The following is a 55,969-nucleotide window of genomic DNA, read 5'->3' as shown; positions in this document are numbered from 1 at the left end:
GTGCGATCGTGTCCGCGATCCTGGCTCCGGCCGGGTGGGAGAGCACCACCTCATCAAGCTGTCCACCGGTGGACGGCCGATCCAGGACGAGGTGCAATCCCGCCTCACCCCGGCGCGCCACCACGAGCTGGCGGGGACCGCCGAAGATGCCCCAGACACCGATCTTGAGGAATCCGGACACCACGATCCCGCGCCGGGCGCCGTGCGCCAGACCCAGTGGTTCGGCCACGAATGCAGCGCGCCGCACGCCGGCGGCCGGGATCGTCAACCGCTCGCGCCCGATCCAGAGCCGCTCCCATCTGGTGAATCGGATGTCGATGAGGTCGCCGGTAACCGTGACTGTAGCCATCAGACACTCTCCTCCGTCGTGCCGGACCCCTCGTTGCGCTCCGGCGTCTGTGGTGTGGCCTCGGACGCCGCCGACTCCCCGGCCGGCAGCAGGATGGTGGCCAGCAGGCGAGGCACCCGGCCCTTGCCGGGCTCGTTGCCGAGCAGCGGCCCGATGATCTGGTTGAGGTCGGCGGCGAACGTTGCCAACTCAGCGTCGGTCAGGTGCAGTACGAGCTGCTGGTAACCCACCCCGTCGGCGATGAAGTCGATCCCTTCGCGGGCGAGGTAGCGGGAGAATTCGGACAGCAGGCTCGACACGAACGCGGTGAAGTACCGGGCGTGATCCTCAGGCGTCGCCGTGGCCAAGGCCGCGGGGTCCAGCGCCGCGCCGTGGGCGGGCAACGCGTAGACCCGCTCCACCGCACCGCGAATCTTGCGTTGGTCCACCACCTCGATCAGGCCCGCTTTGACCAGCGTGGCCAGGTGCCGGTAGAGCGTGGCGTGCGGGATGTCCGGCAGCCGCGCCGCGATGTCCTGCGTCGTCAGCCGGGCTCCGGCGACGGCCCTGAGTACGCGGATGCGCACAGGGTGCAGCGCCAACTCGGCCCAACCGTCTCCGGACATTCCCACGAGCGCAACGTTATCACTCTCGATAGTGATAACGGAAGCGAGTGAGCGATCCGCCGACGACCCTGTCGTGTCGGAATCGCTGTCACACCGGGTCCAGGCTGCGGAGATAGCCACGTACCGGATGGCGGAGCTGGTCGCCGGAGGACGGGCCTGTCTGCGATGCTCGTCGGATGGTCAGCTCGGTTGAGCGGCGCCGGGTCGTCCGGCGGGTGGCCGACCTGGTGCCCGTGCCGGAAGGTGGCGCCTGCGTCCGCGTCGGGATCGACGGGCCGGACGCGTCCGGCAAGACGACGTTCGCCGACGAGCTGGCCGCTGTGATCCGCGCGCTCGGTCGTCCGGTTGCCCGGGTCTCCCTCGACGACTTTCATCACCCGCGCGCTGTGCGGTACCAGCTGGGGCGCGACTCACCCGAAGGCTTCTGGCGGCACGCCTTCGACTACACGCGGTTCCGCAGCGAGGTGCTGGACCGGTTCGGTGCCGGCGGAGACCGCCGCTACCGGACGGCCGCGCATGACGTCGTCACCGACACCGAACACGTGACGCCGCTGCGGACCGCTGCCGTCGGCACCGTGCTCATCGTCGACGGGCTCTTCCTCCATCGGGAGGAACTCGTTGCGGCGTGGGAGATGTCGGTGTTCCTGGACGTGGATTTCGCAGTGACGGCGAAGCGCATGGCGCTCCGCGACGGTGCCGACCCCGACCCCGACCACCCAGGCAACCGCCGCTACTCGGACGCCCAGCGCATCTACTACGCCGCCTGCACTCCACATGAGCGTGCCGACATTCTCATCGACAACCAGGATCTGATCACGCCACGCATCGTCCGGGAAAGGCCGTGAGCGGCAGTCGACCGATGGGGTCCGGCGGCGGGTCCGGCGTCAGCGGAAGGCGGCGTGGCCGGTCACGGTTTGACCGATGATCAGCTGGTGGACCTCCGACGTGCCCTCGTAGGTCAGGACCGACTCCAGGTTCGACGCGTGGCGCAGCACCGGGTAGTCCAGGGTGATGCCCGCGGCGCCGAGGATGGTGCGGCACTCACGGGCGATGGCGATCGCCTCGCGAGTGCTGTTGAGCTTGCCCAGGCTGATCTGGCGGTGGTCCAGGGTGCCGGCGTCCTTCAGCGCCGCCAGCTGCAGCGCGAGCAGGAAGCCCTTGCCGAGTTCCAGGGTCATGTCGGCGAGCTTCAGCTGGGTCGCCTGGTAGGCCGCGAGGGGCCGGTCGAAGATCTCGCGGCTTCCGGCGTACGCGATGGTCGTCGACAGGCAGTCGTGCGCGGCGCCGAGGGCGCCGAAGACGATGCCGAAGCGGGCCTCGTTGAGGCAGGACAGCGGGGCCGACAGGCTGGTCGCGCCGGGCAGCATCGCGTCGGCGGGCAGCCGTACCCCGTCGAGGACCAGCTCGGCGGTGACGGACGCGCGCAGGGAGAGCTTGCGGGTGATCTCCGGGGCGGCGAAGCCGGGCGTGCCGGCGGGCACCAGGAAGCCGCGGATGCCTTCGTCGGTGCGGGCCCAGACGACGGCGACGTCGGCGACCGAGCCGTTGGTGATCCACATCTTGGTGCCGTCGAGGATCCAGTCCGAGCCGTCGCGGCGGGCGCGGGTGCGCATGCCCGACGGGTCGGAGCCGAAGTCCGGCTCGGTCAGCCCGAAACAGCCGATCGCCGTGCCGCTCGCCATGGCCGGCAGCCACTGCTCACGCTGGGCCTGCGAGCCGTAGCGGTGGATGGCGTACATCGCCAGCGAGCCCTGCACCGACACCAGCGAGCGCAGGCCCGAGTCGCCCGCCTCCAGCTCGAAGCAGGCCAGCCCGTACGCGAGGGCGGAGGTGCCCGCGCAGCCGTAGCCCTGCAGGTGCATGCCGAGCACGCCGAGCGAGCCGAGTTCCCGGGCGAGGTCGCGGACCGGCAGGCTGCCCTTCTCGTACCAGCCGGCGACGTGCGGCCGGACCCGCCGGTCGACGTAGGTGCGCACGGCCTCGCGCAGGGCGCGGCTCTCGTCGTCGATTCGGCCGTCGACGCCGAAGTAGTCCAGCACGGGCAGGGTCGCGGGCGGGGTCACAGCGATCATCCTTTCGCAAGTACATCGAGGACGCCCTGGGCGACGGCGACGGCCATCGCGTCGAGTGCGTCCGAGGTCATCGCCGCCATGTGCGGTGTCGCCAGGACCCGCGGGTGGTGCAGGAGCGGATCGTCGGGCGAGGGCGGCTCCGGGGCGAACACGTCGACGGCGTAGCCGCGCAGCCGCCCGCCGTCGAGCGCGGCGAGGACGGCGGCGTGGTCGACGACCCCGGCGCGGGCGGTGTTGACCAGCAGCGCGTCCGGCCGCATCGACGCCAGCGCGGCGGCGCCGATCAGCCCGGTGGTCTGCGGGGTCTGCGGGACGTGCAGGCTCACCACGTCGGCTGAGCGCAGCAGCTCGTCCAGCGGCACCAGGCGGACGCCTTGTGGCGGTACCACCGCCGCGACGTCGAACGCGATGACCGTCATCCCCAGGCCCAGCGCGCGGACGGCCACGCCGCGGCCGATCGCGCCCAGCCCGACCAGGCCCAGCGTCCGGCCGGCGAGCATGGTGCCGGTCAGGCCGGCGGCGACGACTGAGGAGGGCAGCGAACGGCCGGCCGGGAAGCCGCCGCTCGCGAGGGTCGCGACGGCCCCCGGCAGCTGCCGGGCGAGGGCCAGCGCGGCGAGGACGACGAACTCGGCGACCGACTCGGCGTTGGCGCCCGGCGTGCTGACGACCGGGATGCCCAGCCGCTGCGCCGCGGCGAGGTCGATGCCGTCGAGGCCGGCGCCGTGGCGGCCGACGACCCGCAGCCGCGGCGCGGCCTCGAGCATGGCGGCGGTGACGGGGGAGGAGCGCACGACGAGGGCGTCGGCGGTGGCGAGCGGGCCGGCGGCGAGGGCGGCCGGGTCGGTGACGCCGGCGACGCGCACCTCGGCGGCGGCCCGCAGCAGCTCCATCCCAGCGTCCGCGATCGGCTCGGTCAGCAGGATCTCAGGCATGCGGTCTCACCAGCCCGTGTAGCAGGTCACCGGCACCGAGTAGAAGTCGCGGGCGTAGCCGCCCTGCTCCCGCGGGCCGTGGTTGGAGTCTCCGGTGCCGCCGAACGGCAGGTGCAGCTCGGTGCCGGCGGTGGGTAGGTTGACCGTGACGATGCCGGCCCGCGCGTCGCGTTTGAAGCGCTCGGCGGCGGCGAGGGACGTGGTGACGATGCCGGCCGAGAGCCCGTAGCGGGTGTCGGCGGCGACCGCGATCGCCTCGTCGAGGTCGCCGACCCGGATGACGCAGGAGACCGGGCCGAAGATCTCCTCCTGGGCCACCCGCATGCCGTTGTGCGCGCCGGTGAGCAGCGTCGGGCGCATGAACTGCCCGTCGCTGGTGCCGCCGGCGGCCACGGTCGCGCCCTCGGCGGTGCCGGCCGCGACGTAGCCGAGGTTCTGGGCGAGCTGCTGCGGGCTGACCACCGGGCCGATCTGGCTGCGCGGGTCGAGCGGGTCGCCGACCGTCAGTGCCCGGGCGGCGTCGGCGAGCGCGGCCACGAACCGGTCGTGGATGCCGTCCTGCACGATGAGGCGGCTCGACGCGGTGCAGCGCTGGCCGGTACTGAAGAAGCTGCCGTCCAGGGCGCAGCGCACGGCCACCTCGAGGTCGGCGTCGTCGAGCACGACGAGCGGGTTCTTGCCGCCCATCTCCAGCTGGAAGCGCTTGTTGCCGTGGGCGAGGCACTGCCGTGCGACGTGGGCACCGGTGCCGGTGCCGCCGGTGAACGACACGCCGTCGACGCCGGGCGCGGTGAGCAGCGCCTCGCCGGCGGTCCGACCGGCCCCGAGGACCAGGTTGAACACGCCCGGCGGCAGGCCCGACCCGGCGATGATCCCGGCCAGCTCGCCGGCCGAGGCGGGCACCAGCTCGGCCGGCTTGAGCACGACCGCGTTGCCGTAGGCGAGTGCCGGCGCCACCTTCCACGCCGGGATCGCGATCGGGTAGTTCCACGGCGTGATGACCGCGACCACGCCCAGCGGCCGGCGGCGCACCTCGGCGTGGACGTTGTCCCTGGTGGACGCGTACACCTCGCCCTGCGGCTGCAGCAGCTGATGGGCGTAGTAGCGGAAGGTCTGCCCGGCCCGGACGACCTCGCCGCGCGCCTCGGCGAGCAGCTTGCCCTCCTCGCGGGCGAGCAGCACGGCGAGCTCCTCGGCGCGGCCGAGGATCGTGGTGCCGATCCTGTCGAGGACCGCCATTCGCTCGGCGACGGGCGTGCGGGCCCAGCGGGGCTGGGCGGCGCGGGCGGCCTCGGCGGCGGCGCGGGCGGTGTCCGGGCCGGCCTCGGCGTACTCGCTGACGACCTCGTCCGGCCGGGCCGGGTTCACGTTCGGGCGGCGGTCGCCGTCGACCCATTCGCCGCCGACGAGACTGCGGTGCAGCACGGTCACACCCCCGCGGCCGCGACGGTCGCGGGCTCGGGGAAATGGCAGGCGACCCGGTGCCCGTCCGCCGGGTCGGTCAGCACGGGCACGGTCGTCGCGCACACGTCCTGCGCCTTCCAGCACCGCGTGCGGAACCGGCAGCCGCTGGGCGGGTCGAGCGGGCTCGGCACGTCCCCGGTGAGCAGGACGCGCTGCCGCTTGGTCTCGACGAGGGGGTCCGGGATCGGCACCGCGGACAGCAGCGCCTTCGTGTAGGGGTGCCGCGGCGACTGGTACAGCTCCTCGCACCCGCCGACCTCGACGACGGTGCCGAGGTACATCACCGCGATCCGGTCGCACAGGTGCCGGACCACGGCGAGGTCGTGCGCGATGAACATCATCGTCAGGCCCAGCTCCTCCTGCAGCTGTTCGAGGAGGTTGACGATCTGCGCCTGGACGGACACGTCGAGGGCGGAGACCGGCTCGTCGGCGACGACGAAGTCGGGGCCGCTGACGAGGGCCCGCGCGATGCCGACCCGCTGGCGCTGGCCGCCGGAGAACTCGTGCGGGTAGCGGTCGTGCCAGCGGTCGCTGAGCCCGACCAGCCGCATGATCTCCTGCGCCTTCGCCCGCCGGCCGGCCGCGGACAGGTCGGAGTGCACGAGCAGCGGCTCCTCGATGAGCTCGCCGATGCTCATGCGTGGGTTCAGCGACGCGTACGGGTCCTGGAAGATCATCTGCATCCGGCGGCGCATCGCCCGCATCCGGCGGCCGGGCAGCGTGGTCAGCTCGGTGCCGTCGAACCTGACGCTGCCCCGGCTGGGCCGCAGCAGCTGCAGGATGGCCCGCCCGGTGGTGGACTTGCCGCAGCCGGACTCGCCGACCACGCCGAGGATCTCGCCGCGGCGGATGTCGAGGTCGACGCCGGCCACCGCGCGCAGCCGGGCCGGCAGCAGCGAGCCGCGGCGTGGCACCTTGAAGTCGACCGCCAGGTCCCGGACTTCCAAGAGGTTGGTCATCGCGCCTCCACGGACTGCTCGGCGAAGCGGTCCTCGTCCGACAGCCAGCCGCCCGCGTCCGCGGGGCGCATGCCCCAGCAGCGGTTGAGCTGGCCCCGGTCAGGGACCTGATGGGTGAGGACGAGGTCGGGCACGGCGTCGGCGCAGCTGTCCCGGGCGTGCGCGCAGCGGGGCGCGAACCGGCAGCCGGGCGGCATCGCGGTCAGCTCGGGCGGGCGGCCCGCGATCGGCCGCAGTCGCCCGCCGCGGACCAGGTCGAGGCGCGGGACCGAGCCGAGCAGGCCCCAGGTGTACGGCATCTGCGGGCGGTGGAACAGGTCGACGGTCTCGGCCCGCTCGACGATCTGCCCCGCGTACATGACGTTGACCCGCTCGGCCATGCCGGCCACGACGCCGAGGTCGTGGGTGATGAACAGGACGGCGGTGGCGGTCTCGCGGGCCAGGTCGCGCAGCAGGTCGAGGATCTGCGCCTGGATGGTGACGTCGAGCGCGGTGGTGATCTCGTCGGCGAGGATGAGCCGCGGGTTGCAGGACAGCGCCATCGCGATCATGACGCGCTGCCGCATGCCGCCGGAGAGCTGGTGCGGGTAGGCGCCGAGGCGGCTCTGCGCGGCCGGGATGCGCACCATCTCCAGCAGCTCGACGGCCCGGGTCCGGGCGGCCCGGCGGCTCAGCCCGAGGTGGGCCTGCAGGGTCTCGGTGATCTGCTTGCCGATGGTGAGCACCGGGTTCAGCGAGGTCATCGGATCCTGGAAGATCATCGCGATGCCCTTGCCGCGCACGGCCCGCAGCTCGCGGCGGCTCAGGGTGAGCAGGTCCCGGCCCTCGAAGAGCACCTGACCGCCGGTGACCTGCCCGGCCGGCGGCACGATCAGGCCCATGACGGACTGCGCGGTCGCCGACTTGCCGCAGCCGGACTCGCCCACGAGCGCGACCATCTCACCCGCGTCGACGGTGAACGAGACGCCGTCGACGGCGGTCACCGAGCCCCGCGCCGCGCGGAATTCCGTGCGCAGGTCGCGCACCTCCAACAAGGCCATCGAAACTCCCCAAAACTCGGTGCGCGAACGTCGCCATTCGTCACTCGGGAGTGTTGCACAGGCGATCTTCGTCGTCTAGGCTCCGGCGAGCGACGAATTACGTCGATTGAGAGTTGGAGCCGATGACATCCAAGAGCTCGATCGTGAAGGATCGCGCGATCATCCGGGAGCTCGTGCAGGACCCGAGACAGACCAACGTCGCACTGGCGGCCAAGGTCGGGCTCTCCGAGGGTTCGGTGCGGCGCCGGATCGACCGCCTGCTCGCCGAGGGCAAGCTGCAGTTCTCCGCGATCCCCAGCGCACCCTTCATGGGCCGCCCGGTGCACACGCTCTTCGAGATCCAGAGCGCCCCAGGCGCCACCGAGCAGCTCATCGACAAGCTCGCCGGCATGCCCGAGATGGCCTACGTCTACCACGTGACCGGCCAGTTCGACATCATCGCCGTCGGCTACTTCGCCTCCACCAACACCATGCGCCGGTTCTGGACCGAGCGCCTGGGCCACCTGGAGGGCGTCATGGAGAGCCGGTCGGTGATGGTGCTGCGGGTCGCCAAGCGGGCCCACGAATGGGCGCGTGACCTCGCCGGCGCCGACGACGAGCTGGAGCCCGGCTGGGACGAGGGCGCCGAACCCGGGTTATCCGGTTACGAGCACTGACCGGCAGGAGAGCACACCATGCTGCGCATCACGCTGATCCGCTCGCTGACGGTCATCCCCGTCCTGCTCGGGATCTCAGTCATCTCGTTCCTGGTCATCCGCATGATCCCGGGTGACGTGATCAGCTCCATCATGGGACAGGACTTCGGTGACCCCGAGGTCGAGGCGGAGATGCGCCGCTACTTCGGGCTCGACATGCCCGTGCACGAACAGTTCTTCACCTGGTTCGGCGACCTGCTGCGCGGTGACCTCGGCACCTCCATGCGCACCGGCCAGCCGGTGCTCGACGAGATCCTGCAGCGACTCCCGTCGACCCTGCTGCTGGCCGTCTCCGCGTTGCTCGTCGCCATCCTGCTGTCGATCCCGATGGGGATCCTCAGCGCCACCCGCCGCAACGGCCCGCTCGACGCCTTCGCCCGCGTGGCGTCGCTCATCGGCCTGTCGGTGCCCAACTTCTGGCTGGGCATCCTGCTCGTCTACGTCTTCTCCGTCTCCCTCGGCTGGCTGCCCTCACAGGGCGCCAGCGAGGGCGGCGGGCTGCTCGACAACCTGAAATACCTGGTGCTCCCCGCCGTCACCCTGGGCGCCAGCCTCGCCGCGATCAACATGCGGATGACCCGCTCCAGCATGCTGGAGGTGCTCAACCAGGACTACGTGCGCACCGCCCGCGCCAAGGGACTGGCCGAGCGCGTCATCCTGGTCCGCCACGCCCTGCGCAACTCGCTCATCCCGGTCGTGACCGTGCTCGGCATCGAGCTCGGCGCGCTGCTCGGCGGCACCGTCATCGTCGAGCAGGTCTTCGCCTGGCCCGGCCTGGGCACGATGGTCATCCGCGGGATCAGCCAGCGCGACTACCCGGTCGTCCAGGGCACCCTGCTCTTCCTCGCGTTCTTCTACGTCCTGGTCAACTACCTGGTCGACCTCGTCTACACCTACCTGGATCCGAGGCTGCGCAGTGGTCACTGAAGTCGACACCGTCACGGAGGTACAGGCGCGGCGGCTCGGCCGGCTGCGCACGGTCGGCGGGCGCGGCGGCGCGCTGCTGCGGCAGCTCACCCGCGACAAGATCGGCGCCGTGGGGCTCACCCTCGTCCTGCTCATGGCCGCGGCCGCGGCCCTCGCCCCGGTCATCGCGCCCTACGACCCGACCGCGATGTCCAACCAGCGGCTCGCCACGCCCGGCGGGACCTTCCTGCTCGGCGCCGACGAGGCCGGCCGCGACCTGCTCAGCCGGGCCCTCTACGGCGCGCGCACCTCGCTCGCCGTGGGCCTCGTGGTGGTCGGCTGCGCCGCCGTCATCGGCGTGCTGCTCGGCCTGCTCGCCGGCTTCTACCGGGGAATCCTCGACGCGATCATCACCCCGGTCACCGACATCATGTTCGCCTTCCCGACCCTGCTGCTCGCCCTCGCCGTCGTGGCCGCCCGCGGGCCCGGCACCGAGAACCTGATCCTCGCCCTGGTGCTGGTGTTCATCCCCAGCTTCGCCCGGATCGTGCGGGGCACGGCGATGTCGGTGCGGCGCGAGCCGTTCGTCGAGTCCGGGCAGGCCGCCGGGCTCAGCAACGCCCGCCTCATCTTCAAGTACGTGCTGCCCAACTCGATCGCGCCGATCGCCGTGCAGTTCACCACGAGCATCGCCTACGCCATCCTCATCGAGGCGTCGCTGGGCTATCTCGGCCTCGGCGTCCAGCCGCCGGCGCCGTCCTGGGGCTCGATGCTGGCCAACGGCAAGGCCTTCATGGAGCTGTCGATCTGGCCGTCGGTCGTGCCGGGCGTGTGCATCATGATCGCGGTGCTCGGGTTCAACCTGCTCGGCGACACCCTCCGCGACGTCCTCGACCCGCGGCTGCGCGGCCGCACCAACCGCTGAACTGGAGCCCTCCGTCGTGGAATCCATCGACGAGCACGTCGTCCGCCGGCTCACCGAATGGTCGTCCGGAGCGCCCACCGGCACTTTTGACGTCACCGAGGTCGACCGCTCGGTCCTGCTGGAGTACTGGGAGGCCCAGGTCCAGGCCCGTCACCTGGACCTCGCGCTGCGCTGGCTGCAGGCCCAGAAGGAAGGCTTCTACACGATCGGCTCCAGCGGCCACGAGAGCAACGCCGCCGTGGCCCTCGCCCTGCGCCCGAGCGACCCGGCGCTGCTGCACTACCGCTCCGGCGGGTTCTACGCGGCCCGCGCCGGCCAGGTGCCCGGCGCCACCCCGATCAGCGACGTGCTGCACTCGGCGGCGGCGTCCCGGCACGACCCGATCTCCGGCGGCCGGCACAAGGTGTTCGGCCACCGCGCGCTGAACATCATCCCGCAGACCTCGACGATCGCCTCGCACCTGCCGCGCGCGATGGGTCTTGCCTTCAACCTCGGCCGGGGTGCCGGCTCGGTGTACCCCGACGACGCCGTTGTCGTCTGCAGCTTCGGCGACGCATCGCTGAACCACTCCACCGCCGCCGGCGCGCTCAACGCCGCCGGCTACAGCGCCCACCAGGGCCTGCCGCTGCCGCTGCTGCTCGTCTGCGAGGACAACGGCATCGGCATCAGCACCCGATCGCCGCACGGCTGGGTCCGGCGCGCCCTGTCGTCGCTGCCCGGCATCGACTACGTCCACGCCGACGGCACCGACCCCGCCCACCTGCTGGCCGTCGCGGCCGACGCCGCGCGGCGGGTCCGCGCCGAGCGCCGGCCGGTGGTGTTGCACCTGGGCACCGTGCGGTTCATGGGCCACGCCGGCTCCGACGCCGAGCTGGCCTACCGCAGCCGGGCGGAGATCCTCGCCGACTACGCCCGCGACCCGATCCTCGCCACCGCCGCGACGCTGGCCCGCCGTGGCATCCTGAGCCCGGCCGAGAGCCTGGCCCGCTACGAGCACGCCCGCAAGCTCGTCATGGACGAGGCTCGGCATCTGGTCGGCGCGGTCGAGCGGCTCGCGTCGCCGGACGCCGTCACGGCGCCGCTGACCGCCCGCCGTCCCGCTGCCGTCACCGCGGCCGCCGCCCGCGCCGGCGCCGACCGTGCACCGGCCTTCGGCGGGAAGCTGCCGGAGGAGCGCGGTCCGCTCACCCTCGCCCAGTCGATCAACGCCGCCCTGCACGACGCCCTGCTGACCCACCCGGGCGCCCAGGTCTTCGGCGAGGACGTAGCCCGCAAGGGCGGCGTCTACGGCGCCACCCGCGGGCTGCGCAAGGCGTTCGGCGCCGGCCGAGTCTTCGACACCTTGCTGGACGAGCAGTCGATCCTCGGGCTGGCGCTCGGCGGCGCACTGGCCGGCGCCCTGCCCATCCCCGAGATCCAGTACCTCGCCTACCTGCACAACGCCGAGGACCAACTGCGGGGCGAGGCCGCGTCGCTACGGTTCTTCTCCGCCGGTCAGTACCAGAACGGCATGGTCGTGCGTATCGCCGGCCTGGCGTACCAGAAGGGCTTCGGCGGCCACTTCCACAACGACAACTCGGTCGCCGTGCTGCGCGACATCCCCGGCCTCGCGTTCGCCGTCGCGTCGCACCCCGCCACCGCACCCGCCCTGCTGCGCCAGTGCCTCGCCCTGGCCGAGGCGGAGGGACGGGTGTGCGTGCTGCTGGAGCCGATCGCCCTCTATCACACCCGCGACCTGCACACCGAGGGCGACGGCGGCTGGCTCGCCCCGTATGCGGCCCCGCAGGACTGGGCCGAGGCGCCGCTCGGCGCGGTCCGGACCGTCCGCGACGGCGGCGACCTGGCGGTGGTCACGTTCGGCAACGGCGTGCCGATGAGCCTGCGCGTGGCCGGCGTCCTGGCCGGCGAGGGCGTCGAGACGCGCGTGGTGGACCTGCAGTGGCTGGCGCCGCTGCCGGCTGCGGCCCTGTCCGCCGCGCTCGCCGGTGTGGACCGGGTCCTCGTCGTCGACGAGACCCGAGCGAGCGGCGGCGTCTCCGAGGCGGTCGTCGCGGCCCTGGTCGACGCCGGCTTCGCCGGCCGGATGGCCCGGGTCAACAGCGTCGACAGCTACGTCCCGCTGGGCCCGGCCGCCGACCAGGTCCTGCTCGGCGAGGCCGACATCCTGGCCGCCGCCCGTACCCTGCTCGCCTGACCCGCCGCCGCCCGCACGGGCGTCGGGGCGGCCGCGGGCGGCCTTCGTCGGTTGAGTTCGTTCCTCATTTGCTCCCACGGCCTCACACTCAGGCGGACGGCACCCGGTGAGCCTGCAAGTGGTCCGGCCGTCAGCGTGAACGAGGGCAGGGACGCGCACAGCTGCGTTGCTCGCCCGATCACCGCTTCCACCTCCGCGGGGCTGATCTCGTCCTCCCACGCCAGTTTCGGCATGGTCAGATGCAGCGCGTCGAGCGGAACGGGGTCGAGGTACGGCAGCTGCAGCTGACTCTGGCACTGCTCGGCCAGATTGCGAGGTTAGTGCTCGACGGTCAGCGGTGTTGTTCTGCGCGGAGCGTCTCGGACGCTTCGGTGAGTGCGGCGGTGCCGGACCAGCGCGATGCGGCTTCGAGGCACTCACGGCTGCGTTTGGGAAGCCCTCGAATCCGGCCCTGAACCTACGGAGTCGCGGCAGTGCGGTTCCGTGAAACCGGATTCGTTGCTACACAGGGGTTTCAGCGTTGGCTTGGTCCGGCTCGGTGGGTGCGTTGCTGTACCTTGCTGCTGTACTTCTCACCGACGACGGGGGTGACTGGTGGCTGAGGTGACGGGGACTCCGTTGGGGCGTCTGTGTGCTCATCGTGGAGTCGCGGCACCGCCGGAAGAGCAGATGCTCTCCTTGGCGCCGGTGCTGCAGATGCGCCCGGTCGATCTGCTGGCGATCGCCGGTGGAGCGGTACCGGCTGAGTTCGTTCCGGCCGATCCGGGTACAGCGGCGACGGTCGAGTCCCTGCTGTGGAACCGGCTGGACATCGCCACGGCAGAGGCCATGCGCGATCACGCCCGTTCGTTGCCCAGGTTGAGCGGGCCAACTGCCCCGGTCGAACTGCCAGCGTTGCCAGCACTGACGTTCGGGGCGGTCTTCACTCGGCTGATGGAACTGCGGAGCCTCACCCGCAAGTCGATGGCGTACGGGACGAGTTCGGCGCAGAGCACCATTGCCCGGGCGATGGGTGGCGGCGTGTTGGGCCAAAGGGCACTCGAACTCCTGTCCGCGCTGCTGTGCCTGCGCTCCGACGACGTCGAGGCGATGGCTGGCTGGACGGTGGAAGGCCCGCCTGCACACCCGTGGGTCCGGGACGAGGTCCCGATCCTCTGGGCCACCGGCGAACTGCTCCTCGCACTGGCGCCGCTGCAACGCGAACAGGTCAAGGCCGTACTGGGGGCCCACTACGCGCCGCGGCACCCCCACGGCACTGCCCTTTAGCCCCTCCGTCACCCGTCGCCGGCCGTTGGCTTGCCTTGGGTGCGGAGGGGCGCCCAAGAGACGGCGGCCCGGCTTCGGTGGAGTGAAGCCGGGCCGTCGTCGTCGGTCGTGCGGTCTGTCAGTAGCCGAGGTCCGGCTGGCGGTGCGTGCCGGCGAGGGGCTCGCCGGACAGGTACCGGTCGAGGTTGGCACGGAAGTCGGCGCCGAGGCGCCGCAGGTTGCCCGAGCCCCGGAACGACGTGTGCGGGGTGATCGTCGTGTTCGGCAGGTCCCACAGCCGGTGCTCCGCCGGCAGCGGCTCCTCCTCGAAGACGTCGAGCACGGCGCCGCCGATCCGGCCGGCGTGCATCGCCTCGACGAGCGCGTCCTCGACGACCAGCGCGCCGCGGCCGACGTTGACCAGCACCGTGTCCGGCCGCATGGCCGCGAAGTGTTCCGCTCCGAAGAAGTACCGGTTCTCCGTGGTGAGCGGCATCGCCAGTACCACGGCATCCGCCTCGGGCAGGAGCGCGAAATGGTCGCCGAAGGCCACCACCCGTGCGAAGCCGTCGACGGGGGAGCCCGTGCGGTTGACACCGATCACGGTGGAGCCCAGGGCGCTCGCGCGCCACGCCACCTCGGAGCCGATCCCGCCCGTGCCGAACACCAGCGTCGTGCTGCCGATGACGTCCTTGCCGACGAGGCGGATCCATTCGTGCCGCAGCTGGGCCTCGCGCAGCGCCGGGAACGCCCGGCCGTGCATGAGCATGGCGCCGATGACGTACTCGGCGATCGGCACGTTGTAGGAGTTCGGTGAGCGGGTGTAGACGAGGCCCTCGTCGAGGCGGCGCTGCCAGACGGTGCCGCCGACCCAGTCGAAGCCGGCGGCGGTGATCTGGACCCAGCGCAGCCGCTCGCATTTGCTCAGCAGCTCCTCGAACGTGTCCTCGTTCATCGCGCTGCGCAGGATGATCTCGGCGTCGAGCCACTCGTCGCGGACCGTGCCGTCGTCGGGGATCGCCGTGAACCTGCAGTCCGGGTAGTCGGCCGACAGGCCGGGGACGAGCTCGGCGAGGTTCGGGGTGAGCAGTGCGTGCGGGCCGGTCACGAGCCCTCCTGGGCCTTCTTCTTCCGGTTGTTGTACGTCACGCCGCCCTTGGCCCAGTTGTCGTAGGAGACCTCGTACAGCAGGACGTGGGTGTTCTCCCGCGGCGAGCCGTACTTGACCAGGACGTCGGTCAGCTCGGCGATGATCGCCTCTTTGGTCTCCTGGTCGCGGTGGCCGATCTCGGCCCGGATGATCGCCATGATGCTCAGTGCTCCTTCGTCGCCGTTGCGAAGTCGGGGTTGCGGGAGTACTCGGACGTGACCGCCAGATAGGCGAAGGCGTGCGTGACGCCGGTCTTCAGGACGCCGTCGAAGACCTCGCGGGCCCGGGCGACGTCGCCGTTGTAGTAGTGCCAGTTGCCCAGGCCATAGCCCTGGGTCACGGTCTTGAGGCTGTCGCCGTCGCACATCGCCCACAGCTGCTCGGGGGTCAGCTCGCCGGTGTAGAGGCGCATCCGGCCCTCGTAGCCGACCAGGTGGTCCTCGTCGACGACGGCGATGCCGCGGAACCGGTCCAGGACGGCGTCGGCGTCGTCGGCCCGGCCGAGCCGGCGCAGCGCCATGTACTGCCAATCCTGCGACGCGACGATCCCCTCCTGGTGGCGGGCGCAGCGCTCGGCGTTGTGGAAGCTTTCCAGGCAGCCCTCGAGGTCGCCGTCGAGGTACTGGGCCACGCCCAGGTGGTACCAGACCGACGTGTGCAGGGTGGTGTTGTACCGCGCCAGCGCGCCCGGGTCGGCGGCCGCCATCGTGTCGGTGAGGTGCTGCGGCCGCACCGCCTCGGGCCGGCCGAGGATCAGGCTGACGACGTCCTTCTCGACCTCGGGCTGGTACATCTCGTACTCGTCCTCGACGTCGCCGAGACGGTCCGCGGCGGCCCGCAGGTCCTCGATCGCGCCGGCGTAGTCGCGGACGGAGATCCGCCGGTGGCCGCGGAAGCGCAGCAGGCGAGGGTCGCCCGGCTCCAGTTCGAGGGCCTCGGTGAGCAGGGCGACGGACTCGGCGTGCTTGTTGAGGTAGCCCTTGAGCCGGGCGGCGATGATGTAGCGGTGGCTCAGCGGGAGGTCTTCCATGCCGGTGCCTTTCGTTGCGAGGTGCTCCGGAGGGGCGCCCACACCCGGGCGCCCCTCCGGAGGGTCATCGGTTGAGCCAGAGGCTGCGGTAGAAGCGGTACGTCGGGGTCGGGTCGCCCCGGTAGCCCATGACGTCCTTCTGCACGACGTCGAAGTCGGCGTTGAGGAACGTCATCGCGACCGGGCCGCGCTCGGCCAGGATCTTCTCGGCCTGCTGGTAGAGCGCCGAGCGCTTGTCCTTGTCGAGCTCGGAGCGGGCCTGGACGATGAGCGCCTCGTACTCGGGGTCGCTCCAGTTGCCGTAGTTCAGGCCGCCGCCCTTGAGGAAGCTGGCGCTGAACCGCTCGTCCGGGTCGTAGGTGAGGCCGAAGCCGGACTGGTACATGTCGAACTCGCCCGACTTGGTCTTCGTGTCGGCGATCGTCGACTCGACCGACTCGATGGTCACCTTGATGCCGATCTTCGCCAGCTGCTGCTGCTCGACCTCGGCCGAGCGCACCTGGAACGCCGAGGTGGCGATGACCATGAGCTTGGCCTCGAAGCCGTTCGGGAAGCCCGCCTCGGTGAGCAGCTGCTTGGCCTTGTCGATGTCCGCCTTGCCGTAGACCGGGGTGGTGAGCGCGCCGTAGCGGTCCGGCGGCAGGTAGCCCGCATTGAGCGCGGTGCCGAAGCCGGAGTTGGCGACGTTGAGGATCTCCTGCCGGTCGAGCGCGTAGAAGATCGCCTGGCGGACCTTCACGTTGTCGTACGGCGCTTTGGACGTGTTGAGCCGCAGGTGCAGCGACAGCGAGCCGGACCCGCCGTACCACTTGAGCTTCTCGTCCTTCTTCAGCGCGTCGATGAACTCCGGCGCGGGCCGCCAGAGGAAGTCGACGGTGCCGCTGCGCACCGCGGCGGCGCGGGCGTTGTCGTCCGGGTTGAACGTGAAGTCCATGCCGTCGAGGTACGGCAGGCCGGACTGCCAGTACTGCGTGTGCTTGTCGAGCTTGATGGTCTGCCCGGCCGTCCGCGTCGCGATCTTGAACGGGCCGCTGCCGCCGTCGACGGCGGTGTTGAGCCCGCCCTTCTCGTCGACCACCGTCTTGTCCACGATGGACGAGGCGGCGGTGGACAGCAGGGTCAGGATGGCCGCGTTGGGCTTGCTGAGCTTGAGCACGGCCGTGCGCTCGTCGGGCGTCTCGACCGCGCTGATGCCCTCATAGCTGCGGGCGCGCGGGGCGCGGGTCGCCGGGTTCTTGATCCGCTCGATCGAGTACTTCACGTCGGCCGACGTGACCTTGCGCCCGCTGTGGAAGTACGCGTTGTCGCGCAGCTTGAACGTCAGGGTGAGCCCGTCGGCGCTCTGCTCCCACGACTCGGCGATGGAGGGCTTGATCTCGCCGCGGTAGGACTCCACGAGCGACTCGTAGATCTGCTCGTTGATGACGAAGGCCGAGGTCTCGGACATCTTGTGGGGGTCGAGCTCGTTCGCGTCCAGCCGGATCATGATCCGCAGCCGGCCGCCGGCCTTCGGCGTGCCGGAGGGCTGCGACTCGTCCTCCAGGCGGATGTTCTTGGTCAGGCCGTCATTGGTGCTGGCGCCGTTGTCACTGTTCGGGGGCTCGCCGCCGGAGCAACCGGCCACGAGCGCCGCAATGACGCCCACCGCCAGCACTCTGGTCATGAAATGCGTTCTCATGGGTCTCCTTGGCTGATCTCTCAACTCGCGCCTACCGGCCGGCCGGGCTCCATGCCTCCCCAAACACCCGCAGCCAGTTGCCGCCGAGGACCTTCGTCACGTCGGCCGGAGAGAAACCTCCGGCCAGGAGCGCCTCGGTGAAGTTCGGGAAGTCGGCGGCGTCGTCCATGCCGATCGCCCGCCGCTCCTCCCACTTCCAGTCGCCGAGCAGGCTCTTGAACTCCTTGTCCTTGAGCTGCTCGGCACGCATCGCCTCGGTGAGCGTCTCGTCGTAGTCGGTGGCGATCGCGACGTGGTCGATGCCCGCGACCTCCACGACGTGGCTGAGGTGCTCCACGAAGCGGGTCAGGTCCGGACGCCGGGTCGGCGCGTCCGGGTAGTACAGGAACCCCGAGAGGGTGGTGATGCCGATGACGCCGCCCTGCTGGCCGAGGGTGCGCAGGAAGGCGTCGTCCTTCGCCCGGATGTGGGGCGAGATCGCGTCGCAGAACGAGTGGGTGACGACGACGGGAGTGCTGGACACCTCCATGGCGTCGAGCCCGGTGCGCTGCCCGCAGTGCGAAACGTCGACGACGATGCCGATCTCGTTCATCGCCTCGACGAAGATGCGGCCCTTGTGCGTCAGGCCGGGGTCGACGCTCTCCCCGCAGCCGGCGCCGAGCAGGTTCTGCCGCTGGTAGGTCAGCTGGAGGATGCGCACGCCGAGGTCGTAGAACGTGCCGAGCAGGTCGAGGTCGACCCCGATCATCTCGGTGTCCTGGGGCCCGAGGATCACCGCCTCCTTGCCCTCGGCCTTGGCCCGCTCGATGTCGGCGACGCTCGTGGCGAGCAGCGCCCGGTCGGCGTGCGCGTCGATCCAGCGGCGGCACTGGTTGACCTCCCGCAGCGCGGTGACGGTGTCCGCGTAGGGCCTGGTCACGGTGTGGTTGACGGCGGTGACACCACCACGGCGGATGCGGTCGAGGTGGGCTTCGGACAGCTCGATGACCGTGCTGCCTTCCACGACGGTGGCCGCGGCGTGCAGTTCGGTCGCGGAAAGAGCGGGACTTTCCTGGGCGGCAATGTTCAACGTCATCTCCAGGATCAGCGGAAGATGCCCGACTCTACGAGCAACGCCAGTTTCCTGTCCATAGATCTTACGAACTCGTCATAAACGAGCTTCCAAGCGACGAATTTCGTCACTTTGGCGGTCATCACTATGTTGCGTCTCGGATGCCGGTGCTGATAACGCCCAAATCGGGACCACCGTGCCTCGTGGAAGCCCGGCGCCGGCCGAAGCGCACCTGCCCGGCGAAGAGGTGCGCGTGTCGAGCGACAGGCCAGGTGACCAGCAGTTCAGCGTGTGTGACGGGTCTGCGGACGGCGGTGGCGCGTTCGGTGAACGCCGCGGCGACACGGAGCCCGCGCCGGCGCGTCACGCGCCCAGGCCGAGCGCGGCCGGCCCGAGATCGAGCGTCAGGTGTCAGTGATCTTGGCGGCGCGGGCCAGTCGGCGGCGGGTCCGGCGAGCATCGCCCGCGCCGCGGCGGCGCTCTCGTCGGGGCGCTCCGTGTCCCAGGGGGCGTGCACCCAGATCTGGTACTCGTCCGGCTGCTCGAGCTGGATCTCGAGCTCGCCGGCGTCGGTCGTGTAGACCTTGACGCCCTCGACCCCCGGCGGCAGGGCGAGGCCTGCGAGAATGAGCCGCCCGGCCCGGTGCGCCGCACTCTCCCAGCTGTGATCGGCGCCGATGCGGGCCACCTCGGCGTCATAAGCCCCGGCATCGGACAGCGTCGTGCGCCGCTCGCCCTCCCAACGCGCGCCTCGCCGGCCCCACTCCCAGCGGACCGTGTCGCCCTCACGGCGGATGCGCGCCTCGACGGCAAAGCGGTCCGGGCCGCAACTCGGGCAGCACGCGACCGTCGTGGTCGTGAACTCGCCGGTCGCCACGAAACGGTTCAGCGGCACCAGCGCGTTCCACGGCCCCGGGCCGTCGTTGTCTTCGGCGTGGCTGACGTCGACGCCGTCGATCCGCACAATCACCACCGGCCTGGACATGCCAGGCCGCGAATGCAACGCCTGCTCGATGGACAACGACAGCAGCGACAGCAGCGACAGCACGACCACGTCCTCTGGGTGCTGTCCTACCGCCGGCGATGAGCAGCAGGTCCTGGCCTTCCACCCGAAGCGTCGCCTCGGCGAGCAGGCCCCTATCCAGGAAGATCGACACCTCTTGGACCCGGCCGGTGGGTGGCTCGGGACGGGCTCTCGACTCGACTGGTCTGCTGCAGCAGGCCGTCGCGGTCACCCCCGCAACGGCGGAGGGCGTTCAGGAAGACGTGTGTAGGAAGAAGTCGAACACCTGCTGCGGGTCCGGGTAGTCGTTGAGAGCCGCTTCGCATTCGGCCTCCGGCATCGGCGGCCGCAGGCCGGCACGGCGGCAGAAGTCGAGCAACTCCTCGGCGCCGAGCTCGCCGACCCAGGTGCCGAGGAAGTCGACCAGGCTGGTGCCGACCGCGCCGCGGTGCCCGCCGTGACGGTCGCCTTCAAGCACGACCCGACAGCCTGACGGAGCCGCAGGCCACCCGTCGGGATCGCCCGGGCCGGCCGACAGCCGGCGCTGCCGAGCGCCCATGGGCATCACATGCGGGCGCGGAGCACGTCGATCTCGCAGCCCGGTTTGGACGGGTCGAAGCCGTGCTCGACCAGCCAGCGGACGGCGAGCAGGCTGCGCAGCGACCACCACGCGCGGATCGCGTCGAGGTCGGCGCCGGGGCCGTAGCCGGCGATGACGTCGTCGAGGTGCTCCTCGTGGCCGAGCGTCAGGCTGGCGAGGTCGAACATGGCGTCGCCCCGGCTCGCCTCGGACCAGTCGAGCACGCCGGTGACCTCGTCGCCGTCGACGAAGACGTGGGAGATGTGCAGGTCGCCGTGGGTGAACGCGGGTGTCCACGGGCGGAGCGCGGCCTCGGCGACCTGGCGGTTGCGGGTGACGAGGTCGGTGGGGAGGACGTCGTTCGCGATGAGCAACGTGCATTCGGTGTCGAGGTCCGCGGCGATGGCGTCGGCGGTGCGGCCGGGCCAGGGTGGCAGGGGCGCGTCGTGCAGCTTCCGCACGGTGGCGCCCGCCGCGGCCCACGCCGCCGGCGACGCGGTCGACGGCTCGCCGAGACGGCCGAGCGCCAACCCTGGGAGGGCGGCGAGCGCGAGCACGGGCGGCCTGCGCCACAGGACCTCCGGCGTCGGGACGGGCGCAAGGGTCATCGCCTCGACCTCGACGTCGACGCGTGCCTGATCGGTGTCGACCTTCAGGAACACGTCACCGACGCGCAGCGTCGCGCGCTCGTGATGGGCGATGACCACCTCGATACGGTCCACGACTGCCATCTTCGGGCGAGGACCCCGGACGTCGCCACGCAATTGGGATTCAGCGGACGGCGGCGGCCTGGCGCGTGAAGCCTGCCGCCTCCTGGCGCAGCGACGACCGCATCAACCCGCCGAGCACCGCCATGACGCCGGACAGCGGGCCGTCGGTCTCGATGACGAGTCCCATCCGGGTGCCCGAGCCGGCCGGCTCCAGCAGGTGGCGGCCGGTCAGGCGCAGCCCCTTGCGGCTGGTCTCCCAGGTGAACTCGCGCTCCGGCTCGAGCCGGGTCACGGTCCAGACCGCGCTGCTCTGCGCCGGCTGCTTGATCCGGGCGGTGCTGCCGACCCGCAGCTCGCCGCCGTCGAGCCGCTCCAGCCGCTGCACGGTCGGCAGGAACTTCGGCCAGTCCTCGACCTCGGTGGTCAGGCGCCACATCAGGTCGACCGGCGCGTCAATTCGGGTGAATTCCTCGTAGCGCATGCGGCCACTGTACCATCTGGTACATGTCTGAGTCCCGTGACGATCTGCTCGCCCGCGTCCTCGAGTTCGCGGCCCGCGACGGGCTGGCCGACCGCAGCCTGCGGGAGATCGCGACCGGCGTCGGCACCAGCCACCGGATGCTGCTGTACCACTTCGGCTCCCGGGAGGGACTGCTCGCGGCCGTCGTCGGCGCGATGGAGGCCCAGCAGCGCGCCACGATGGCCGCCCTCGCCGAGACCGCGGCGACCCCGGCCGAGCTGATGACCGGCGTGTGGCAGGCCGTGTCGAGCCCCGAGGTCCGCCCGTTCGTGCGGCTCTTCTTCGAGGTGCTCGCGCTCACCACCCGCGGCGGCGCACCGGGACCTGACGGCCTCACCGCGACCTGGCTCGACGACGCGGAGAAGGCCGGCGAACGCCTCGGCATCGAGACCGACCGGGCGTCGCTACGGTTGGGCGTCGCCGTCACCCGCGGCCTGCTCGTCGACCTCGTCGCCGGCGAGGACCCGGCCGAGGTCGACGCCGCCTACGCCCTCTTCGTCCAGCTCGCCGCCGACCCGAAGCAGTGATCGGGTATCGGGCGTGAGCGACTTCTACGCCTCGGTGATCCCGACGGACGCCACCTGGCAGCCGACCGCCGAAGCCGCGGCCGAAGCGGAGGCGTACGTCCGCCGGATGTTCCCGGATCCCGACGGCGTGCAGCAGGACATCACCGTGGAGTTCTACGACCGGATCACCGCGGTCGACGCCGGCGAGAACCTCGAGCGGATCACCTGCCCCCGGTGCGGCGGCGACATCCCCGTCGACTGGTACGCCGACCTGCTGGAGGAGGCCGAGGCCGAGTTCGACGACCTGACGGTGACCGTGCCGTGCTGCCACGCCCGGACGGCGCTCGACACGCTGGACTTCGACTGGCCGTGCGGCTTCGCAAGGTTCGAGATCGCCGTCGCCAACCCGGCCCGCGTCGACCACGAGGTCAGCCCGGCCGAGCTCGCCGATCTCGCACGGATCCTCGGCCACCCGGTCCGCCAGATCCTCATCCACATCTAAGCCCTGATCCACCGATGAGGTTTCGATGCTCGGCTGGTCTGAGTTCATGATCTTGGGTGTTGGTCGGGCGCGTGGGGGTGACCGGCCGGGTTGCCGGTGCGCTCCGTGTCTCGGTGGGGTCTGTCGTTGTGGGGTGGCCGGCGTCGGCTGCGAGTGACTGTCCTGTGTGGATGGTCAGGTGGGTGGGGCGTGCGCGGTGGTGAACAGTCGTAGCCAGTTGTGTTGCCAGGGCCAGTGTTGCGGTAGGTGGATGGTGACCTCGCGGGCGTGTCGGCTGATCCGGCCGGCGACGTTGATCAGGTGTCGGCGGATGGTGGCGGCGCGGGCTGTGGCGTGGGGTCGTCCGGCCAGGGTGGCGGCGGTGCGGGTGAGGTTGTGGGCGATGGCGATGCAGGTCAGCCAGGCGTTGTTGGCGGTGAACCGGCCGGAGGGTAGATGGGCGAGGGGTCCGTCGATGAGTTCGGCGAAGACCTGTTCGATGATGGCGTGGCCGCGGTGCTGGGCTTCGGCCTGGACGAGCACGTAGGGGCTGTCGGTGAACGCGGCGTGGTACCGCCACACGGTGAACAGCTCACCTTGACCATCCACTGTGGACTTGTTCAGGTCTGGGACGCGACGCGCGATGAGCCGGGCGGTGACTTCGTGGCGGGTGCCTTCGAACGCGGTGTAGGTGGTCTCGGCGATCTGTGCGCGGGAGATGAACCGCTGCTGGTCCTCATCCCAGACCGGTTGCGGGTAGCGGATCTCGGTCCAGGCGTCCTCGTCGATCGCGGTGATCGCCGCGCGGACCTTGGCGTCGATGCGGACCGTGACGGAGAACCGCACCCTGGCCCGGCGGCAGGCGGTGATCACCGTGCGGGAGTAGAACGCCGAGTCCGCACGGACCATGATCTCAGCCGCCACCGTTGCGGCTGTCGTCGCGGCGGTGGCGGGTTGGGCTGCTTGGGCTGCCAGGACCGCTTTGGTGGTGGCGACGGCCTCGGCGATCAGCGATGCCGCTCCGCGGGCTGAGCCGGCGTTGCCGGCGCGCAGCTGGGTCGCGGCGATCACCGGCGCCGCGTCCGGGGTGCTGATCGTGGCCACCAGGGGGTTCAGGCCACGCAGCAGCACCTGGTAGCCGCCGACCTTGGCGTGACCGAACCCGGCGCCCTGCTTCTGCTTGCCGTACACCCTGCGCAGCAGCGAGTCGACGTCGACGAACGTGACCGCGCCGGCGCTGGGCAGCAACCGGGCCTGTCCGGCCATCCGGACCAGGAACTGCCGCGACGCTGCCTGCAACTGCCGGACGTGGCCATGGGTGAACGTCCGCAGGAACGACCCCAGCGTCGAGGGCGCATACACCCCGTCGAACAGCAGCGGCATCCCACCGTGACGCAACACGTCCAGATCGTCGATCGAGTCCGCACCGGTCACCATGCCCGCCACGATCGCAGCGACCTTCCCCGCCGCGTTGGACCCCTTGTCCGTTGGCACACGCAGCCGAGCAGCCACGATGCCGTGCAGGTCACACCGCTGGGCGAGGGTCATCACCGGCTCCACACCAGCGCACGACACCAGATTCGGATCATCAAACGATGCGCGCACCCGCGTCGCGCCGTGCGATATTCTCACCTCGACGGTGCCCTCTCGAACCGGACGATGGAAGCCTCAAGAACCTCTATCTTTCCAGCTCGCGAGGGCATCGTCGCGCCCGGCCCATCACGGTCACATCAATTCGTCGGTGGATCAGGGCTAAGGCGTGTCGATCGCGGTGACGGTTGCCCTGAGTTCGACTAAGCGCACAGTGCGAGAATGTTCTGAAGGTTCTTTACATCGGGTTTGCCTGTGCTGTAAGCGTCCGCAGCGGTGGTGATTGCTGCCTTGAGTTCCGGTTCCTTCGCGTCGTCTGCGACCGACCGCAATGCGTTGCTGAATGCCGTTTCGTAGGCCGCCTGCGCGGCCTCCTGCGCGTCGGGATCGACCGCGCCGTTGTATGCCTTCTCGATCTGTTCGGTGACTGCCTTGAACTCGGGTGCATCCGTTGTGTAGTGCTTGATCGTGCTTCGTGCCTTGGCGCAGGTCTCGTCGGCAGCGTTCGACGACGTGCAGCCACCAGTGAGGACCACCGTCACTACTGCGACGGTGGTGGTGATGATGATCTTCCGCATGTGCATGGGTGAGATCAAACCATCAGGCCTGCCGCAACGACAGGGCGTTTCGGACCTCCCGACCTGCACGACCGTCTCAGTCGATCGAGTCAGCTGAAGGGGCGGACCTTTGCGAGGAGTTCGGTGGGGGAGCCGGTGAAGCCGGCGCCGGCCAGTTCGAGGGCCTGGGTGGCCGCGGCCGGTTCCAAAGCGTCGAAGCCGGCGGCCAGCAGCTCCGCCACGATCGAGCGGAGGCGGGGGACGGTCGTGGGGGCCGGGCCGGCCAGGGCGTCGGTGATGCCCAGCAGCTGCGGCACCCGCCGCGGGCGGGCCGCGACCAGTGCCGCCACGTCGTCGGTGGTCGCGTAGGGGACCTGCACGGGGGCCATGCCGCGCGGGCGGATCAGCACGCCGCGGCCGGGTGGGTCGGCGGTCACGTACGCCTGCGGGATCTTCACCACGGTGTTGAACAGGTGGGCGCGCGGCTGGCGCGGGCCCAGCAGCAGGCCCGCTCCGGAGCGGCCGGCCTCCGCAGCGAAGCTGCCCGGCGGTGGTGCGGCCAGGTCGTCGACGGCGGCCGCGACGACCATCCCGAGGTGCGCGGGGTCCGTTTCGAGGAGGAACTCGCGCAGGACAGCGCCCGCGTCGCCGCGCAGCAGGTGCTCGGCGTCGTCGACGAGGACGACGCACCCGGTGGTGCCGGCGGCGGCGAGGGCCAGTTGCGCCTGGCGGACGGAGGGCTGCCGGACGCCCAGGATGGCGGCGACTCCCGGTACACCGGACAGCGCGTGCAACGGTGAGGTCCGCACCGGCGCGAGGATCACGACCTGCGTGCCGCGTGACAGCAGGTCCAGGGCGATGCCGAGCAGGGCGGTGCTGCGCCCGCTGCGCCGTTCGCCGGTGACGTAGAAGCCGGGACCCTCGGCGGTCAGGTCGACGCCGAGCAGGTGCAGGTCGTCACCGCCGACGCCGGCCGGGACCCAGGACGGGGAGGCGCCGCCGGCGCCGGCCGGGATCCAGGACGGGGAGGAGTCACGGGGCAGGGTCGCGGCCGAGGCGACGCTGATCTGGTCCGGCAGCTCGTCGACCCGCCACGGGCGGACGGTGACCGCGGCGGCGGTGACACCGGGGTCGGCGACGGCGACCTGGACGATGCGGTGCCGGCCGGTGAGCCGGATCGCCTGCCCGGGGCGCTGGTCGCCGGGCACGGCGGTCGCCGGGATGCCGAGCAGCGCGTGGTCGCCGGGTGCGAACGGCAGCGCGAGGAGGTCCCGTGACGACTCGGTCAGCGCCCGGAAGCGGCCCGACGTCAGCAGCGCGCCGCTGCCGGCGACCGCGACGTGCACGCCGACGGCCGGGCCCTTGCGGGCGATGCGGACCAGCGCGTCGTACAGGGTGCCGTGGTCGACCTCGCCGAACGTCTGCAGCCACGTGTCCCAGTCGTCGACCAGCAGCAGCGTGCGGGGGCCGCCGCCGCGCTCCCGCTCGCGGATCAGCGCCTCGAGGCGGGCCAGCAGCCGCGCGCCGCGGTCCAGCTGGTCGGCGTCCACGACCGCGCCGCAGTGCGGCAGGGCCGCGAGGTCGCCCAGGGTGCCGCCGCAGTCCATCACATAGATGTGGATTTCGCCGGTACGAAGGGCCGCTGCCGCCACGGTCCGCAGGGAGGTGCTCCGGCCGGACCGGGGGCGGCCCGCGACGAGCAGGTTGGTGCCCTCGTGCAGGTCCCAGACGGCGGCGGGCTGGGCGCGCAGCTCCGGCTGGTCCTCCCGCCCGAACACCAGGCCGGACGGTGCGGACAGGGGCACCGAGGACAGCGGCAGCGCCGCCGGCAGCTCGTCCAGCCATGGCCGCTCCGGTCCGCTCACCCCGGCGGCGGCCGCCGCCGCGCGGACCGCGTCGACGAGCACGTCCACGTCGCGGGCGGCGCTGCGTGCGGCGTCGGCCGGCGGGTATCCCAGGCGCGGCCACGGCGAGCGGATCAGCCGGACCCGTTCGTCGGGCGCGCGGCGGGTGCCGCCGCCGAGGAACGCGGACTGGAACAGCACCAGGTCGGTGTCCTCGCCGCGGCGCAGGTACGCCTGGCCCTTCCCGGTCAGGGTGCTGGCGTCGGGCCGGCCGATGACGTCGAGGGAGTGCTCGGCCGGCAGGTGCAGCGCGACCTGCAGGTTGATGTTGGGCCGGATCTCCGCCGGCACCACCCCGCGCGGCGTCTGCGTGCCGATGACCAGGTGCAGGCCGAGGGACCGGCCGACGGTCGCGACGTGCACCAGCCGGGTCAGGATCTCCGCCGGCAGCTGCTCCTTGAGCATCGCGAACTCGTCGATGACGACCAGCAGCCGCGGCAGCCGCGGCGGGCAGCCGGGCGGCAGGGTGCCGGCGTCGGCGCGCTGCTGGTACAGCTCCAGCTTCTCCACCCCGGCCGCCGCGAGGTACCGCTGCCGCCGGTCGAGCTCACCGGCGAGCGAGTCCAGCGCCCGCATCACCTGCCGGCCGTCGAGGTTGCTGATGCTGCCGACGGTGTGCGGCAGGTCGGCGAACGCCGCGAACGCCGCGCCGCCCTTGAAGTCGACGAGGACGAACCCGAGCTCGTCGGGGCGGTTGGCGAGGGCGAGCGCGCCGATGAGGCTCTGCAGGAACGCGGACTTGCCCCAGCCGGTCGCGCCGGCGACGAGCAGGTGTGGCCCGTGTGCGGCGATGTCGACGTTGAGCGGCCCGTCGCCGGTGCGGCCGATCGCGACCCGGGTCTGCCGTGGCCGGCGCCGCCACCGGGCGTCGAGGTCGGCCGTGTCGGCGAGGTCGAGCAGCGCCACCTCGGCCGGCATGCCGCCGCCGGCGTGCTGGGTCTCCGGGTCGCGCAGCGGCGCGAGCGCCCGCCCGGCCCGCTCCGCGGCGACGGCGCTGACCTGGTCGGCGACGACCCCGTCGAGGTCCGGCTGGTGCATGCGGCGCAGCCGGACCCGTGCGGCGTCGGTGAAGTCGACGGTGATCGGGCAGCGGTACGGCAGCTGCCCCACCGCGACGATGAACACGCCGGCGTCCGGGCCGTGGGCGAGGACGTCGGCGAGCCCCGGCACGTCGAACTCGGGCAGGTTGTCGACGACGACGAGCCAGTTGTGCCCGAACCGGCGCGGCTGCGCGTCGGGGCGGCGCCGGGCGGCGACGACCGCCGCCAGGGTCTCCACCTGATGGGTGAGCGTCGCGGTGTCCACGCCGACGCGGGCGAGCGGACCGGTGTCGGGGCGGGCGTGCGGCAGCCACCGCACCCAGTCCCAGGCGGCGGCGCCCGTGTCGTCGGCTGCGTCGCCGGCCCTGGTCAGCACGGCGACGCTGAGGTCGGCGGGGCCGCTCTGCACGACCGCCTGCAGCATCAGCCACCGGGCCAGGGCGCGGGCCTGCGCGCGCGGGCCGGCGATCCCGACGGTGCCGGCCGTGCCGAGGTCGGCGAGGACCGGCACCTGCGGCTGCACCGGCTGCTGCACCGGTGGCGCGTCCGGGGAGGCGGACGGGTCGCGGACCGTGATCTGGCTCGGCTGGTCGGCCACGCCGATGCGCAGCCGCAGGAAGTCGTCGTGGGTCGGCCGGCGCTGCCACAGCCGCGCGTCGTGGTGCTGGGCGAGCAGGACGGTGCCGGCGACGTCCGGCGACTGCTCCAGCAGTCGCTGCCGCTCCTCGGCGAGCAGCGCGGTCAGCTCGGCCTGCCGGTCGTCGCTGGCGGTGCGGAACCGCTGCTGCTCCCGCCGGCTGTCGCTGCGCCCGCGCCACCACGTCCAGGCGCCGGTGGCCAGCAGCGTCACGGTGCTCACGCCGGAGAACAGCAGGAACATCGCGTTGTGCCACACGAGGAACGCGACCACGCCGAGGACGAGCCCGCCCGCGGCGCCGATGCCGACGGCGGCGGTCCCGCCGCGGCGCTCGTCGGGGCGGCGCGGCAGGTCGACGGTGAGCACCGGTGCGGCCGGCACGAACCGGTGCGGCCGGGTCACCCGCAGCGTGCCGTCCGGCAGGGGCCGCGCCGCGCCCGGCGCGTCGGCCGCCGGGGCGTCGGCCGGAAGGAGGTCAAGGACGAGCTCGTCGCGGCCGATCCGCAGCACCGTGCCCGGGACGAGCCGGGCGGGGGCGGTGAGCCGGGCCCCGTCGAGGGTGGTGCCGTTGGACGAGCCGGTGTCGGACACCTCGACCCCGCCGGGCCCGACCCGCAGCGCGGCGTGTCGGCGGCTGATCCCGGTGCCGGTCAGCTGCACGTCGTTGTCGGCGGTCCGCCCGATCGTGACGGTGCCCGTGCCGGGCAGCGCGAACACCACCCCGGCGTCGGGCCCGGCGACCACCCGCAGCCGCCGGCCGCCGGCCTGCCCGGTCGCCGGCGCGGCCGCGCCCGGACCGGTGCCGAGGGTCACGTGCAGGACGGCGCCGGCTCGTACACCCGCATCCACCAGCGACGCGTCGGCGTCGAGGGGGCCGGCGGCCGTCGCCACCCCGACCTCGCCGGGCGTCGCGAAGTGCGCCGCCAGGGCCCGGGCCAGGTCCTCGACCCGCGCGTCCGGCTGCACCTCCGCGTGCAGCTCGTGCGCCGAACCGGACAACATCACCGTGACCGGGAACCGCACGCGTTTGCCCCCTCCAGAACCGTTGCGCTGAGGAAACTCGACGATCTCCACCGCGCGCAACGGTCCTCCGGTCAGTCCGGGCCGCCGTTCGTTGCGCCGCGGCCGTGTTCAACCGAGGTGCGGCCGCCAGTCGAACATGTCCGCGGGCGGTCGCCGGTCTCGCCGCCGACCTGAACCGTTGACTGCGTTGCCGAACAGGCCGAGACTGCCGGAGCCGGCAGGACAGGGGCGACGGCGACGGGGGCGGCGATGAGCGGCGACGAACGGATCGAACGGGCCAGGGACGGCTACGCGCGGGCGGTGTACGGCGGCGACCCGGGCGGGCTGGACGGCGCCGAACGAGGACTGGACGCGGTCGAGGCCGACACGGCGCTGGCGCGCGGCCTGATCCTGCACGCGCGATTTCAGAACGCCGCCGCCGACACCGGTGCGTCGCCGACCGAGGACCCCGCCGAGCTGCGGCTGTTCGAGCGGGCGCTCGAGCTGTACCGGACGCTGGGGGACACCCGCGGCGAGGCCGAGGCGCTGTTCTGGGTCGGTTGCGTGCACCAGTTCATCCGGCATGACGACGAGGTCGCGGTGCCGCTCCTGGAGCGGTCCCGCCTGCTGGCGGAGCGGACCGGCGACAAGCCGACCTGGTCGGAGGCGCTGCGGCACCTGGGCATCGCGGCGCACCGGGCCGGCCGGCTGGACGAGGCACGCGAGCGGCTGGAGGAGTCCTCCCGCCTGCGCCGCGAGATCGGGGCCCTGCCGGGCGTGGCCTCCAACATGATCGGGCTGGCCTACATCGCCGCCGCCCAGGACCGACGCGAGGACGCGCTCGCCACTCTCGACGAGGCGCACGCCCTCGCTGACGCCAACGGCGCCCACGCCATCGTCCGCCACATCGAGCAGGCCCGAGCGCAGCTCTGACGGGCGGATCCGCGTAGCCTGACGGCCCGCATCGCTACCCGTGACCATCCGCAGGCGCTCACGCGGGTCCCGACCTGCGCCAGGACGGGACCCGCACCGGGACCGCCGCGCGGCGGTCAGCAGCGTGGCACGCCTGGGATGAAGCCGTCGTAGCCGGTGAGGACGTAGGCGTCGGCGATGAACCGGCCGGAGCCGATCCGGTCCCAGATGTTGCTGGTGCCGTACGTGCCGTCGACCGTCGTGCCCGTCGTCTGGCAGCCGATCGTCACGGCGGCGCCGTCGGCGACCGTGTCGACGGGGGCGTAGTTCGTGCCGGGGCCGGACCGCACGGTCAGCGGCGTGCCGGAGGTGTTCACCGTGCCGTTCGCGGAGCCGGACGGGCACCCGTTGTCGCTGGTGTAGTTCTTCGTGCCCCAGTACAGCGCCTGCGTGCCGTTGAACTTGATCTTCACGGCGGTGCCGCCGGAGCGCTGCTCGTAGTGCAGGTGGGGTCCGGTCGAGCCGCCGGTCGTGCCGACGTAGCCGATGACCTGGCCGTAGCGGACGGTCTGGCCGACGGACACGTTGAAGCGGCTCAGGTGGGCGTAGTAGGTGGTGTACCCGCCACCGTGGTCGATCCGCACGTACTTGCCGTAGCTGGTGTTGCCGAGGTCGGTCACCCGGTCGACGGTGCCGGACGCGCTGGCCACGACGGGGTCGCCGTCGTCGTTGGCGCGGTTGAAGTCGATGGCGTTGGCGGGGCTGTGGTCGGAGCGGGTCTGACCCGACCACACCTGGCCGCACGGGAACGGGACCTTGAACGTGGGCGCCGCGAGCGCGGCGGTCACCGGGACGACCGCGGCGGCGGCACCCACCATGACGGTGAAGGCGCGGATCATTGCGCGCCGGGACGGACGCAGATTCACCATGCGCCACACGATATCGTCAGATATCTATGAATACACCTAAAGGTTTCGGCAAGACATGAGCCACAACCATCGGTTGTACGTGTTTACGGTGTACCGGTGGACACGGAGGGGCTGCGGTCGTTCGTCCGGGCGGCCGAGCTCGGGCAGCTGCGCCATGCGGCGCTCGAGCTGGGGGTGACGCAGCAGGCGGTCTCGAAGCGGATCGCCGCGCTGGAGCGGGAGCTGGGCGTGCGGCTGTTCAACCGCACCGCCCGCGGCGTGGAGCTGACGCCCGACGGGCAGGCGTTCCTGCCGCACGCCCGGGGGATCGTCACGGCGGTCGAGCGGGCCGTCACCGCCGTCAGACCCGGCTTCCGGGCGCTGCGGATCGACGTCCTCGGGCTGCGCAGCGCGCAGGCGGTGGCGCTGCACGAGTACTGGCGGTCGCACCCCGGCACGAACCTCGACGTGGTGACGCTGCGGGTCGACGACCCGCGGACGGCGGCCGCCGCCGTCGCGGCCGGTGACGTGGACGCCTCGTTCCGGACCGTCACCGAGCCCGGCGCGCTGCCGCACGAGCTACGGATGATCCACGCGTTCGACTCGCCGCTGGAGCTGCTCACCGGGCCGCGGCACCCGCTCGCCGCCGCACGGGAGCTGACGCCGGAACAGCTGCGCGGGCACCGGATCTGGGTGCCGGGCATCGCGCCGCGCAGCGAGTGGGCCGACTTCTACGACCAGCTGACCACCGCCTTCGACCTGCGCCTGGACGCGGCGGGACCGCACTTCGGCGACGAGGTCCTCCTGGACGTCCTCGCCGGGTCCGCGGACGTCGCCACACTCGTCGGCTCGCGCGACCGGTACATCTGGCCGACCGGCCACGACCTGCGCCGCATCCCCATCGTGGACCCCGCGATCGTCTACCCGATCTCGCTCATCCTGCCGCGGACCAACCCGCACCCGGGGCTCCGCGGGATCGTCTCGCACCTCGACACCCTGCCGAAGCCCGCCGCGCCGCTCTGGCGACCGTCATGGACCGTGGAAGGACCACCACATGCCCGATGACCTGCTCATGCGCATCCGCAGCGCGGAGTTCCAGGCGATGTCCGAGCGGGTGCTGCGGGTCACCGAGCTCACCTCCCGCCTGAACGTCCTGCCGTTCGACGACGAGCGGGGCAAGGCGGAGCTCCTCGAACAGATCCTCGGCCGGCCGCTGCCCACGAAGGTGACGATCTACCCGCCGTTCTACACCGACCACGGCCTGCGCCTGGAGCTCGCGGAGCGGGTGTTCATCAACCAGAACTGCACGTTCCTCGACTACGCCGGCATCCGGCTCGGCGAGCGCGTGATGATCGGCCCGAAGGCCACGTTCATCACCGTCGGCCACCCCGTCGACCCCGCGCCGCGCCGGGAGTGGCTCACCGGCGCGCCGATCGACGTGGCCGAGAACGTCTGGATCGGCGCCGGCGCCACGATCCTGCCCGGCGTCACCATCGGCCGCGACGCCGTCATCGCCGCGGGCGCCGTCGTGGCCGACGACGTCCCGGCGGCGACGCTGGTGACCGGCCCCAAGGCCACCGTGCGCCGGAAGTGGCAGGGCTGAGGCGTGTTCCGCCGCGCTACGCCCCCGGCTCTCGCGCGGCGACGGCGGTGGGCGCCGATGCCGCCGGGCCGGGTTCCATGGACGACCGGACCGTACGCAGGTTCGTGCGGACCACGACGCTGAGCATGAACACGCCGCACACGGCCTGCTCGACACGCAGCCAGGTCGGGAATGCGTTCGGCCAGGCGACGACGCCGACGATGGCCGCCAGCACCACCATCGAGATGATGCGCAGCCGGCGGAACGAGCCCCGATCGCCGGCGGCCGCGCGGCGGGCCAGGAAGAGCAGCACCGCCGCGCTCGCCGCGACCAGCGGCGTGCGGATCCAGACGGCCGAGGTGACGAGCGCCGGGTTGTGACGCATCACCACCGCGGCGACGACGGTGGACACGCTGATCGCCAGGAAGGCTGCCAGCAGCTTGACGACGGTGTGCAGGTGGTCGTGCTGACGCCGCTGATGCTGGCATGGTTCGTGTGGGCCGCGGCCACCGCCGAGCCCGGATTCGGGCTGACCGGGAAGCGGCTGATCGTGGTGCTGGCCACCGCCGTGTTCGTGACCGGGGTGTTCGGCCGCAACGCGACCACCGAGCTGCCGGTCCGGCCGGCGCATGTGGTCTTCGTCGGGGCGATGCTCGTCAGCTCGGTGGCGCTGGTGGCGGTGCAGCCGGGCGGTCCGGGCTCGGTGGCGGTGCTGGTGGCGGTGCTGTGCGCGGCGACCGCGCTGATGCCCGTCCGGGTGGCCGTCCCGGCGTTGATCGTGGCGTTCGTGGTGCTGGAGATGGTGGCCTCGATCACTGGGCAGGACTTCGGCTTCCTGGCCGTGCTCGCCGGGTTCGCCGTGCTGTTCGGCCTGCTGTACCTGGCGTTCCGGTTGGCCGAGTCGCAGCGTGAGACCAAGCGGCTGCTCGCCCAGCTGGAAGAGGGCCAGGCGGCGCTGGCCGAGGCGGCCGGGCTGGCCGAGCGGCAGTGGCTGGCCCGGGAGATGCACGACGTGCTCGCCCATTCGCTGTCCGGGCTGCTGCTGCACCTGGAGGGGGCGCGGATGCTGATCACCGAGGATCCGACCGACCCGCGCGTGCCCGTCGCCGTCGACCGCGCCCACCACCTCGCCCGCACCGGCCTGGAGGAAGCGCGCCGGGCCATCGGCACGCTGCGCGACGACGACCTGCCCGGACCCGACCGGCTCGCCGCATTGGCCGAGCAGTTCACCCGCGACCAGGCCGTGCCGTGCGACTTCGCGGTGTCCGGCGAGCCGCACCCGCTGAAACCGGAGGCCCGGCTGGCCCTCTACCGGGTGGCGCAGGAGGCGCTGACCAACGTGACCAGGCACGCGTCGCCGACGAGGGTCTCGCTGCGGCTCGCCTACGAGTCGACGGACACCCGCCTGACCGTGGAGGACTTCGCCGACCGCCCGCCCGTGATCCCGGCCGAGACCGACGGCTACGGGCTGACCGGGATGCGCGAACGGGCCGAACTGCTCGGCGGCACCCTCAGCGCGGGCGCCACCGGCCACGGGTTCCGGGTCGAGCTGGTGGTGCCGGCATGATCCGGGTGCTGATCGCCGACGACCAGCGGGTGGTCCGCGAAGGGCTGAGCATGGTGCTCGGGTTGATGAAGGGCTTCGAGGTGGTCGGCACGGCCGCCGACGGCGACGAGGCGGTCACGCTCGCCCAATCCCTGCGACCCGATGTCGTGCTCATGGACCTGCGGATGCCCCGCTGCGACGGGATCGAGGCCACCCGCCGCCTGCGCACCGAGGCGCCCGAGGTCAAGGTGGTCGTGCTGACCACGTACTCGGACGACCGGTCGGTGCTGGACGCCTTCCGGGCCGGCGCCCGCGGCTACCTGACCAAGGACGCCAGCGGTGCACAGATCCAGGAGGCGCTGCAACAGGTCCTGGACAACCACGCCGCCATCGACCCGGCCGTACAACGGCACCTCATCGACGCGATCGCCACCGCGCCGCCGCCACGGCCGGCATTCCCGGACGGCCTCACGCCCCGCGAGGCCGAGGTGCTGTCCCTGATGGCCGGCGGCCTGTCCAACGCCGAGATCGCCGCCCACCTGGTCGTCAGCGAAGGCACCGTGAAGAGCCACGTCAACCACCTGTTCACGAAGATCGGCGCCCGCGACCGCGCCCAGGCCGTCACGTACGCCTTCCGTCACGGCTTGAACGCGTCATGAACCGGGCCGTTAGCCGGGCCGTTAGCCGGGCCGTTAGCCGGGCATAGCGTCGAGTTGGTCGAGGCGTCCGGTCTCCAGGTGTGCGACGTCGCCGCCGGAGTCCAGAGCGGCGTCGAGCAGCATGGCGAAGGAAGTGCCGAGCACCGGGACGTCGGCAGGGTCGTCGGCCAGGCGGAACCGGTGCGTGGACCGTCCGGGCTCGCCGACCTGCACCACCCGGCACAGCACCCAGTACGTGATCATCGTGGACATGTCGGTCGCCGCGGCGATGGTCCGGCCGTCGGCCAGCTCGATGAGCGTCTCGGTCCACAGGCCCAGGATGCCGGTGTCGAAGTAGCGGCGCTCGTCCGCCGGCACCAGCCGCCAGCGGCCGCCGAACAGGGTCGCGGAGCCGACCCGGTGGTAGAGCGCGACGACCTCGACGGGTGCCTCACCGGGCGGGTCCTGCGCCGGCGTGGTGTCGTGCTCACGCACGAGCCGGTCGATCACGTCGTCGATCTCGATGACCGTCGGCGCCACGTGCCACGCGGCGACCGGCCGCAGCGCGCCGTCGGGATCCTGGGCGACGCCGACGAGGCCGGCGTGCAGGGCCACCACCCGGTTGTCGCCGGAGACCCGATCGTTGACGTTGACGACCACCCGCGACAGCGTGGCGGGGATCGAGGAGCTCTGGACGCCTGGACCGGCGTACAGGCGGCCGGGTTCGACGGTCACGTCACGTGGCTCGCCGATCGGGAGCTCCAGCAGCGGGTTCGGCACGTCGACCGCGATGTCCTTGAGGTATGGATAGAAGCGGGCCGCCCAGCCGGTGATCACGTCGCCGCCGTACGCGTCGATCGGGTTGTAGATGCGCCGCCAGAACTCGGGGTCAGGGTCACCGGCCGAGGCCCGGACGAATTCGTCGGCGATCGGCGCGAGCGACCGGCACCACGTCTCCAGGCCGAAGCCGGCGATCGCGTCGACCCGCGCGCGGATGCGTCGCCAGTCCTCGACCGTGCCGGTCAGCGTCACGGAGGGGATGCCGCAGAGGCATCGCAGCCACAGCGAGAAGTACGGCGAACAGACGTCGAGCAGCACCACCTGCCCCGCCGTCCGCTCGACGTCCGTGCTCGTGGAGAAGTCACACTCGAACAGGTCGGCGTCGACGACCTCGGCGGCGAGCAGCTTGGCGAACGACCCGGTCAGGTGCGCCCATGAGGCGGTGTCGTGCGGCATCGGCCCGTCGACGGTCACGGTGAGCCGCTTCCTGCCGGTGTGCTGGACCAACCGCGGGCGCAGCTGCTCGGCGTGCAGCCGGACATGCTTCGATGCCTGGGTCGGGGCTTATGGGCTCAGTCGTCCTCGATGTATCCGGTGGCGGGGTCGACCTGGGCCAGGAAGCCGCGGATGTGCTCCATGTGCTCGTCGAGTGACAGGTTCGGGGTCGGACTCACGCCGAATCCGTAGCCGGGGTTCGGCCCGCTCAGCCACGCGTAGTCGGTGCCGCCGAACTCGTTCGGGGTGAGGGCGAAAAGCTCTCCGTCAACTTCAAGCGTGAGTGAAGTCGCACCTTCGGTCACGGGGCACACGCCGGGCACGGCATCCGGATCGCCATCACCGTTGTCTGGGTAGATCGCCTTCACTCGACCATCTTCCCGCGCCTGCATGCCGGCGTTCCTGCTTTAAACCGGCCGGAAGCGGGAAGACTGCGGATCTCCGGCGTCGAAGGGAGACGGCAGTGGCCAAGCGACGCAAGCTCGTCCGCACCTCACCCGATCGCGTCTTCGCGGTCCTGGCCGACGGCTGGATGTACGCCAGCTGGGTGGTCGGCGCGTCCCACATCCGGGACGTCGACGAGGGCTGGCCCGCGGTCGGGACCCGCCTGCACCACCAGGTCGGGCCGTGGCCGCTGCACATCACGGACGTGACCTCGGTGCGGGCGGTGGTCCCGGGCCGGATGCTCGAGCTGCACGCCCGGGCGTGGCCGATCGGCGCGGCGACGGTGCGGCTGGACCTCGAACCGGTCGAGGGAGGCACCCGGGTGACCATGGTGTACGAGCTGACCGAGGGCATCGGCCGGTACCTGCCGCGCCGGGTCCAGACGGCGCTGCTCGGCCCACGCAGCGCCGAGATGCTCTCCCGGCTGGCCGACATCGCCCTCCGGCGGCGAATCCCGGCCGTTTACTGACCTGGCGGCAGCGTCAGCTCTAGGGATCAGGCACACGATGTGCCAAGATCATGACCGTGGCGATCGACCATGACGTGCGTGCGGGGGCGGACTGGGCCGTGGAAGTGCTGACGGCGGCCGGCTACCGCGCCGACTTCTCACCGTCGTCGTTGTGGGAGATCGAGCGGTTCCTGAACGCGGAGGCGCCGGACGGCCGCCCGCGCTCGCGTGGCCTGCTCGGCAAGGACCTGGACGTTCGGGTGGCCATGCTGGGCGGCTACGTCGGCGAGGTGATCCGGCGCCGGGTGGGCGGCACCTGGGTCCGCGACGGTGACCACGCCGCCCTGGACCTGCCCGGCGGCGCCCGGATCTGGCCCGCGCAGCAGGTGATGCACCGCCTCGCCACCGGCGCCGGCGGCAGCCTCACCGCCTACGCGTCGGCAGCCGGCGCGGACCCGGGCCCGTCGACGCCGGTCCTGCAGTGCCGCTGCTGTGGTGCGGTGCCGGCCGCGGACACCAAGTTCCGCGCCGTCCAGTCCGTGCTGATCTGGATCGGCTACACCCGGGCCCCGGGCCCGTTCTGCCGCGACTGTGGCACCGCCGTCTTCCGGGACCTCCAGCAGAAGATGTTCACGTTCGGCTGGTACGGCATCTTCGCCGTGGCCGCGCCGATCGTCCTGCTGCTCAACTGGGCCGCCATGACGAAGGTCACCGCGCTGGCGGCCCCGGCCGCGCAGCCGGGCGGTGCACCCGTCCGGCCGATGGACGCAGGCCGGCCGCTGCTGCGCAGGCCGCAGGTGATTGCCGGCATCCTCGCCCCGATCGTGCTGCTGACCGCCTTCGCGATCCACGCCCGTTCGACTGGCCCGTGACCGGGGGTCTGTTGCCATCGTCGGGGCCGGACGTGCGCTGGGCGTGTGGCAAGGCCGGTGACTGCGTCCTCACGCCGAACCCCCGCGACGCCTACTACAGTCCGGGCGAGGGCGACCGCGCGGTCGGCGTGGAGATCGGCGGCGGTGTGTTCAGCGTCGTCGTGTGGATGTCGGACACGAGCGACGCGTTCAGCAAGAAGGTCGCCATCGAGGTGTTCCGCGCCGCCCGCCCGAAGGTCGCCTAACCGCCGGGCGCCAGCAACGGAGCCATCCGGGCGACGAACCAGCGGGCGCCGTCGGCGGAGAAGTGCAGGCCGTCGACGCGCAGCAGGACGCCGTCGACGACGGGACGGCAGGTGCCACCCGGGCACACCGACTCCTGCAGCGTCGCCAGGGTTACGCCCGGCACCTCGTCCCGGACGGCGGCGTAGATCCGGTTCGTGGCCTCGGTCAGCGGGTCCGGCGCCGCGCTGCACGCCGGCGGGGCCGGGTCGCGCAGGCAGTCCGGGCCTGCCGGGACGAGCGGCAGGACGGCGACCAGCACCAGCTTCGCCCCCGCGCGCGTCACGGTCTGCGCGAACGCCCGCAGATGCTCGTGGACGTCGGCCTTCCAGCGGCTCGACAGGGGCTCGACCCGCTCGCCGGACGGGGTGAGGTGCGTGATGAGCTCCCACCGCGAATACGCGATGACCAGATCGGGACGGTGCTCGTCGAGGAGTCGCCGGATGCGGGCCGGCGTCTGCGCCGCGCACTGCCGCATGAACGGTTTCGGCTGGGCGCCGTCGGTGTTGAGCAGGCCGGTGAGCCCGCAGCCGTTGTGGGCGGCGAGCACGTAACCCCAGCCGTTGCGGGCGGCGAGGTCGGCGATGCCGGGGTCGAGCGACCGGGCGATCGAGTCGCCGACGACGGCGACGGTACGGCCGGTCCCTTCGGGCCGGGTCCGGACGCAGATCGACGTCGTGTCGGGGCAGATCGCCCCGGTCGCGGAGCCGGCGGCGACCGCGTGCTCGCCGGCGGTCCGCGCGGCGTCGACCTGCTGGGCCTGGTAGCCGGTCGCGTAGGTGGTGGCGGTCACCGCGAGCGTCGCGCAGGCGGCGAGGGCCGCCACGGCCGCGGTGACGAACCTCGTCCCGGTCCGGCAGGCGGCTCGGGGCCGCCCGCGCAGGACCGGGCGCTCGACGAGCAGGTATGAGCCGGTCGCGAGCAGCAGGGTGACGGCCGCGGCGACGGCGGCGGTCCCGGCACCGGACAGGTGCCAGGGCAGCGCGTGCGGCGTGAAGGCGATGACCGGCACGTGCCACAGGTAGATGCCGTACGAGACGCGGCCGGTGCCGCGCAGCGGCGCGGTGGCGAGCAGGCGGGCGACGGGCGTGTCAGGGGCGCTCTCGACACCCCAGATGAGGGCGGCGAAGACGACCGATGCCAGCGCCGCGCCGCCGCGGTAGTAGAACGGTGCCGCGTCGTCGACGAGCAGCATCAGCCCGGCGCAGGCGGCGAGCGCGAACGGCGTGACCAGCCGCGCGCCGGTGGCGCGCCGCGCGACGAGCGCCAGGGCCGCGCCGATGAGGAGCTCCTGGGCGCGGGCGTCGGTGCCCGCGTAGGCGCGGATCGGGTTGCCCGGGTCGTAGGTGACGGCCATGATCAGTGCGCTGGCGGCGGCCGGCACGGCCAGCAGCGCGGCGGCCGTGGCGGGGCGGGGGCGGCGCCGGTGGACCGGCAGCAGCACCAGCGGCCACAGCAGGTACCACTGCTCCTCGACCGCCAGCGACCACATGTGCCGCAGCGGTGACGGCGCGGCGGTCTGCGTGAAGTACGACAGCGGCGCGGTGATGTCCTGCCAGTTGGCGTAGTAGCAGAGGGCGGCGATGAGGTCGCCCCTGCGGTCGGCCCAGAGCCCGGCGGGTTCCCAGTGGCGGACGGCGACGGCGACCGCGGCGACCATCAGCAACAGCGCCGGCAGCAGGCGGCGGCCGCGCCGGATCCAGAACGCGATGACGTCGACGGGACCGTTGCGGGCCTCGCGCAGGAGCAGGCCGGTGATGAGATAGCCGGAAAGGACGAAGAACAGGTCCACGCCGAGGAACCCGCCCGGCAGCAGCCGCGGGTCGAGGTGGTAGGCGACGACGGCGGCGACCGCGACGGCGCGGAGGCCGTCGAGGGCGGGCCGCCGGTCGGTCACCGCGGTCCGCTCAGCGCGTGCAGGATCACCTGTACCGCGCGGTCGATCGCGGTCGCGCAGTCGTCGAAGGCGTCCAGGGTCCGGTCCGGGTCGGGGATGTCGTCGGGCGCCACGCCGGAGCCGGTCCCGCACCGGGTGCGCCCGCGGCGGCGCACCGCGGCGGCGACCCGCTGCCGTGCCAGCGCGACCGGATCCTCGGGCAGGTCCGGGTCGGCGAGACCGCCGTCCGGCGGGGCGAGGCGGGCGAACTCGTTGATGGTGAACGTGCGGCGGACGGCCGCGGGGTGCAGCGCGAGGACGTCGTCGCGTTCGCGTACGGTGGCGGTGAGCACGAGGTCCGCCCCGCGGATCGCGACGGCGGTCAGCCGGCTGGTCGTGAACGCCGCGGGCGAGGCGCCCCGGGCCGTGAGGACCTGCGCGGTGTACGGGTGCATCGGCTGGCGGTCACGTCCGCGGGTGCCGGCACTGTGGACGTGGAAGCGGTGGGACAGCGCCGGCGGCCACTCGGTGATGGCGCGCTGCGTCAGGTGCTCTGCGAGGACCGAGCGGCAGAGGTTGCCGACGCAGACGTAGAGGATGCGGAACTGGCGGTCGGTGGCGGTGATGCTGGTGTTCACAGCCGGATGGCGATCTTCTCGCGCAGGCCGGTGAGGCGTCCGGCGAGCGTGCCGACGGAGGTGGCGGCGTGCCCGGCGGAGTAGGCGTCGTAGTAGTTGTAGGCGTCCTCGGTGCGCCGCGGCGTCATGTTCAGGATGAAGCCGAGCACGTCGACCTCGGCGCGGCGCAGCGCCGCGGTCGCCTTGCCGACCTGGTCCCGGCGGGTGTGGCCGTGGCGGACGACGAAGATCGCGCCGTCGCTGAGGGCGGACAGGACGATCGCGTCGGCGACGGGCAGGACCGGCGGGGTGTCGATGATGACCATGTCGTACCGGGAGCGCAGCTCGTCCAGCAGCCGCCGCATGTGGTTGGAGCCGATGAGCTTGCTCGGGTTGGGCGGGACCGGGCCGCTGGCCAGCACGGAGAGGGACGTGTCGCCCCACGGCTGGATGACGTCGTCGAGCTCCGCCTGGCCGATCAGGACGCTGGTGAGGCCGGCGCCCGACGGCACGCCGAGGTAGCCGGCGGCCTGCGGGCGGCGGAGGTCCGCGTCGATGAGCAGGACGGAGCGCCCGGACTCGGCGATCGACAGGGCCAGGTTGCACGACGTGACGGACTTGCCCTCGGCGGGCACGGAGCTGGTCACCACGACGACCTTGGTGCGCTGGTCGGCGTCCATGAACTGCATGCTGGTCTGCACCTGGCGGTACGCCTCGACCTGGCGGCCGCTGGAGTCCTCCTCGGTGACGGCGGCGATGCCGGTCTGGTCCGGGTTGCGCGGGATCACGCCGAGCAGCGACGTGCCGGTGATCTCCTCGGCCTGCTCGGTGGTCTTGATCGAGGTGTCCATGGCGTGCCGGACGGTGGCGAGGGCCGCGCCGGCCAGCAGTCCGGCGAGCGTCGCCAGCGCCAGGTTGCGCAGCGGCCGCGGTGAGACCGGCACGCCGGGCGGGTCCGCGGGGCTGACCACGCTGACGTGCACGGGTGAGGGGCTGCCGTCGGGGGTGGCCTCGAGGGTCGGGACGAGCCGGATGAACTCGTCGGCGACGGCGTCGGTGATGCGCTGCGCCTGCTGCGGCGAGGTGTCGGTGACGCGGATGGTCAGCAGCACGGTGTCCTCGAGCGTGTCGGTGCTGACCCGCGCGGCGAGGGCGTCCGGCGTGACGGCCAGGTCGAGCTTGTCGATGACGCTGCGCATGACCCGCTTGTCGCGCACGATCACCGAGTACGACTTCACCTTCTGCTGGGACAGCAGGTCGGCCTGGTACGCCTTCGCCGCGTCGCCGCCGTCGGCCCACGCGGACACGAACAGCGTGGTTCTGGCCTCGTACCAGGGCGTCTGGCGGGCGGTGAGCACCATGCCGACGGCGATCGCGGCCAGGACGGTGGCGACCACGGACTTCCAGCGCTCGCGCAGCAGCGGCAGGATCGAGCGGAGCTCCAAGGCCGGGCCTCTTTCGGGTTTCATCGTGTGCGGGACGGTGTGCGGGCGGTCAGCGCACGCGCTGGGCCGCCGGTGCGGTCGGTGTGGGTACGCGCAGCAGCAGGCACACGGCGGTGGTGCCGGTGAGGGCGGCGATGCCGAGCCCGGCGGTGGCCGGCAGCTGACCGGCGCGCACCAGCAGGGCGAGGCCGCCGCAGAGGGCCGCGCCGGTGGCGAGCGCCGCGGCGACCTGCGCCGCCGACAGGCCGAGCAGCCGCAGGCGGTGGGAGGTGTGGTCGGCGCCGCCCTGCCGCCAGGACCGGCCGGCGCGGCGGCGCGCGACCACGACCAGCGCGGTGTCGACGACGGCGATGAGGGCGAGCAGTAGCGGCACCGCCAGCGTGCCGGGGGAGCGGTCGGGTGCGGCGACGACGGTGCCGGTCGCGATGAGGAAGCCGACGAACAGCGAACCGGCGTCGCCGAGGAAGATGCGGGCCGGTGGCCGGTTGTGCCACAGGAAGCCGACGCAGGCGCCGCCGAGGCACCACCACAGCGCCTCGCGGCCGGATCCGGTGGCGGCGACGCCGAGCAGCACGGCGGTGACGGCGGCGGTCGCGGCGGCGGCACCGTCCATGTTGTCCAGCAGGTTGAAGGAGTTGGTCAGCAGCACGATCCACGCCACGGTGAGCGCGACGTCGAGCCAGTGCTGTCCGGTGACCGGCACGGTGTGCCCGGCGAGTGCGACGAGACCGGCCGCGCCGGCCTCGACGACCAGGCGGGTGTTGACGCTCAGCGGTGCCAGGTCGTCGATGAGGCCCAGGGTGCCGACGGCGGCGGCCGCGACGGCCAGCAGCAGGGCCGCGGCGGGCGCTGGCCCGCGCGCGACCAGGAACAGCGCCGGCGCGAGGGTCGCCGCGGCGACGGCGAGGCCGCCGAGGTAGGGCGTCGGCGCGGCGTGGGACTTGTGGCCGCCGGGGCGGTCGACGATGCCGGTGCGCACGGCCGTGCGCCGGCACACCGCGGTGAGGACGGCGGCCAGCGGGACCGCGGCGAGCCCCGCGAGGACCGGTGCGGCCAGCCAGGGCGGGTTCACGACGCGACCAGCTGCCCTTGCGGGACGGGTGCGGCGGCCTCGGCCCGTGCCTCGGCGATGGCCGCGGTCAGCACGTCGTGCAGCGTGCGGCGCGGGGCCCAGCCGGTCAGCTCCCGCAGCCGCCGGGTGTCGGGCACCCGGCGGTGCATGTCCTCGAATCCCGAGCCGTAGGCCTCGTGGTACGGGATCAGCTCGATCGGTGACGGGCTGCCGGCGGCGGCGACGACGAGGTCGGCGAGCCGGCGGATGCTGATCTCGTCGGAGGAGCCGATGTTGACGGTCTGCCCGATCGCGGCCGGCGTGGCCAGCAGCCGCAGCAGCGCGTCGACGACGTCCGCGACGTGGACGAAGCAGCGGGTCTGCTCGCCGGTGCCGTAGACGGTGAGGGGATGACCGGCGACCGCCTGCCTGGCGAGGCGCGGGATGACCATGCCGTAGGCGGCGCTCTGCCGCGGCCCGACGGTGTTGAACAGGCGGGCGATGATCGTGGGCAGGCCACGCTCGCGGTGGTAGGCGTTGAGCAGGATCTCGTCGACGGCCTTGGCGGTGCTGTACGCCCAGCGGACGACCGACGGCGAGCCGAGGATGCGGTCGGCGTCCTCGGGCAGCGGCCCGGTGCTGTTCTTGCCGTAGATCTCCGAGGAGCTGGTCAGCAGGACGGCGCGGCGGTGGCGCCACGCGGCCTCGACGACGTTCTCGCAGCCGCGGAGGTTCGTGGTCAGCGAGGCCAGGGGCTGCTCGACGATCAGCCGGACACCGACCGCGGCGGCGAGGTGCACGACGACGTCGCACTGGCGCACGAGGTCCTCGACGACGAGCTCGTCGAGGACGGAACCCTGCACGACGCGCAGGCCCGGGTGGCCTTCGACGCCGGCCAGGTTGGCGCGGCGGCCGCTGGAGAAGTCGTCCAGGACGACGACCCGGTCGCCGCGGCGCAGCAGTGCCTCGACGAGGTGCGAACCGATGAAACCGGCGCCGCCGGTGACGAGGTAGGTCTGCGGCTGCGGCGTCGTCCCAGGCACGATCGGTGGCCTCCAATGGCGGTGGGATGGTGTGCAGCGGATGCGGCTCTTGCCGCACGAATCTATCGAATTCCGGCAAAGCGGTTTGCAGAACACGAAAAATCGTTTTATAGCCATATTGAGGTCATATGGTGGTGGCGTGGAAGATGAATCGTCGGCAGGGGGCGCGGCGACGCTCACCGCCGTTCCCGCACAGGCGTCCACGCCGGCGGGTGCGGGACTGCGGGTCTGCATCGTGATCGGGCAGCTGGGCCTGGGCGGCACCGAGAAGCAGATCGTCATGCTCGCCGACGGGCTCCAGCGGCGGGGGAGCGACGTCACCGTCGTGGTCCTGACGGGCGAGGGGCCGCGCTCGGCGGCGCTGCGCGAGGCCGGCGTGCGGACCGTCTATCTCGGCTGGACCCCCCGGCCGGGCTGGCGGGCGGTGTCCTGCCTGCTCGCCACGTTCGTCCGGCTCACCCGCTTCCTGCGCGAGACCCGCCCCGGGCTCGTGCACGCGTTCCTGTTCCACAGCTACGTCATGGCGGCGCCCGCGGCCCGCATCGCCCGCGTACCGGTCGTGATCGCCGGGCGCCGCAGCCTGGACGACTTCAAGCAGGGCCGGCGGCTGGCGCTGCTCACCGAGCGGATCGCGACCCGGATGACGCACCTGCTGGTCGCCAACGCCTACGCCGTGGCCGCCTGCGTCCGCCATACCGAGAAGGTCACCACGACCAAGATCAAGGTCATCTACAACGGGCTCCCGGACGAGGCCTTCGCGGACGCCCGCCCGGCGCACATCCGCAGCAAGCGCCCGGTCGTGCTGTGCGTGGCCAACTTCAAGCGGTACAAGGGCCACGACCACCTGCTCGAGGCGGGCCGGCTGCTCAGCGACCGCGGCACGCCGTGCACGTTCGTGTTCGCCGGCGGCGGCGAGCAGCGCCGGGCCCTGATCCGCCAGGCCACCCGGCTCGGGGTCGACCTGCGCATGCTCGGCCCGCGCACGGACGTCGACCGGCTGCTCGCCCGCGCCGACGCGGTCGTGCTGCCGTCGCTCACCGAGGGCATGAGCAACGCGGTGATGGAGGCGATGGCCGCCGGCCGGCCCGTCATCGCCACCGCCGTCGGCGGTTCGCCGGAGCTGCTGGCCAACGGTCGCGGGCTGCTCGTGCCGCCGCGGGACCCGGCCGGGCTCGCCGACGCCATCGCCGGCGTGCTCGCCGATCCGGGCCGGGCCCAGGCGATGGGCCGCGCGGCCCGCCAGTGGAGCCGGATCCACCTGCACGGCGACACGATGGTCGACCAGCACGTCGACCTGTACCGGGGGATGCTCGCCGCGGCGCAGGTCCGCCGCTGATGTGCGGGATCGCGGGTGTGGCCGGCGCCGGCGCGGACGCCGTGCTCGTGCGGCGCATGTGCGACGTGCTCGCCCATCGCGGACCCGACGACGAGGGCGTCCACGACGGTCCGGCGGCGGCGCTCGGCATGCGCCGGCTCGCGATCGTCGACGTCGCCGGGGGTCGGCAGCCGGTGTACAGCGAGGACCGGTCGGTGGTCGCGGTCTGCAACGGTGAGCTGTACAACTTCGCCGAGCTGCGCGCCGACCTGATCCGCCGCGGCCACGCGTTCACCAGCGCAGGCGACACCGAGTGCCTGGTCCACCTGTACGAGGAGTTCGGCGACGACCTGGTGCACCGGCTGCGCGGCATGTTCGCGTTCGCGATCTGGGACGCCGCCCGGGGGCGGCTGCTGCTCGGCCGCGACCGCGTCGGCAAGAAGCCGATGTACTGGCGCGACACCGGCGGCGGCGTCGCGTTCGCGTCGGAGGCGAAGGCGCTGCTGCAGGACCGGGCGTTCACCCCGCGCCTGGACGTGGTCGCCCTGCACCACTACCTGACCTACCAGTACGTCCCCGCGCCGTGGAGCATCTTCGAGCACGTGCACAAGCTGCCGCCCGGGCACCTGCTGACGTGGCAGGCGGGCCGGGTGAGCGTGCGCCCGTACTGGCGGCTGGACTGCACCGAGACGCCGGTGCCCGACGAGCCCGCCGCCGCCGAGCGGCTGCGGGACCTGCTGCTGGACGCGGTCGCCGCCCGCCTGGTCGGCGAGCGGCCGGTGGGCGCGTTCCTGTCCGGCGGCCTGGACTCCTCCGCCGTCGTCGCGGCCATGGCCCGCCTGTCGGCGCGACCGGTCCGGACCTTCAGCATCGGGTTCGACGACGACCGCTTCGACGAGCGCCGGTATGCGCGCCAGGTCGCCGACCGGTACGGCACCGACCACCACGAGATGGTCGTGCGGCCGGCCGACCTCGGTCCGCTGCCGCAGCTGCTGGCGGACCTGGCGTGGCACTTCGACGAGCCGTTCGCCGACCCGTCGGCGATCCCGAGTTTCTTCGTGGCCCGGCTGGCCCGGGCCCACGTCACGGTGGTGCTCAACGGCGACGGCGGCGACGAGTGCTTCGGCGGGTACCACCGGTACCTGCTGATGCGGTCGCTCGCGCGGCTGCCCGCGCTGCGGCCGCGGCGGCTCTTCGACGGGCTCGGCGCGTTCGGGGACCGGGCGGCGCCGCGCAGCACGCTGCGGCGGGTGGGCAGGACGCTGCGGCTGCTGTCCCGCCCACCGATCGGCCGCTACGCCGGCATGATGTCGATCTTCTCCGAAGACCAGCTGCGGACCCTGTACACCGACGACCTGCGGGAGCGGCTGCGCGGGGTGGACAGCGTCGCGCTGCTCGAGGACGCCTTCCGCCGCTCGGCGGCGCCCGACGCCGTCGGCCGGGTCATCGACGCCGACGTCAACACCTACCTGCCCGGCGACCTGCTGGCGAAGGTCGACGTCACCACGATGGCGAACTCCGTCGAGGCCCGCTCGCCGCTGCTGGACCAGCACCTGCTGGAGTGGGCCGCCGCGCTGCCGACCCGGCTGAAGGTCCGGCCCGGCACCACCAAGTACCTGTTCCGGCGGGCGATGGCGGACTGGCTGCCGGCCGAGGTCATCGATCGGCCCAAGATGGGCTTCGGGGTCCCGCTGGCCGCGTGGCTGCGTGGCGACCTGCGCGAGCTGACCTGGTCGGTGCTGACCGACGCCACCGCCCGGTCGCGCGGCCTGTTCCGGCAGGACGAGGTGCAGGCGATGCTGCGGCGCCACGACGGCGGGGCCGACGAGAGTCGGCGGCTGTGGTCGCTGCTGCAGTTCGAGCTGTGGCACCGCCAGTTCGTCGACGCCGGCGGCATGGCGCGTCTCCAGACGTTGCCGTGACCGCACCGTGACCGCATCAGGGCCGTCGCCCCGCGCGATGCGACCAGGCCGGGGCCTGCCGCAGCTGACCCGCAGCGTGGGGGTGCGGCTGCTGCTGGTGGTGCTCGGCGGGACCGCCGGCGTCGTCGTCGCGCGGGCCCTGCAGCCGGAGGGGCGCGGCGCCTACGCGATCGTCGTCGCCGTCGCGACCGCGACGATGGCAGTCGGTCACCTGTCCCTGGAGCAGGCGTACGTCGGGCTGTGGCCGGGCCGGGAGGCCGCCGTCACGGCCGGCAGCGTGGTGCTCGCACCGGTGCTCGGCACCGCCGCCGCGCTCGGCGCCGCGGGCCTGGCCGCCGCCGGCGTGTTCGGCGCGGCGGCCACCGCGGCGCCGGCGGTGCTGGCCTGCGGGCTGCTGGCGGTGCCGGCGATGATGACGGTGCTGCATCTCAACACCGTGCTGATGCTCACCGGTCAGGTGCGGGTGGTCGACCGGGCGCTGCTCACCTCCGGCGTCCTGCAGTGCGCCGCGCTGGTGGGCGTGGCGCTCACCGGCTGGATCAGCGTCGGCTGGGTCGTCGGGATCTGGGCGGTCTCCTCGGCGGTGCCGCTGCTGCTGCAGCTGCGGGCGGTGCGCCCCCGGCTGCCGCTGTTCGACGGCGCCCTGGCCCGCCGGGCACTGTGGCTCGGCGTCCGCTATCACGCCGGATCGACCGCGCTGTACCTGACCTACCGGCTCGACGTCCTGGCGCTCGCGGCGATGACGTCCGCGCGGGCGGTCGGTCTCTACACCGTGGCGGTGACGCTGGCCGAGCTGACCCGCATCCCGACCGACGCGCTGGCCCGGGCCTGCCTGGCCGGGCAGGCCGTCGCCGACCTGCGCACGGCGGCCGCGGCGACGGTGCGGGCGACCCGGATCTCGATCGCGCTGGCGCTGGTCGCCGCCGGCGGGCTGGCCCTGGCGGCGCCGCTGCTGGTGCCGCTCGGCTACGGCGCAGCGTTCCGACCGGCCCTGCCCGCCGTGTACGCCCTGGCCCCCGGACTGCTCGCGCTCGGCGTGACCCGGCAGCTCGGCGCGTACCTGATCCGGCTGGAGCGGCCCGTCGTCATGTCCGCGACGTCGGTGGTGGCGCTGGCGGTCAACGTCGGGCTCCTGCTGGTGCTGGTGCCGCGGTGGGGGATCGCCGGCTGCGGGCTGGCCGCGTCGATCAGCTACGGGTGCCTCGCGGTGGTCCACCTGGTGTGGTTCTGCCGGGCGAGCGGGACCCCCGCCGCCCGGCTGCTGCCCGATCCCGTCAGCGCGCTGGCGGCCGCCCGTGCGGCGGCCGCGTCACTGCGCCGGCGCAGTGACGCGGCGGCCGGTGCCGACCCGCTCGAAGACGTACTCGTTGCAGCCCAGGCCACCGCCGCACGTGGTGAGATGCCGAAGCTCGAAGCCGCGGCCGGTGAGGAACCGGAAGACCTCCTCCGGCTTGGCCACCTCGAACGGGTAGCCGCCGACCCAGTCGACGAGGTCGTGCCGGCGGGACATGCCGCGGGTGCGGGGAGCCGGCCGCGCGGGCGCGGGACGGCGGTGCCCGGTGCCGAGCCTGACGGCCCCGATCAACGTCTGCAGTGGACGGTGCCGGGCGAGGTAGACGGCGCTGAGACCGACGAGTGCCGCGCGCAGCGCCGGCCCTGAGCGGTTGTACCGGCGTTTGACCCGCCGCCACGCCCGGCTCGCGAAGCCCTGGTCGTTGTAGACGGAGATGTAGAGCCGGCCGCCGGGAGCGACGAGGTCCGTGACCCCGGCGAGGGCCGTCCAGAGCCGGCCGGTGTGGTGCAGCACGCCCCACGAGTAGACGACGTCGAACTGGCCGAGGCCGGCGAGGTAGTCCGGGTCCAGGACGGAGCCCGTCTCGATCCGCCAGTCGCTGTGCGGGGCGAACCGCCGGCGCAGCTCGGTGGCGGCCGCCACCGACGCCGGGTCGAAGTCGAAGGCGTGCACCCGGGCGCCGAGGCGGGTGGCGGCGAGCGAGAACAGGCCGCTACCGCAGCCCGCGTCGAGGAACGTCCTGCCGTCCAGGCGCTTGCCTTCGGGCGGACCGGTCAGGCCGAGCGCCGTGGTCAGCGAGGCGGTCGCCGTGTCGATGCGGACGTCGTCGACGACCTCGACGAAGGACATCCAGTTCGCGCCGAACGCGAACCGGTCGCCGGCACGGACCTCAGTGGTGGAGTCGAGCATCGGTGGTGGTCTCCTCAATGTCGGCGCGCCGGTCGCTGCCGCGACCGGCCAGCAGGACGCCCAGGCACACCCAGAACAGGCCGCTGGCGGTCAGGTTGGACAGGGTGTTGGCGAAGAACAGGTTCGCCGCGCCGGCCGCGACGGCGGCCCGCAGCGGCAGGAAGCCCGCGCCGGCCCGCCAGCACAGCGCGGCGGCGAGCACGGCGAGGAACAGCACCAGGGCGGCCGCCCCGGACTCGGCCGCCAGCCGCAGGAAGTCGTTGTGGGTGTTCATGTAGATGCCGAGCCGTGGATCGGCGGCGGCGATCCGCGGGAACGTCGCATACCCGATGCCGAGCAGCGGGTGGTCCTGCGCGATGTCGACGGCGAGGCGGGCCGCCTGGAGCCGGACCTCGCTGTTGATGGTCAGCTGCGTGGCGCTGCGGCTGCCGACGACCGCGTCCGCCAGCGGGTTGGCCACCCGCACCGTCGCGAAACCGGCGACGCCGGCGAGGGCGGCGCCGGCGATCTGCCAGCGCGCCGGCCGGCCGGCGAGGAGGGCCACGACGATCCCGACGGCGGTCGCCACGACCGCTCCACGGGAGTGCGTCTGCACGATCGCGGCCAGGCAGCAGGCGACCGGGATCAACCACGCGACGCGGCGCTCGGCGCGGGCCAGGCCCACACCGGTCGCGACGCAGATGGCCAGCAGCGCCCCGAAGTAGTTGGCGAGCAGCCCGGCGCCGGACATCCGGCCGCTCACGTAGACGCCGTCGACCGTCGCGAGCACGGCGGCGACCGCGCCGGTGACGGTCACGACCCGCGCGACGGTGAGCGGACGCGGCGGCAGGAAACCGATGACGGCCGCCAGCAGCAGCCCGATGAGCAGGCCGGACAGGTCGCTGTCGCGGCCCGGCGGCCCGTCGCCGCGGGCGCTGACCACCAGCGCGGCGGCGAGCAGCGTGAGGCACACCGGCGGCCAGCCGAGCCGCACGCGGGCGTCCCGGGCGGCGAACGCGCGGCGCACGACGGTGACGATCAGGATCGCGGCGCCCACGTACACGCCGATGTGGGCGAGCGGATAGGCGGTGGTGGCCGTGCTCAGCGGCACGAGCGACGGCACGATCATGCCGGGCCGCATCGCGGCGACGGCGACGGCGAGCGCCAGGCCCAGGCCCAGGGCCAGCAGCGGCTGCCGTAGCGCGATGTAGGCCACGAGGGCGCCCGCCGCCACGCCTTCGACGACCCATCCCGCCGACCAGGTGGAAACGCGAAGGCCGCCCGAAGTCACATTCACGATTTTACGGGTGATTTGGGCGATTAGCTCCTAATATCGGATTCTGTGATGGCAGCGGGCGGTGAGGAGACACGGCACCACCGTCGCGACATCCAGGGGCTGCGCGCCGTGGCGGTCACGCTCGTCGTGCTCTACCACTGCGGACTGCCCGTCCCCGGCGGCTTCGTCGGCGTCGACGTGTTCTTCGTCGTGTCGGGCCACGTCATCTGCGCCATGCTGCTGCGCGAGCTCGCCGCGACCGGACGGATCCGGCTGCGCGCCTTCTACGCCAGGCGGGCCCGGCGGCTGCTCCCCGCCCTGGCGGTGGTGTCGGCGGCCACCATCGCGGCGACGACGCTGCTCTTCAGCCCGCTCGACGGCAGCATGTCGGCGGTCGGCTACGCCTCGGCGGCCGCGTCGCTGCTGTGCGCCAACGGCTACTTCTTCCGCTTCGCCGGCAGCTACTTCCAGCCGCACGCCGAGTCCAACCCGTTGCTGCACCTGTGGACGCTGTCCATCGAGGAGCAGTTCTACCTGCTGTTCCCGGCCGCGCTCGGGGCGGTGTGGCTGATCGCCCGCCGCCGGCGTCCGCAGCGACCGGCGACGGCCGTGCTGATCACCGCCCTGGCCCTGGCCGGCGTCGCCTCGCTCGGCCTTGCGGTGTGCCTGACCTACGGCTGGGTGCCGCGCGCCGTGGGGGTGCCGGCGCTGACCGACCCGGAGGTCGTGCGCCGGCTCGCGTTCTACGCGCCGGTGACCCGGGCCTGGGAGTTCCTCGCGGGCGCCGCCGTCGCCGTCGCGACCGCCGGCGGCCGCGCACCGCGGCGCGCGGTCCGGACACTGCTCGCCTGGAGCGGAACGGTGCTGCTGGTGGCCGCCGCCTTCGGCATCGACGCCGATGACCCGTTTCCGGGGCTGCTCGCCGCGGTGCCGGTCGCGGCGGCGCTGTGCCTGCTCGTTGCGGGCAGCGCCCCGGACCCGGCGGCGCCGACCGCCTGGCTGTCCGCGCGTCCCGCCGTCGTGCTGGGGGACCTGTCCTACAGCTGGTACCTCTGGCACTGGCCGGTCATCGTCATCGCCGGCACCTGCCTGCCGGACCTGCCCGGCGTCCGGCCGCTCGCCGCGCTCGCCTCGCTGGTGCCCGCCGTGCTGGCCTACCGGCTCGTCGAGCTGCCGATCCACCGCCCGGACCGCCGCCGGAAATCGCCGCTGACCGCGGCCGCCACCGTGCGCCTCGCGGTGGTGTGCCTGCTGCTGCCCGCCGCCGCCGGCCTCGGCGTCGCCATCGCCACGCGACACGGCTGGTTCCGGCCGGAAATCGCCGCCGTCCGCGCGATCACGGCGCCGGCACACATCGACCTGACCGCCGGCTGCGCGCAGCAGGAGCCGCTCGGCGACCCGGCCCGGCGGCCGTGCACGTGGCCCACCCCCGGCTCCCGGGGCACGGCGCTGCTCATCGGCGACTCGAACGCCGGGCACCTCGCCGAGCCGGCGATCGCGGCCGGCAGGGCCGCCGGGCTGGACGTCCAGATCGCCACCATGGGCGGGTGCCCGCTGCTCAGTCAGGTCCGGTACCTCAGCGAGCCGTGCCGGCGGTTCGCCGAAGGCAGCCTCCGCGCCATCGCCGAGCACGATCCGCCCTACAGAGCGGTCATCGTCTCCAACGCCAGCTACGGCTACCTCAACGGCAGCGCCGCCCCGCTGCTGCTGCCCGACGCGCCCGGCGACGCCCACGGGTCCGCCCGGCAGCGGGAGCTCGCCGCGTGGAGCACCGACCTGGCGCGGACGGTCGCGACGATCGCACCGCGCAGCCCGGTCATCGTCATCGGCGCCGTCCCGCAGCATCGGGACCTCCCCGGTTGCCTGCGGCCGCGGCTGTTGTCCACGCCGTCCCCGGACTGCGGTCACCTGCGGCCGGACGAGGTGCGCCGGTTGCGCGACGACATCGTCGCCGCCGAACGCGCCGTGGCAGTGAGCGGCGGCGCGCAGTACCTCGACCTGGGCGAGCGGCTGTGCACCGCGGGCGGCGGCTGCAGCGCGTTCGTCGACGGTGCCCTCGTCTACCGCGACGGCGCGCACCTCAGCGTGTCCGGAGCCATGCTCTACCAGCAGCCGTTGCGCGACGCGCTCACCCGCACCCGGAGCTCGCCATGAACCGTGATCCCGAGGTACGGCGGCTGCGGGTCATGCGGGTGCTGACCCGCCTGAACGTCGGCGGCCCGGCGATGCAGGTGTCCACCCTGTTGCGGGGACTCGACCCGGCGCGGTTCGAGCACCGGTTGTACACCGGGCACGTCGAGCCGGGCGAGGCCGACTACCACCTGCTGCACGGGCTGGACCTGGCGGTGCACCACGTGCCGACGCTGGGCCGGCGGCTGCGCACCGGCGGCGACTACCGGGCGCTGCTGGACCTCACCGCCGAGATGCGCCGCTTCCGGCCGCACATCGTGCACACCCACACCGCGAAGGCCGGGACCCTCGGGCGCATCGCGGCGCTGCTGACCGGCGTCCCGGTGCGGGTGCACACCTTCCACGGGCACCTGCTGCACGGCTACTTCACGCCGGCGAAGACGCGGCTGGTGACCGGCGTCGAGCAGGTGCTCGCGCGGCACACCCACCGGCTGGTCGCGGTGGGCGGCCAGGTCCGCGACGACCTGCTGCGCGCCGGGGTGGGCCGGCCCGCGGCGTACCGCGTCACCATGCCGGGCACTGCCCTCGGCCCGATCCCGGCGCGCGGCGAGGCCCGGCGCGCGCTCGGCCTGCCCGCCGACGGCGCGGTGATCGCCTACGTCGGGCGGGTCACCGCGATCAAGGGACCCGAGCGGCTCATCGACGTGGCCCGCCGGGTGCGCGCCGCCGACCCCACCGCGACGCTGGTCGTGTGCGGGGACGGGGACCGCCTCGCCGACACCCGCGCCGCAGCCGAAGACCTCGGCGAGGCGGTGCGGTTCATCGGCTGGCGCGCCGACGTGGCGACCGTCTACGCCGCCGCCGATCTCGTCGTGCTCACGTCGGACAACGAAGGCACCCCGGTCTGCCTCATCGAGGCGGCGATCGCGGGGGTCGTGGCCGTCGCGACCCGGGTCGGCGCGGTCGGCGACGTGGTCCGCGACGGTGTCACCGGCGTGCTGTGCCGGCCCGACGCCGCCGAGCTCGCCGAGGCGGTCGTCCGGCTGCTGGGCGACCCGGCGACCCGGGAGCGGATGGGCAGGAGCGCCAGGGAGCTGGCGGCGGCGCGGTTCGGCCCGGACCGGCTGGTCGCCGACACGGACCGGCTCTACACCGCGCTCGCCGTCGAGCGGGGCTGGTGGCCGCGGTCGGCGCTCGGGGGCGTCCCGCAAAGGTAGGGCCGCGACGTCAGGGTGCCGTCGCGGCCCTACCTGTGGCGACCGTGTTCAGTCCGCGGTGCCGGTCCGCCGGCGCCACCGCACGCCGGCGACGACGAGCAGCGCGCCGAGCATGACCGTGCCCGCGCCGATGAGCGTGATCGTCGGCAGCTGGCCGTTGGCGACGCCGGTCGTGGCCAGTTGTGAGTCGCTGGACGAGGAGTTCGACTGGTTGGCACTCCTGGCGAGGACCACGACCTGCTGCGTGACCACGCCGTTGCTGGTCGCCGCGCTCAGCGTGGCGACACCGGGGTAGCTCAGCGACATCGCCAGGGACCAGTTGCCCTCGGCGTCGGCGTTCACGGTGCCCGCGTTCTGCGAGCGCCCGTTGGCGTACTTCACGGTGACGGTCACCGTGTCGAACGGCGTGCTCTTGCCGGAGAAGGTCACCGTGCCGTCGCGCCGCACCGTGCTGTCGGAGACGCCACCCGTCGGCGGGGCCGGCGGGTACTCCACCTGGGCATGCGCGGGAGGAGCGAAGGTCATCGCAACGCCGGCCAGCAGCAGGCCGCACAGCAGCGTATACAGCCGTTTCATGGCATCAACCCTCCTTGTCGTAGAAAGTCCCATTTGTGAGTCATGTTCTCAACGTAGCGGCCTCAGCCGCAGGATTCAGCCGAACGTGACTCGACGGTCCAGGGCCTGACGGTCGGCGTCGTGCGCGCCTGCGGCTTCCAGGCCCCGGGCTGGACCTGCTGTGCGACCAGCCGCACCTCGAGCACGCGGCTGGCGCCCGGTGGCAGGTCGACGGACGTGACCACGACCATCCGGCCGCCGTCGGACCCGCTGGCCAGCCGCACCGGGGCACCGTCGAGGGTGCCGCGCTCGACACCCCAGTCCACCGGCGCGTACACGGAGACGAACGTGCGTGCCGTGTACGGGTCGGTGACCTCGGCGAACGTCAACACGCCGGCGGGCAGGCCCGAGGCGGGCGCCGCCGATCGCAGCGTCACCCGCAGCGTCAGCTCCCGCAGCCCGTCGCTCGAGCAGCCCGCCGACGCCAGCTCCAGCGACGGCACGAGGTAGTAGTCGAGCTTGGAGCCACCGCCGTCGTTGAGGAACACCCCCACCAGCGGCGCCGCGGCGGCGTCCCGGTCGGGCAGCGCGCCCTCCAGCGGGGTGCCGGCGAGGCCGCGCTGCTCGTCCGGCGACGCGCTCCACACGAGCAGGCGCCGCTCGGCGACGATGCGGCTCAGCTGCGTGAGCAGCGCGCCGCGGTTGAGCGCCCGGCCGGTCAGCGCCTGGAACGTCGCCCGGGCCGCGTCGGCGAAGTAGGCGTCCTGCTGTGCCTGCGTCGGGTACCGCGCGTAGGTCTCGGCCAGCAGCACCCGCACGGCGTTGTCCGTCGCCAGGGCCGGCCCGCCGGCGACCGCCACCGGTCCGGTCGCGGCGAGCAGGTAGGACAGCGCGACCGGATCGGTGGCGACGACGCCGTCGACGGTCTCGCCGGAGCGGCGGCGGTACATCTCCCGTGCCACGGCCGCGGCGGTGGGGAAGTTCGGCACCATGGTGATGTTCGCCGGATGGCTGGCGACGCCGGCGCCGTACAGCGACCGCACCTGCGGATCGACGGGCAGCACCGGCGCGTCGAACGCGCGAAGCCCGACGGACGCGGTCCCCTGGGCGGTCAAGGTCAGGTGGCCGTCGTGGGCCGCCACGACGGCCCACGCGCCGGGCATCCCGCCGGTGGCCCTGACCTCCGCGAGGTTCTGGAACAGCACGAGGTACCGCCGCTCGCCGCCACCGCCGAGCATCGCCGGCAGGAGCTGGACGGCCTGCTGCGCGGCGCGCAGCGCGTCGCCACCCCGATCGAGCTTGCGGCGCAGGTCGGTCACCGCCGCGCCCGCCGCCGGGTCGAGCGCCCGCACGGGGATCGTGGCGAGGCGCTTGCGGATCGGGTCCAGCGCCGCGAGCGCCGTCGTCACCGGCTGCTCCAGCGCGCGGATCTGCCGCAGGTCCACGCCCGAGGTGGCCGGCTGCGCCGGCGGGTCGAGCTGCCGCGCCGCGTCGAGCAGCGGTGGGAGCACGTCCCTGGCGAGATCGTCAGCGGCCGTGGCGAGCACGCGGGCGGCCCGGATGTCGCGCCCCCTGCCCGGCAGCAGGCTCGCGAGGCGCACCGCC

At 72.8% G+C, this 55,969-nt stretch carries 51 protein-coding genes and 2 pseudogenes (2 of these 53 only partly in view); 21 read left to right on the top strand and 32 right to left on the bottom strand.

Annotated elements, in window-relative coordinates; translation table 11 throughout:
- Positions 1 to 229, bottom strand: the 5' portion of a protein-coding gene (locus ACQEVZ_RS00370) for a hypothetical protein (RefSeq protein WP_433359605.1). Its footprint begins 23 nt before the window's first position; the window shows 229 of its 252 coding nt (coding positions 1-229); its start codon is at positions 227 to 229; its stop codon lies off the left edge, out of view.
- Between the two features lie 119 nt (positions 230 to 348).
- Positions 349 to 1,074 carry a helix-turn-helix domain-containing protein gene (locus ACQEVZ_RS00365; RefSeq protein WP_433359602.1) on the bottom strand — a complete coding sequence of 242 codons (726 nt, stop codon included), beginning with the start codon at positions 1,072 to 1,074 and terminating at the stop codon, positions 349 to 351.
- A 56-nt stretch (positions 1,075 to 1,130) separates the two neighbouring features.
- Here ACQEVZ_RS00365 and ACQEVZ_RS00360 point away from each other — a divergent pair, with 56 nt between their 5' ends.
- Complete coding sequence (locus ACQEVZ_RS00360; RefSeq protein ID WP_433359599.1) at positions 1,131 to 1,799, top strand: uridine kinase; 669 nt, start codon at positions 1,131 to 1,133, stop codon at positions 1,797 to 1,799.
- Positions 1,800 to 1,838: 39 nt separating this feature from the next.
- On the opposite strand, the gene ACQEVZ_RS00355 is transcribed toward ACQEVZ_RS00360, so the two are convergent.
- Genes ACQEVZ_RS00355 through ACQEVZ_RS00335 form a run of 5 tightly spaced genes read right to left on the bottom strand, consistent with a single transcriptional unit; the run spans position 1,839 to position 7,424 of the window.
- On the bottom strand, positions 1,839 to 3,026 hold the full coding sequence (locus tag ACQEVZ_RS00355) for an acyl-CoA dehydrogenase family protein (protein WP_354903050.1): 1,188 nt from the start codon (positions 3,024 to 3,026) through the stop codon (positions 1,839 to 1,841).
- Positions 3,023 to 3,961 carry a hydroxyacid dehydrogenase gene (locus ACQEVZ_RS00350; protein WP_433359594.1) on the bottom strand — a complete coding sequence of 313 codons (939 nt, stop codon included), beginning with the start codon at positions 3,959 to 3,961 and terminating at the stop codon, positions 3,023 to 3,025. The genes ACQEVZ_RS00355 and ACQEVZ_RS00350 overlap by 4 nt, the downstream gene beginning before the upstream one ends.
- Before the next feature lie 6 nt (positions 3,962 to 3,967).
- On the bottom strand, positions 3,968 to 5,386 hold the full coding sequence (locus ACQEVZ_RS00345) for an aldehyde dehydrogenase family protein (protein WP_433359591.1): 1,419 nt from the start codon (positions 5,384 to 5,386) through the stop codon (positions 3,968 to 3,970).
- Positions 5,387 to 5,388: 2 nt separating this feature from the next.
- Positions 5,389 to 6,384: an ABC transporter ATP-binding protein gene (locus ACQEVZ_RS00340; protein WP_344512988.1), complete on the bottom strand. Its 996-nt coding sequence runs from the start codon at positions 6,382 to 6,384 to the stop codon at positions 5,389 to 5,391.
- Positions 6,381 to 7,424 carry an ABC transporter ATP-binding protein gene (locus ACQEVZ_RS00335; RefSeq protein WP_354903056.1) on the bottom strand — a complete coding sequence of 348 codons (1,044 nt, stop codon included), beginning with the start codon at positions 7,422 to 7,424 and terminating at the stop codon, positions 6,381 to 6,383. Before ACQEVZ_RS00335 ends, ACQEVZ_RS00340 begins: the two co-directional genes overlap by 4 nt.
- A gap of 122 nt (positions 7,425 to 7,546) precedes the next feature.
- On the opposite strand from ACQEVZ_RS00335, the gene ACQEVZ_RS00330 reads away from it, so the two are divergent.
- From ACQEVZ_RS00330 to ACQEVZ_RS00310, 5 genes are all read left to right on the top strand, one after another.
- The gene (locus ACQEVZ_RS00330) at positions 7,547 to 8,080 is read left to right on the top strand and encodes an Lrp/AsnC family transcriptional regulator (protein ID WP_344512985.1); all 534 of its coding nucleotides are present in this window, start codon (positions 7,547 to 7,549) and stop codon (positions 8,078 to 8,080) included.
- A gap of 18 nt (positions 8,081 to 8,098) precedes the next feature.
- A complete protein-coding gene (gene nikB, locus ACQEVZ_RS00325) occupies positions 8,099 to 9,046 on the top strand; it encodes a nickel ABC transporter permease (protein ID WP_344512984.1) in 948 nt (315 codons plus the stop codon).
- Positions 9,036 to 9,950 carry an ABC transporter permease gene (locus tag ACQEVZ_RS00320; protein WP_344512982.1) on the top strand — a complete coding sequence of 305 codons (915 nt, stop codon included), beginning with the start codon at positions 9,036 to 9,038 and terminating at the stop codon, positions 9,948 to 9,950. Before nikB ends, ACQEVZ_RS00320 begins: the two co-directional genes overlap by 11 nt.
- 16 nt (positions 9,951 to 9,966) lie before the next feature.
- Entirely contained in the window at positions 9,967 to 12,144 is a 2,178-nt protein-coding gene (locus ACQEVZ_RS00315; RefSeq protein WP_433359583.1) for a thiamine pyrophosphate-dependent enzyme, read from the top strand.
- 669 nt (positions 12,145 to 12,813) lie between these two features.
- A complete protein-coding gene (locus ACQEVZ_RS00310) occupies positions 12,814 to 13,410 on the top strand; it encodes a hypothetical protein (protein WP_433359580.1) in 597 nt (198 codons plus the stop codon).
- Between the two features lie 118 nt (positions 13,411 to 13,528).
- Here ACQEVZ_RS00310 and ACQEVZ_RS00305 read toward each other — a convergent pair whose 3' ends face one another.
- The 9 genes from ACQEVZ_RS00305 to ACQEVZ_RS00265 form a co-directional block, all read right to left on the bottom strand.
- Positions 13,529 to 14,497, bottom strand: coding sequence for a D-2-hydroxyacid dehydrogenase (locus tag ACQEVZ_RS00305; RefSeq protein WP_433359577.1), 969 nt, complete (start codon positions 14,495 to 14,497; stop codon positions 13,529 to 13,531).
- Positions 14,494 to 14,697: a tautomerase family protein gene (locus ACQEVZ_RS00300; RefSeq protein WP_190253310.1), complete on the bottom strand. Its 204-nt coding sequence runs from the start codon at positions 14,695 to 14,697 to the stop codon at positions 14,494 to 14,496. The genes ACQEVZ_RS00305 and ACQEVZ_RS00300 overlap by 4 nt, the downstream gene beginning before the upstream one ends.
- A gap of 5 nt (positions 14,698 to 14,702) precedes the next feature.
- Positions 14,703 to 15,569 (bottom strand): hypothetical protein, encoded by an 867-nt coding sequence (locus tag ACQEVZ_RS00295; RefSeq protein ID WP_433359574.1) that lies wholly within the window; start codon positions 15,567 to 15,569, stop codon positions 14,703 to 14,705.
- A 64-nt stretch (positions 15,570 to 15,633) separates the two neighbouring features.
- On the bottom strand, positions 15,634 to 17,247 hold the full coding sequence (locus ACQEVZ_RS00290; RefSeq protein WP_433359571.1) for an ABC transporter substrate-binding protein: 1,614 nt from the start codon (positions 17,245 to 17,247) through the stop codon (positions 15,634 to 15,636).
- A 31-nt stretch (positions 17,248 to 17,278) separates the two neighbouring features.
- Positions 17,279 to 18,322, bottom strand: coding sequence for a dipeptidase (locus tag ACQEVZ_RS00285; protein WP_433359568.1), 1,044 nt, complete (start codon positions 18,320 to 18,322; stop codon positions 17,279 to 17,281).
- A 121-nt stretch (positions 18,323 to 18,443) separates the two neighbouring features.
- Positions 18,444 to 19,346, bottom strand: coding sequence for a hypothetical protein (locus ACQEVZ_RS00280; RefSeq protein ID WP_433359565.1), 903 nt, complete (start codon positions 19,344 to 19,346; stop codon positions 18,444 to 18,446).
- A gap of 208 nt (positions 19,347 to 19,554) precedes the next feature.
- The gene (locus ACQEVZ_RS00275) at positions 19,555 to 19,779 is read right to left on the bottom strand and encodes a hypothetical protein (RefSeq protein WP_433359562.1); all 225 of its coding nucleotides are present in this window, start codon (positions 19,777 to 19,779) and stop codon (positions 19,555 to 19,557) included.
- A gap of 86 nt (positions 19,780 to 19,865) precedes the next feature.
- Positions 19,866 to 20,612: a phosphotransferase gene (locus ACQEVZ_RS00270; RefSeq protein ID WP_433359559.1), complete on the bottom strand. Its 747-nt coding sequence runs from the start codon at positions 20,610 to 20,612 to the stop codon at positions 19,866 to 19,868.
- A 40-nt stretch (positions 20,613 to 20,652) separates the two neighbouring features.
- A complete protein-coding gene (locus ACQEVZ_RS00265; RefSeq protein ID WP_344514451.1) occupies positions 20,653 to 21,072 on the bottom strand; it encodes an SRPBCC family protein in 420 nt (139 codons plus the stop codon).
- A 23-nt stretch (positions 21,073 to 21,095) separates the two neighbouring features.
- Here ACQEVZ_RS00265 and ACQEVZ_RS00260 point away from each other — a divergent pair, with 23 nt between their 5' ends.
- Entirely contained in the window at positions 21,096 to 21,638 is a 543-nt protein-coding gene (locus ACQEVZ_RS00260; RefSeq protein ID WP_433359556.1) for a TetR family transcriptional regulator, read from the top strand.
- A 13-nt stretch (positions 21,639 to 21,651) separates the two neighbouring features.
- Positions 21,652 to 22,119 (top strand): hypothetical protein, encoded by a 468-nt coding sequence (locus ACQEVZ_RS00255; RefSeq protein ID WP_433359553.1) that lies wholly within the window; start codon positions 21,652 to 21,654, stop codon positions 22,117 to 22,119.
- A 174-nt stretch (positions 22,120 to 22,293) separates the two neighbouring features.
- On the opposite strand, the gene ACQEVZ_RS00250 is transcribed toward ACQEVZ_RS00255, so the two are convergent.
- From ACQEVZ_RS00250 to ACQEVZ_RS00240, 3 genes are all read right to left on the bottom strand, one after another.
- Positions 22,294 to 23,730, bottom strand: coding sequence for an IS1380 family transposase (locus ACQEVZ_RS00250; protein WP_433359550.1), 1,437 nt, complete (start codon positions 23,728 to 23,730; stop codon positions 22,294 to 22,296).
- Positions 23,731 to 23,891: 161 nt separating this feature from the next.
- Positions 23,892 to 24,272 carry a hypothetical protein gene (locus tag ACQEVZ_RS00245; protein ID WP_433359547.1) on the bottom strand — a complete coding sequence of 127 codons (381 nt, stop codon included), beginning with the start codon at positions 24,270 to 24,272 and terminating at the stop codon, positions 23,892 to 23,894.
- 83 nt (positions 24,273 to 24,355) lie between these two features.
- Complete coding sequence (locus tag ACQEVZ_RS00240; protein WP_433359544.1) at positions 24,356 to 28,849, bottom strand: FtsK/SpoIIIE domain-containing protein; 4,494 nt, start codon at positions 28,847 to 28,849, stop codon at positions 24,356 to 24,358.
- Positions 28,850 to 29,098: 249 nt separating this feature from the next.
- Here ACQEVZ_RS00240 and ACQEVZ_RS00235 point away from each other — a divergent pair, with 249 nt between their 5' ends.
- On the top strand, positions 29,099 to 29,761 hold the full coding sequence (locus tag ACQEVZ_RS00235) for a tetratricopeptide repeat protein (RefSeq protein WP_433359541.1): 663 nt from the start codon (positions 29,099 to 29,101) through the stop codon (positions 29,759 to 29,761).
- A 116-nt stretch (positions 29,762 to 29,877) separates the two neighbouring features.
- On the opposite strand, the gene ACQEVZ_RS00230 is transcribed toward ACQEVZ_RS00235, so the two are convergent.
- Positions 29,878 to 30,669 carry a peptidoglycan DD-metalloendopeptidase family protein gene (locus ACQEVZ_RS00230; protein WP_363405998.1) on the bottom strand — a complete coding sequence of 264 codons (792 nt, stop codon included), beginning with the start codon at positions 30,667 to 30,669 and terminating at the stop codon, positions 29,878 to 29,880.
- Positions 30,670 to 30,765: 96 nt separating this feature from the next.
- Between ACQEVZ_RS00230 and ACQEVZ_RS00225 the strand changes: the two genes are divergently transcribed.
- Together ACQEVZ_RS00225 and ACQEVZ_RS00220 are read left to right on the top strand one after the other, a co-directional pair.
- Entirely contained in the window at positions 30,766 to 31,713 is a 948-nt protein-coding gene (locus tag ACQEVZ_RS00225; RefSeq protein ID WP_433359537.1) for a LysR family transcriptional regulator, read from the top strand.
- On the top strand, positions 31,703 to 32,251 hold the full coding sequence (locus ACQEVZ_RS00220; RefSeq protein WP_433359534.1) for a DapH/DapD/GlmU-related protein: 549 nt from the start codon (positions 31,703 to 31,705) through the stop codon (positions 32,249 to 32,251). The genes ACQEVZ_RS00225 and ACQEVZ_RS00220 overlap by 11 nt, the downstream gene beginning before the upstream one ends.
- 16 nt (positions 32,252 to 32,267) lie before the next feature.
- Here the strand turns inward: ACQEVZ_RS00220 and ACQEVZ_RS00215 are convergent, their stop codons facing one another.
- A complete protein-coding gene (locus ACQEVZ_RS00215) occupies positions 32,268 to 32,642 on the bottom strand; it encodes a hypothetical protein (protein ID WP_433359531.1) in 375 nt (124 codons plus the stop codon).
- 45 nt (positions 32,643 to 32,687) lie between these two features.
- Between ACQEVZ_RS00215 and ACQEVZ_RS00210 the strand changes: the two genes are divergently transcribed.
- Positions 32,688 to 33,797: a sensor histidine kinase gene (locus ACQEVZ_RS00210; protein WP_433359528.1), complete on the top strand. Its 1,110-nt coding sequence runs from the start codon at positions 32,688 to 32,690 to the stop codon at positions 33,795 to 33,797.
- The gene (locus ACQEVZ_RS00205) at positions 33,794 to 34,435 is read left to right on the top strand and encodes a response regulator (protein WP_433359525.1); all 642 of its coding nucleotides are present in this window, start codon (positions 33,794 to 33,796) and stop codon (positions 34,433 to 34,435) included. Before ACQEVZ_RS00210 ends, ACQEVZ_RS00205 begins: the two co-directional genes overlap by 4 nt.
- Before the next feature lie 33 nt (positions 34,436 to 34,468).
- Here ACQEVZ_RS00205 and ACQEVZ_RS00200 read toward each other — a convergent pair.
- Together ACQEVZ_RS00200 and ACQEVZ_RS00195 are read right to left on the bottom strand one after the other, a co-directional pair.
- Positions 34,469 to 35,740 (bottom strand): annotated as a pseudogene (locus tag ACQEVZ_RS00200) (DUF4419 domain-containing protein); the annotation flags it as partial.
- Positions 35,741 to 35,766: 26 nt separating this feature from the next.
- Positions 35,767 to 36,057: a hypothetical protein gene (locus ACQEVZ_RS00195; protein WP_433359522.1), complete on the bottom strand. Its 291-nt coding sequence runs from the start codon at positions 36,055 to 36,057 to the stop codon at positions 35,767 to 35,769.
- A 95-nt stretch (positions 36,058 to 36,152) separates the two neighbouring features.
- Here ACQEVZ_RS00195 and ACQEVZ_RS00190 point away from each other — a divergent pair, with 95 nt between their 5' ends.
- Genes ACQEVZ_RS00190 through ACQEVZ_RS00180 form a run of 3 tightly spaced genes read left to right on the top strand, consistent with a single transcriptional unit; the run spans position 36,153 to position 37,698 of the window.
- Positions 36,153 to 36,602, top strand: a complete 450-nt coding sequence (locus ACQEVZ_RS00190; RefSeq protein WP_433359519.1) for an SRPBCC family protein — start codon at positions 36,153 to 36,155, stop codon at positions 36,600 to 36,602.
- Between the two features lie 56 nt (positions 36,603 to 36,658).
- On the top strand, positions 36,659 to 37,453 hold the full coding sequence (locus ACQEVZ_RS00185; RefSeq protein WP_433359516.1) for a hypothetical protein: 795 nt from the start codon (positions 36,659 to 36,661) through the stop codon (positions 37,451 to 37,453).
- Entirely contained in the window at positions 37,450 to 37,698 is a 249-nt protein-coding gene (locus ACQEVZ_RS00180) for a hypothetical protein (RefSeq protein ID WP_433359513.1), read from the top strand. The genes ACQEVZ_RS00185 and ACQEVZ_RS00180 overlap by 4 nt, the downstream gene beginning before the upstream one ends.
- Here the strand turns inward: ACQEVZ_RS00180 and ACQEVZ_RS00175 are convergent.
- The 5 genes from ACQEVZ_RS00175 to ACQEVZ_RS00155 are packed head-to-tail and all read right to left on the bottom strand — an operon-like array spanning position 37,695 to position 43,767.
- Entirely contained in the window at positions 37,695 to 39,632 is a 1,938-nt protein-coding gene (locus tag ACQEVZ_RS00175) for an acyltransferase family protein (protein ID WP_433359510.1), read from the bottom strand. The genes ACQEVZ_RS00180 and ACQEVZ_RS00175 overlap by 4 nt on opposite strands.
- Positions 39,629 to 40,249 carry a low molecular weight phosphatase family protein gene (locus ACQEVZ_RS00170; protein ID WP_433359507.1) on the bottom strand — a complete coding sequence of 207 codons (621 nt, stop codon included), beginning with the start codon at positions 40,247 to 40,249 and terminating at the stop codon, positions 39,629 to 39,631. The genes ACQEVZ_RS00175 and ACQEVZ_RS00170 overlap by 4 nt, the downstream gene beginning before the upstream one ends.
- On the bottom strand, positions 40,246 to 41,697 hold the full coding sequence (locus ACQEVZ_RS00165; protein WP_433359504.1) for a polysaccharide biosynthesis tyrosine autokinase: 1,452 nt from the start codon (positions 41,695 to 41,697) through the stop codon (positions 40,246 to 40,248). The genes ACQEVZ_RS00170 and ACQEVZ_RS00165 overlap by 4 nt, the downstream gene beginning before the upstream one ends.
- 25 nt (positions 41,698 to 41,722) lie before the next feature.
- Positions 41,723 to 42,745: a glycosyltransferase family 4 protein gene (locus ACQEVZ_RS00160; RefSeq protein WP_433359501.1), complete on the bottom strand. Its 1,023-nt coding sequence runs from the start codon at positions 42,743 to 42,745 to the stop codon at positions 41,723 to 41,725.
- Positions 42,742 to 43,767 carry an NAD-dependent epimerase/dehydratase family protein gene (locus ACQEVZ_RS00155; RefSeq protein WP_433359498.1) on the bottom strand — a complete coding sequence of 342 codons (1,026 nt, stop codon included), beginning with the start codon at positions 43,765 to 43,767 and terminating at the stop codon, positions 42,742 to 42,744. The genes ACQEVZ_RS00160 and ACQEVZ_RS00155 overlap by 4 nt, the downstream gene beginning before the upstream one ends.
- Positions 43,768 to 43,906: 139 nt before the next feature.
- Here ACQEVZ_RS00155 and ACQEVZ_RS00150 point away from each other — a divergent pair, with 139 nt between their 5' ends.
- From ACQEVZ_RS00150 to ACQEVZ_RS00140, 3 genes and pseudogenes are all read left to right on the top strand, one after another.
- Complete coding sequence (locus tag ACQEVZ_RS00150) at positions 43,907 to 45,103, top strand: glycosyltransferase (protein ID WP_433359495.1); 1,197 nt, start codon at positions 43,907 to 43,909, stop codon at positions 45,101 to 45,103.
- A complete protein-coding gene (gene asnB / locus ACQEVZ_RS00145) occupies positions 45,103 to 47,004 on the top strand; it encodes an asparagine synthase (glutamine-hydrolyzing) (protein WP_433359492.1) in 1,902 nt (633 codons plus the stop codon). The genes ACQEVZ_RS00150 and asnB overlap by 1 nt, the downstream gene beginning before the upstream one ends.
- Before the next feature lie 37 nt (positions 47,005 to 47,041).
- Positions 47,042 to 48,259: pseudogene (locus ACQEVZ_RS00140) on the top strand (polysaccharide biosynthesis C-terminal domain-containing protein); the annotation flags it as partial.
- 54 nt (positions 48,260 to 48,313) lie between these two features.
- Here ACQEVZ_RS00140 and ACQEVZ_RS00135 read toward each other — a convergent pair.
- Entirely contained in the window at positions 48,314 to 49,207 is an 894-nt protein-coding gene (locus tag ACQEVZ_RS00135; RefSeq protein WP_433359489.1) for a class I SAM-dependent methyltransferase, read from the bottom strand.
- Positions 49,188 to 50,477: an O-antigen ligase family protein gene (locus tag ACQEVZ_RS00130; protein ID WP_433359486.1), complete on the bottom strand. Its 1,290-nt coding sequence runs from the start codon at positions 50,475 to 50,477 to the stop codon at positions 49,188 to 49,190. Before ACQEVZ_RS00130 ends, ACQEVZ_RS00135 begins: the two co-directional genes overlap by 20 nt.
- 54 nt (positions 50,478 to 50,531) lie before the next feature.
- Here ACQEVZ_RS00130 and ACQEVZ_RS00125 point away from each other — a divergent pair, with 54 nt between their 5' ends.
- Both ACQEVZ_RS00125 and ACQEVZ_RS00120 read left to right on the top strand, forming a co-directional pair.
- Positions 50,532 to 52,616: an acyltransferase family protein gene (locus tag ACQEVZ_RS00125; protein WP_433359483.1), complete on the top strand. Its 2,085-nt coding sequence runs from the start codon at positions 50,532 to 50,534 to the stop codon at positions 52,614 to 52,616.
- Positions 52,613 to 53,809, top strand: coding sequence for a glycosyltransferase (locus tag ACQEVZ_RS00120; RefSeq protein ID WP_433359480.1), 1,197 nt, complete (start codon positions 52,613 to 52,615; stop codon positions 53,807 to 53,809). Before ACQEVZ_RS00125 ends, ACQEVZ_RS00120 begins: the two co-directional genes overlap by 4 nt.
- A 48-nt stretch (positions 53,810 to 53,857) precedes the next feature.
- On the opposite strand, the gene ACQEVZ_RS00115 is transcribed toward ACQEVZ_RS00120, so the two are convergent.
- Together ACQEVZ_RS00115 and ACQEVZ_RS00110 are read right to left on the bottom strand one after the other, a co-directional pair.
- The gene (locus ACQEVZ_RS00115) at positions 53,858 to 54,385 is read right to left on the bottom strand and encodes a hypothetical protein (protein WP_433359477.1); all 528 of its coding nucleotides are present in this window, start codon (positions 54,383 to 54,385) and stop codon (positions 53,858 to 53,860) included.
- A gap of 62 nt (positions 54,386 to 54,447) precedes the next feature.
- A protein-coding gene (locus ACQEVZ_RS00110) for a DUF4012 domain-containing protein (protein ID WP_433359474.1) crosses the window boundary here: on the bottom strand, positions 54,448 to 55,969 show its 3' portion. Its footprint extends 188 nt past the window's final position; the window shows 1,522 of its 1,710 coding nt (coding positions 189-1,710); its start codon lies off the right edge, out of view — the gene reads right to left on this strand; its stop codon occupies positions 54,448 to 54,450.

Origin of the sequence: Dactylosporangium sp. CA-152071, from assembly GCF_050936335.1 — a bacterium.
GTDB lineage: Bacteria > Actinomycetota > Actinomycetes > Mycobacteriales > Micromonosporaceae > Dactylosporangium > Dactylosporangium maewongense.
This window is presented reverse-complemented; position numbering and strand designations above follow the sequence as displayed.

What these genes read in the sequence shown, in the direction of transcription:
- ACQEVZ_RS00360 (WP_433359599.1), top strand. Translation starts at nt 1,131, where the DNA reads ATGGTCAGCTCGGTTGAGCGGCGCCGGGTCGTCCGGCGGGTGGCCGAC.
- ACQEVZ_RS00355 (WP_354903050.1), bottom strand. Translation starts at nt 3,026, where the DNA reads ATGATCGCTGTGACCCCGCCCGCGACCCTGCCCGTGCTGGACTACTTC.
- ACQEVZ_RS00350 (WP_433359594.1), bottom strand. Translation starts at nt 3,961, where the DNA reads ATGCCTGAGATCCTGCTGACCGAGCCGATCGCGGACGCTGGGATGGAG.
- ACQEVZ_RS00340 (WP_344512988.1), bottom strand. Translation starts at nt 6,384, where the DNA reads ATGACCAACCTCTTGGAAGTCCGGGACCTGGCGGTCGACTTCAAGGTG.
- ACQEVZ_RS00335 (WP_354903056.1), bottom strand. Translation starts at nt 7,424, where the DNA reads ATGGCCTTGTTGGAGGTGCGCGACCTGCGCACGGAATTCCGCGCGGCG.
- ACQEVZ_RS00330 (WP_344512985.1), top strand. Translation starts at nt 7,547, where the DNA reads ATGACATCCAAGAGCTCGATCGTGAAGGATCGCGCGATCATCCGGGAG.
- nikB (WP_344512984.1), top strand. Translation starts at nt 8,099, where the DNA reads ATGCTGCGCATCACGCTGATCCGCTCGCTGACGGTCATCCCCGTCCTG.
- ACQEVZ_RS00310 (WP_433359580.1), top strand. Translation starts at nt 12,814, where the DNA reads ATGCTCTCCTTGGCGCCGGTGCTGCAGATGCGCCCGGTCGATCTGCTG.
- ACQEVZ_RS00300 (WP_190253310.1), bottom strand. Translation starts at nt 14,697, where the DNA reads ATGGCGATCATCCGGGCCGAGATCGGCCACCGCGACCAGGAGACCAAA.
- ACQEVZ_RS00295 (WP_433359574.1), bottom strand. Translation starts at nt 15,569, where the DNA reads ATGGAAGACCTCCCGCTGAGCCACCGCTACATCATCGCCGCCCGGCTC.
- ACQEVZ_RS00290 (WP_433359571.1), bottom strand. Translation starts at nt 17,247, where the DNA reads ATGAGAACGCATTTCATGACCAGAGTGCTGGCGGTGGGCGTCATTGCG.
- ACQEVZ_RS00285 (WP_433359568.1), bottom strand. Translation starts at nt 18,322, where the DNA reads ATGACGTTGAACATTGCCGCCCAGGAAAGTCCCGCTCTTTCCGCGACC.
- ACQEVZ_RS00270 (WP_433359559.1), bottom strand. Translation starts at nt 20,612, where the DNA reads ATGGCAGTCGTGGACCGTATCGAGGTGGTCATCGCCCATCACGAGCGC.
- ACQEVZ_RS00265 (WP_344514451.1), bottom strand. Translation starts at nt 21,072, where the DNA reads ATGCGCTACGAGGAATTCACCCGAATTGACGCGCCGGTCGACCTGATG.
- ACQEVZ_RS00260 (WP_433359556.1), top strand. Translation starts at nt 21,096, where the DNA reads ATGTCTGAGTCCCGTGACGATCTGCTCGCCCGCGTCCTCGAGTTCGCG.
- ACQEVZ_RS00245 (WP_433359547.1), bottom strand. Translation starts at nt 24,272, where the DNA reads ATGCACATGCGGAAGATCATCATCACCACCACCGTCGCAGTAGTGACG.
- ACQEVZ_RS00235 (WP_433359541.1), top strand. Translation starts at nt 29,099, where the DNA reads ATGAGCGGCGACGAACGGATCGAACGGGCCAGGGACGGCTACGCGCGG.
- ACQEVZ_RS00230 (WP_363405998.1), bottom strand. Translation starts at nt 30,669, where the DNA reads ATGGTGAATCTGCGTCCGTCCCGGCGCGCAATGATCCGCGCCTTCACC.
- ACQEVZ_RS00220 (WP_433359534.1), top strand. Translation starts at nt 31,703, where the DNA reads ATGCCCGATGACCTGCTCATGCGCATCCGCAGCGCGGAGTTCCAGGCG.
- ACQEVZ_RS00205 (WP_433359525.1), top strand. Translation starts at nt 33,794, where the DNA reads ATGATCCGGGTGCTGATCGCCGACGACCAGCGGGTGGTCCGCGAAGGG.
- ACQEVZ_RS00165 (WP_433359504.1), bottom strand. Translation starts at nt 41,697, where the DNA reads ATGAAACCCGAAAGAGGCCCGGCCTTGGAGCTCCGCTCGATCCTGCCG.
- asnB (WP_433359492.1), top strand. Translation starts at nt 45,103, where the DNA reads ATGTGCGGGATCGCGGGTGTGGCCGGCGCCGGCGCGGACGCCGTGCTC.
- ACQEVZ_RS00135 (WP_433359489.1), bottom strand. Translation starts at nt 49,207, where the DNA reads ATGCTCGACTCCACCACTGAGGTCCGTGCCGGCGACCGGTTCGCGTTC.
- ACQEVZ_RS00125 (WP_433359483.1), top strand. Translation starts at nt 50,532, where the DNA reads ATGGCAGCGGGCGGTGAGGAGACACGGCACCACCGTCGCGACATCCAG.
- ACQEVZ_RS00120 (WP_433359480.1), top strand. Translation starts at nt 52,613, where the DNA reads ATGAACCGTGATCCCGAGGTACGGCGGCTGCGGGTCATGCGGGTGCTG.
- ACQEVZ_RS00115 (WP_433359477.1), bottom strand. Translation starts at nt 54,385, where the DNA reads ATGAAACGGCTGTATACGCTGCTGTGCGGCCTGCTGCTGGCCGGCGTT.